We start from the raw sequence: 55,398 nt of genomic DNA, 5'->3' as shown, positions 1-55,398 counted from the left end.
TTCCTCCTCTGAATGGGTCTCGACAACTACATTCTAAACGAGGATTCTGCCTATGGCTCCCCCTTTTTTAGAGAACCTAGCATTTTACACAATTATATAGACTCAACTTGGAAATCTGCCCACTACGCACGAATGGGGAAAAATAACTGCATAATCGCAGTTATTCATTTCCGAGGCAGAGGAGTGCGGAAATAACTGCACTTTTACATCTATCGTTTCATGAGCGAACAGGAGGCAGGTGGCCGTTTATCAGCGAGTATTCGTTGCTTTCTGGCGTTATCGCTTGCTCTTCTTCCGCCTCCCGATCTCTTCGGTGACGACAAAAGCAAGCTCCTCGTTGTCATACAACGATAATGCGCTAAGCAGCGTTTCGTCGGCAATGTGTCCGGCTTCCGCTTTCGGCACGGTCAGCTCGACCGCTTGACGGAGCGCTTCGTTCGTCTCTTGCTGCGGATAAGCGCGGCGGTACAGCTCAACCGGATCGAGATCGTGGTTGACACACCATTGTGCAAAAATAAGAATCATCATCTGCTCATCGCGCTCATAGCTACGGATAATCTCTTGTTCCCGTTCTTTTGAAAACATTGTAAATACCCCTTCCGGACGGTAATATGGGTTCATTATAACGAAGCACAGGGATGTCCACAATGATCTCTATGGGAAATTAAGTATCGATTGCCGTTGACATTACTACGAAATCGTATTAAACTGAACTCAGAAATTACGAAATCGTACTAAAGGAGCTGCCGGCATGCAACAGCTATACGATCTCTTCCTCAAGACCGGTCTGCGTCCGTTCGCTTTCATGGCCGACACGCTGCAGCTCGAACAGAAAGTGACCCGCTCGGATTTGTCGACGCTGCTTATTTTGCTCTTTCGGGGAGACCTGACGATGTCGGAGCTGGCGGCCGAGATGGGGGCGCCTCTAAGTTCAATGACCAGCATTGCGAAGCGGCTTGAACGCAAAGGTTTCATTGCCCGGGCTACATCTGCAGAAGACCAGCGGGTTAAGCTCGTCACGCTGACGCAGGAGGGACTGCGGCTGGCCAAAGATTCGGAACAGATCATGATGGCCATGCTGAGCAGGCTGGAGTCGGCGTTTACGCCGGAAGAGATGGAGCAGTTCACGAAACTTCTGCTCAAGGCGGCCAGGGTTTTCCAAGAAGAGGGGCCTGTAAAGCTTCGAGAGACAAAGGTTCAACCCGTCAAAATTAAGATTGAGGAATGACCGGCTGCGGCCGGGTTTATTTTTAATTAATTACTACGAAATCGTACTAAAAGGAGAGAGTGGACATGAGAATCATCATCTATACGGGCAAGGGCGGAGTCGGCAAAACGAGCATAGCGGCAGCCACGGCGGCGAAAATGGCGAAACAGGGCAAACGCACATTGATACTTAGCACCGATGCAGCACATAGTTTGGCGGATTCGCTGGCCGTGCCAATTGGGCCGGATCCGGTTCAGGTCGGCGAAAACTTATGGGGGCAAGAGGTGAACAGCCTCCGGGAGACGGAGAACAACTGGGGAGCCGTTCAGGGTTGGCTGACCGCCTTGCTCGACAAAGCGCAGCTCAAAGATATTATGACGGAAGAAATGCTGGTGTTTCCCGGCATGGAGGAGCTGTTCAGCTTGCTGCAGATCAAGGAACACGCTCAAAGCGGGCGATACGATGTGTTGGTGGTGGATTGTGCCCCGACCGGCGAGACGCTGCGGCTGCTCAGTTACCCGAACGTATTGAATTGGTGGCTGGAGAAAATATTCCCGCACGAGCGCAGGTTGATCAAGCTTGTTCGGCCGGTGGCCAAGTTTGTGAACAGTATTGAGCTTCCTTCGGATGACGTGTTGGACAGCATCGAGCGTTTTGCGCGCGGGCTCGAAGAAATGCAGCGGATCGTCCTGGACCCGGAGACCACGTCGGTGAGAATCGTATTGAATCCCGAGAAGATGGTGCTGGCCGAGGCGAAACGCTCTTTCACTTATTTGAATTTATTCGGGTTCAACACGGATGCGGTCATCGTGAATCGAGTGCTGCCGGATGAGGCAGGTGAAGGGTTTTTCGCCTATTGGCGAGACATCCAAAAGAAGTACGAGCAAGAAATCGTATCGAACTTCCAGCCGCTGCCGATTCTGAAAGCGCCGATGATGCAGAAGGAAGTGATCGGCCTGCCCGTTCTTGAAGAATTGGCGGACATCGTTTACGGAGAGCAGGATCCTTCGGCGATGTTTTATCGCGGCAGAACGGAAACGATTCGTGAAGAGAACGGGGAGATGCTGCTGGAACTTATGATTCCTTTTGTCGATAAGGCGGATTTGGACTTAACGCAGACAGGCGACGAGTTGACGGTCGATGCGGGTGCTTACAAACGCAAGGTTATTTTGCCAAGACCGCTTATGGGCCGGCAGGTTGCAGGTGCGAGATACGCGGAGGACCGGCTGATCATCCGTTTCGGCAAAAGGGATACGACTACTGTACAAGGAAAGGGCTGAGGATCGATGAGAAGCGCAGGGTTAGGAATGGAGCGAATGTTGGAAAATCTGTCACGGGTAGAAAGGTTGTTGGAGAACCTGGAGCGACGCCAACCGGAGCGGCATGTAAGAAACGCCGTCAAGGAATGGCTGCTCGCTTCCCGGGCGGTGATCGTTAGCGTCATGGATACGATCGAGGAAGAATCAAACGTCCCGAAAGCCCGTAAAGTCAACATTTCTGATGAATGAACGGATGCCGGGGCGAGAAATGAAGAGATAAGAAGAGAGGGAGAGGAGATCATATGGTGAGCGGGATCAAACGTCAAGTCGGGTTGCTGTTGATGTTGACCGGGTTGCTTCATACGGTAATCGGGCTCGTGATTTACATGAAGCAGCTTCAACCGATGGTCACCGCGGGCTTGTTGAATACGGTGGTGAAGGGACAATGGGAGCGTGGAACCGCGTTCTGGTTTATGATGTTCGGCTTCATGCTCATACTTATCGGTTATACGGCGGATTGGCTCATGAAAAAGAAGGGGATTGCGCCACCTGCTGCTTTAGGGCGGATGCTGTTCGCGGTGTGCTTGATCGGGGCTGTCATCATGCCGGTGTCGGGTTTCTGGCTTGGTCTTCCTCAGGCTTGGATCCTCATGCGTAAGTGATGATGGACGACTTCGGCGCGAACGAAGGCATCATCCTTATCGCCGCGACCCAGAATCTTCGGAATTGAAGACATTGCAAATTCCCCTTCCGGACGGTAATATGGGTTCATTATAGCGAAGAGCAGGGGGCCCACAATGATCATCAACGAAAAAATCAAAGCGTCCGAGGTGCACTTAACCGGCATAAACGGCGAAGATTTAGGCATCGTGCCGACTTCCGAGGCGCTGGCGATGGCGAAAAAGCTGAAGGTCGACCTCGTCTGCACGTCGCTCATGAGCAGCCCGCCGCCATGCAAGCTAATCGGCGCGGGCGCGGCGAAGCAAGAGAAGCAGCAGGCCGAGCGCAAGCAGGACCATGTCGCGAAGGTGAAGGAAATCCGTCTTACGCCGCGGATCGAGGATCACGATTACGAGACGAAAAAGCAGCAGGCGGAGCGCATCCTGCAGTCAGGCGACGCCGTCCAGTTCGTCGTCAAGATTCAGGGCAAAGAAGGCGCGGCGGCCAAAGAACTGCTGGAGTCGCTGATCAAGGAGCTGAAAACCGTCGGCCGGCCGAAAACCGGCATCCAGCTCAGCGGCAAGCAAGCTGCCGTGCAAGTGGACCCGGTCGGGTAGGGAAGCGTGTAGCGGAGCAAAACTGCATATGCTGATGTGCGAGTCGCAAATGGCATAATGATCGAAAAGATGGTATCCAACCGGATGCCGTCTTTTTATTATGAAATGGTAAAGGTGAGTATAGCATTGTAAAAATGCGTATATTGAGAGGCGATAAAACGCTTTCTATAATTAAAGACGTAGAATCCTTAACGACAATAGGGGGTACAAAGATGAAGAAGCGATTGATGAAATTGAGCTTATCCATTCTGCTCGTATCTGCATTAGGCGCCATGACCGCTTGCAGCGGCAGCTCGTCGAATCAGCAGCAAAACGATTCGTCTGCGCCGACTGAGCAAACGGGAGGATCTTCCATCGACCCGATGGGAAAGTACGATCCGCCGATCGAATTGACGACGGTACGAGGCGTCTCGAACATCAAGTTTGACGAAGGCGAAACAATGGACAAGAATGCGATTTACGACGCATACGAGAAGGATCTCGGCATCAAAATCAAGAACAACTGGGTTTCCGACAAAGCTGCGGATAAGCTGAAAATCGCAATTGCTTCAAACGACATTCCAGACTTCTTTAAGGTTGACGCAAGTCAACTGCAGCAATTGCAGGAAGCCGATATGATTGCGGATCTTACGGACATTTTTGACAAGTACGCAACCGAAAAAACAAAGGAATGGTTTCATCTTGACGGAGGACGCCAGCTCAGCACGGCTACCTTCAATGACAAGCTAATGGCAATCCCGGGAACGGACAATCCGTACAATGGCTCCGCTTATTTATGGATCCGCAAAGATTGGCTGGAGAAGCTGGGTCTGCCAGCGCCGAAAACGATCCAGGACGTCCTCAAGATCGCTGATGAATTTGCTAAAAAAAATCCGGGAGGGACCGACAAGACGTATGCCTTCGCATTAAACAGCGATATTTTTAGCGGAGCTTACGATCTGACAGGCTTTTTCAACGGTTATCACGCTTATCCGGGCATGTGGTTAAAGGATTTCTCGGGCAAGCTGGTGAATGGAACGATTATGCCGGAAATGAAGCAGGCGCTGGGGCAATTGCAGGATATGTATAAAGCCGGACTGATCGATCCCGAATTTGCCGTGAAAGATGCGGATAAAGAAAACGAACTTGTCACTGCCAATAACATTGGAATGGCTTATGGCGCATTCTGGCTAAGCATTTGGCCGCTGCAGTCTGCCGCTGTGCAGGACGGGAAGCTTGTCCAGGACTGGGAAGCGTATCCGATCGTTTCAAATGACGACAAGCCGGCGAAGACCTCAGTTGGTATAGGGGTAGGCAGCTATATCGTTGTAAACAAAAATGCGAAGCACCCTGAAGCCGTCATCAAACTGCTCAATAAATGGATTGAAGTCCAAACGAATTTGACGGATGCCAACAAGGTATACATGTTCGGGAAATCGGGTGTCGATAAGAGCGCGCTCCTGTGGAAGATCAACCCAACCGTCATGTTCGCCCAGGATGAAAACCTGCCTGCCGGTAGACTGCTTCCGAAAGCGATCGAGGCGAAAGACCCGTCGGTGCTCGGATCGAATCCGGAAATGAATTCCCGTTACAAACGCGTGGAGAAATATTTGGCTGGCGATATGTCCATGTGGAACGAATGGGCAATCTCCAAGCCGGGCGGATCGTTTGCGATCATGGACCAGTACGATCGGGAAAAACGGTACCTGATCGATGAGTTCTACGGTACACTGACACCGACCATGCTCGAAAAGCAAGGGATTCTGGATGATAAGATGAAGGAAGTTTTCACCAAAATCATTATGAACAAAGCATCTATAGACGAATTCGACAAATTCGTCGACGAATGGAAGAAGCTCGGCGGGGAGCAAATGACCCAAGAAGTAAATGATTGGTATGCAAAAATAAAAAAATAAGATGAGGAAAGGGGTGTTCGGGAAGGCGGTAAGGAGCCGCATTCCCGGGCACTTCAATCTTCTACGGGCAAAAATACGGATGGAGGTTGTGAATCTTGCGGAAATTGCTGCGAAGCGAAAAGCTGCCTTTGCATCTTCTGCTGCTGCCAAGCTTGGCTATACTGGCCGTCTACAGCTACTGGCCGATGGCGGGGATGGCGATTGCTTTCGAGAAATTCATTCCGACCAAGGGAATATTCGGATCGCCATGGGTCGGATGGAAAAACTTCGAATACATATTCGAAATGCCTGATACCAATAGGGTCGTTATCAATACGCTGTTTATCGCATCCATGAAGGTTGTCGTGGGTCTGATCGTGCCTATTGCCGTTTCTTTGCTGCTGAATGAAGTGAGGAAGAATGCATTTAAGAGAACCTTTCAAACGCTTGTCTATTTGCCGCATTTTCTCTCCTGGGTTATCCTGGGCGGTATCTTAATCGATTTGTTGTCGCCATCCAATGGTCTGGTCAACCAAATCCTTGGCATGTTTGGGGTCAAGCCGATTTTTTTTCTTGGAGAGAACAGTTGGTTTCGGTTTGTTCTCGTCTCGTCCGATGTATGGAAAGAATTCGGATTTAGTACGATTGTGTACTTGGCTGCTTTGACGGGCATTAACCCCAGCTTATATGAAGCGGCGGAAATCGACGGAGCCAATCGGTGGCAGCAGACCTTGTATGTAACGCTGCCCGGCATCATGCCGATTGCTATTTTGATGGTCACCTTGAGTATCGGGAATATCTTGAATGCGGGCTTCGACCAAATATTCAATCTATACAGTCCGCCAGTCTATGAAAGCGGCGATATAATCGATACGCTTGTGTATCGCCTCGGGATTTTAAAAGCGCAGTACGGGCTTGCTACGGCAGTCGGACTGTTTAAGTCTACCGTATCCTTATTTTTGATATCCATTTCCTATTATCTGGCTTACCGATTTGCAAACTACCGCATTTTTTAGGCTTGAAGGGGTGAAGTAACATGGTTTCTCGCGCATCGATAAGTAGAAAAGTATTCCTTGCCTGCAACTACGCCTTCTTAACGGTGCTCTCTCTGCTTTGCGTGCTGCCGCTCATTCATATCTTGGCGGTTTCGTTTAGTTCAGGAGCTGCCGCGTCTGCCGGGATTGTGAAGCTGTGGCCGGTAGAGTTTACAACGGCGGCCTATCAGAATATATTGAATAAAGTGCAATACCTTACTGCGTTTGGGGTGTCCGTCAAGCGAGTGGTGCTAGGAACGGCGCTCAACTTGCTGTTGACGATCACTGCCGCTTATCCGTTGTCCAAGGATTCGTCCTATTTCCGTTTTCGGACACTTTATGTCTGGATATTCGTCATTACGATATTATTCAGCGGCGGCTTGATCCCATGGTTCATGACGATCAAGGCAACGGGACTTATAGATACAATCTGGGCGCTCATTCTCCCGGGAGCGGTGCCTGTTTTTAACGTCATTTTGCTTCTCAATTTTTTTCGCAGCTTGCCGAAGGAACTGGAAGAGTCGGCCCGAATGGACGGAGCGGGGCATTTTACGATATTATGGAAATTTTTCGTTCCGCTTTCGCTCCCGGCTCTGGCAACCATCACGCTGTTTAGCATGGTGGGACACTGGAACAGCTGGTTTGACGGCCTGATTCTGATGAATGATCCGAAACATTATCCAATGCAAACGTTCCTGCAAACGATCATTATCAGCAAAGACCCGCGGTTTTTGTCGGCTGAGGAAGCCCAATTGCTGGCGAATATGTCCGATCGGACAAGTACGGCCGCTCAAATCTATGTCGCGGCTATGCCTATTTTGCTCGTTTATCCTTTCCTGCAGCGCTTCTTCGTGAAAGGGATTGTGATGGGCAGCGTGAAGGAATAGCCGATAACCGGCCGTTGCTAGACGAAACAAGGAGAGGTGGTCAACGTTGCAAGGATTTCGCAAATCGTCGCCGATATTTTTGCGGCTTGTATTGGCCTTTATTATCATATTGACTCCCTTGTTTCTGATCATGTTTGCTTTCATCGAAAAAGGTAAGGATGATTTGAGGAATAAAATTTCGGAATCGATCATGGACAAAAACGTAAACGTTCTGCGATCGCTAGAGATTGAAACCGAGCGGATCCTGAGGTTGCTGCCGGAATTCGTATTGGATAACGATTTGCTGATATTGGCGGCAAACGGCAAAGAAATGGATGATTACGAAAAAATCGAAAAAATACAAGCCATTCTGCGCAGACTCAAACTTGTGGAGCGTTCGAGTCCGTATATTTCGGAAGTGAAGACCTATATTCCTTCTATAAACCGGACCATCTCGAGTTCGGGGTTTCAAACGTCGATCAACGTACCGGAATTTACGGAAATGGCAAGCTTGGACAAGCATGAAGGTTCGCTCGTTTCCTGGGACAGGCGTCTCTGGATTCGTTTCCGCTATGGAGGAGCTTTAAACCGCCGCCCGATGTTCGTGCAAAGCGTGGAGCTTTCTTTGCCCGAACTCCGGAAATTGTTATCGGGCGCCGATCGCTCGCTTGGAACGAACACGGAGCTCGTTCGATTTTCCGATCAATTCAACCTGTCCACCGACAACAATCCGGAACGAACTCAGTGGCTGATGGCCCGTTTACAGCAATGGGGGGAACCTTCGGGCATCAAGTCCGTTACCTACGGCAAAGAGCCGTATATTGTTGCCTATCGGTTGTCTCCTCTGCTTGGAATGTACATGGTGTCGATCATACCGGAAAGCAGCTTGCTGGGCGAAATGAGAACGTATGAAACGAGGCTGTGGGTACTTTTTGCCGTATCGTTGGCGCTTATCGTCATCTTTTCTTATTCCATCTATCGAATCATTCATAAGCCGCTCAAAAAATTGGTCGTCACATTCCGAAGTACAAAGAGTGGGTATTTGCAACAGATTGAATTACCGCGTCGCAACGACGAATTCACCTATTTGTATCAAGGCTATAACGATATGGTGGCAAGACTGGACGAGCTGATCCGGGAAGTATATCAGCAGAAGATAATCAGTCAGCGCCATGAACTAAAGCGATTGCAATCGCAAATTAACCCGCATTTTTTATACAATTGTTTATTCGTATTGAATCAGCTCATTTTATCGGGAGAGATGGAAACCTCGTACCGGTTTTCGCTTTCCGTCGGGCAGTACTTTCAGCTGATGACGCGGGACGGTGCCGACGAAATACCGCTGGAAGAAGAAATCGCGCATAGCCGAACTTATGTCAATATCCAAACCATTTGTTTTGGCGACCGCATTGACGTTATCTTTCCGGAGCGTGTATCGTTCAGCCGTTCGTTGATCGTACCGCGGCTGATTGTACAGCCCGTTATCGAAAATGCTTATAAATATGCGTTCGGCAATAAACATGCAGGGGGCAAACTTTGCGTTCATGTGAACGAGGACAATGCATATATTTCGATCCATGTTGAGGATAACGGGGATGTGCTGGCAGATCACGACATCATGCAGTTGCAGGAACGAATATTAAGTACACCGGGCTCCAACGAGGATATAACGGGTCTGAACAACGTGCACAGACGTATTTGGTTAAAGTTTGGAGAAGAAAGCGGAATATCGCTTGGGAGGTCTAGTTTGGGCGGTTTGCGGGTAAGCCTTCGATTCAAGATCGAGCAATTTCTGCAATCCGGGGGGAAGTGAACATGTATCGATTACTCGTAGTGGATGACGTTCCGATTATCGTCGACAATTTAGCGGAATCGCTTCTGGAGGAAGAAACGCTCGATGTAGAAGTGTACAAAGCCTATTCTGGAATGGAAGCGCTTGACGTCTTGATGAAGCATAAAATCGACGTTGTCCTGTCCGACATCAAGATGCCGCATATGGAAGGCATTGCTTTGCTTCAGGAAATCAAGGCGCAATGGCCGAGATGCAAGGTGATTTTTCTAACCAGCTACAACGATTTCAATTATGTGCAAAGCGCGCTGAGTTTGGGTGCGTTCGACTATATTTTGAAAACGGAAGAGCAAGCGAAAATTGTGCAAGTCGTGTCAAGGGCAATTCAAGCTCTTGAGGAAGAGTTTGTATCGAGGAAGCTTGTCGAGAAGGCCGAACAGCATATGAGGCGGGCCATCCCGTCGCTTCAAAAGGAATACATGGTGGCGCTGCTGCACGGCAAGTCGAAAGATCGTTTTCGTCTCGAACAGGATTTTGCAGAAACAGGCATTCCTCTGCACAGCGGCTTTCCCGTATTTCTGTTGATCGCGCGCATCGATAGCTGGCGTAACGTCTCGATGAAGCGGCCTGAGCAAGAGTTGCTCATTTTTGCCGTACAGAACATCATGGAAGAATGTTTGGGCGAAGGGGCGACTTATTTTTCGATCATTTACGAACATTCCCAAATGATATGGTTCATTCAGCCGAAGAAGCTTGAAGCTCTCCAGGCAGAAGACGAAGTCTGGCAGCGTACGTTTTATTTCGTTAAAGGGATGCTGGAAACGATCCAGAACGCGTGCCGGGATTTGCTGCGGTTGCCCGTCTCCTTCGTATTAAGCGAGCGACCCGGCGAATGGACGGGGGTTTCCGAGAAGTTCGACCGATTGCTTTCGCTATTGGCGCAAGAAATCGGTTTGCAAAGCGAAGTGCTCCTGGTAGAAGGAAGCGGTCGAACAACATCCGGTATCGTAACAGAGAGTCCCGGTAAAGTCATCGGCTTCTCCTTGCAAAGGAAATTTCAACTGATCGCCTACCACCTCGAAAATCGGGGAGAAGAGCAATTTACGGCCGTACTCGATGAAGTACTGAACGGTCTTGCAAGTGAAGAGTGCAACGATTATCTCAAGATGGAAATCTATCATTCGCTTGCATCGATATTCATGTCCTACATGAACAGGCACGATTTGATGCGAAAAGTGATTGAGCACGTGCCGATCGGCAAGTTGTTCGATACGAGCGAAATTATTTCGTGGGTGGAGTTGATTGAATATTTCAGACGATTGGCTGAGCGTATATTCGAATGCCATAAGAACGATAAGGACAAGAGTACGCATCTTATTGTCGACAAAGTGCACGAATATGTTCATGCGAACGTAGCCGCCAATATATCGTTATCTGAACTTGCCGAACAGGTCCATTTGAATGCGTCGTATTTATCCCGCTTATATAAAAGTGTCACAGGTATCGGCATATCCGAGTACGTTGCTTCGGTTCGCAATGAAAAAGCAAAGATGCTGCTCAAGGAGACAAACATGAAAACCCAGGATATTGCCAAAGCGGTAGGTTATTTATCCCCGCTTGCTTTTTCCCGATTTTTCAAAAAATACAACGACGTTACACCGCAAGAGTATCGCAACGGCAGATAGAGGAGGAACAAAATGATCATCAATATAGAGCAATTCGGAGCGAAGCCGGAACCAGGTTTCGACAACACGCTGGCCGTTAGGTCCGCCCTGGAATATTGCAGGGGAATCGAAGGCGCGATACTCGTATTTCCGCAGGGGAGCTACCATTTTTGGCCCGACAAGGCCGAGGAGAAGCAACTGTTCATTTCGAATCACGATCAGGAGGGGCTGCGCCGAATCGCTATCCGGCTGGTTGCTCGGAGCGGGCTGACGATCGACGGACAAGGATCCGAATTTATTTTTCATGGCCCGATGATCCCGTTCGCAATCGACAACTGCCGCAATGTGACCGTACGAAATCTTACGATCGATTGGGAGGCGCCGATGTTTGCCCAAGGAACGGTGTCCCGCGCCGACTCCGGTTCGTTCGACATCGAGCTGCCGGAGGGGACCCAATATAAAGTTGATAACAACGCGATTTGGTTCGATTTTGGCGGAAAACCCGAAAGAGTGTGGGGACTGAACGAGTTCGACAGCCGGACGAAAGCGCCTGCCTATCAAAGCGGCGACAGATTAAGCTGGGGAAACTATCGCAAGGTGAGCGTGGAACAATCGCATCCGGGCACGATTACTTATCGAGGCGATAACATACAACCACCCCAGGTTGGCAACGTCATCGTCATGCGTTTCGGAAGAAGAGAGAATCCGGCTTTTTTCGTCAATGGCGGAGAGAACGTCAATTTGGAGTCGATTTCCGTCCACCATGCCCCCGGTATGGGGCTTCTCGCCCAATGGTGTACGAATATCCGCTTGCACAAGTTCAACGTTATGCGCAGACCGGGATCGGACCGTATGGTTACCGCTACGGCGGATGCCACTCATTTCGTATATTGCCGCGGTACGGTGACGATTGACCATTGTTTATTCGAGAATCAATTGGACGATCCATGCAACGTACACGGCATTTATGCCAGAATAACCGAAAAGCTCGGCAACGACCGGATTATGGTCGAACTCGCTCATGGCATGGCCAAAGGGATCAAGATCGCCGAGCCGGGGGATCAAATTGAGTTTGTGCAGAGAGAGTCGCTCTTAACGTATGCAAATGCAACGGTTAAAGATGTGAAAGTTTTGAATAAGGACTATATCATAGTTGAACTCGAACAGCCGCTGCCGGATGATGTGGATATTTTGGACTGCATCGGTAATACATCATGGCATCCCGATCTGGCGGTCACCCATTCTATTGTCAGGGCAAACCGCGCCCGCGGATTTTTGATCACCACGTCGGGCAACGTTCTTCTTGAACATAACAAGATCAGTGCTCCAGGGGCGGGCATTAAAATATCCGGCGACGCCAACTCCTGGTTCGAGTCCGGAGCCGTAAGGCAAGTTATGATTCGCAACAATGAGTTTACGGATTGCAATTATTGCTGTCCGGATTGGGGAACCGCCGTGATCGATATCGATCCCGAGATCGAGCGGCCGGAGGCGTATGACCAATGCTACCATCGCAATATTTCGATCGAAAACAATCGATTCGTTACGTTCGATGTTGGTATCGTGAACGGATATTCCGTCGACGGGTTCACCTTCGTGAATAATGTCATCGAGCGAAGCGACTCTTACCCGCAGCACCACGTTATGAAATACCCGATACAGCTTAAAGCGTGTAAAAATGTTGTCATTTCGGGCAACCAATGTGCGGAAGGGGTGCAAACCGTAGCTCTGGTGGGCGATGAAGAGATGGAGCTAGCGTAACGAACATTGGGAAAGGACCGGATATCAGGGGGGGAGGCACGAGGGACCGACGGCGTCTCCTCCAAATGGCATCTCAGGAGGTCAGGGGGCGTGAAGTCCCCCTAGGGCTGGGCCTAGCGGAAATCGAACCGCTTGGGCGCAGCCCTTTTGGCATTGATGGGGTGAGTGATTCGAGTTAGGCATCATCTGCTCGTCTCGATCGTAATTCGGGAGATCGGCATGACCATGAGGGGGAGTCTCTCGATGGAGCGTGCAGACTGCTTTACATTGAAACTACCATGCCTTAAGGGATGAGCAGTATTCTGCCCGTAGCTTTGCGTTGCTCGAAACGTGCGTGCGCCTCTGCGGCTTCCGCTAACGAGTAGGAGCGGTCGACGGGAACGACGAATTTCCCCTCTTTCGTCCATTCGATCAATAGCGGGATGAACTCCGGCCAGTCTTTGCGGTAAGGGAGGCCGTTCGTCCGGGTAATGAACAAGGAACCCTTCTCCTGCAGTGTCATCAAATCGATTGGCGGAACATAACCGCTTGCCTGCCCGTAAATGACCAAGTAACCGCCGAGGCCAAGGCTGTCGAGATTGGCTTCGAACGTATCTTTACCGACGCCGTCGTACACGACATGAACGCCGCGGCCTACGGTGATGCGCCTTGCTTCTTTGGCGATATCCGACTGGGTCGAAATCATGATCTCATCCGCCCCGTATTGACGGGCAATCTCCCCTTTTTCCTCCGTCGATGTAACCCCGATCACGCGCCCGCCCCGCAGCTTGATCATCTGAACGAGCAGAAGTCCCAAGCCACCCGCAGCTGCTTGAACTAGACACCAATCCCCGGATTTCACGGGATAGGTCTTGTGGGTGAAGGCGTATGCCAGGAATCCCTGTGTAAGTCCAGCGGCCGCTTGTTCGAAGCTAAGCTCATCCGGGATCGGCATGATCCGGTCCGCCCGGGTAACGGCATGTGTCGCATACGTGCCTGTTCCTCCGAAAATCAACACGCGATCGCCGACCTTGAGATGGGCGGGGCAATCGGGCCCAAGCGACTCAACCGTGCCGACGCCTTGACTGCCGGGCGTTAAGGGGAGAGCAGCCGCCAGTCCGCCTTGCTCCTTATAAAACTCCTGCTTCACCAGATCCCCCCGCCGGTGCTGCACATCAAGAAAGTTAACCGAAGCGGCATGAATGCGGACAAGCGCTTCACCCGCCCCCGGAACCAACGGATCTATTTCTTCAAGCTGCATTACTTCAGGACCGCCGTAGGCGTGAATGCGTATGGCTTTCATCATCGGGATCGCTCCCAAATAGTTTCCTGGAAACAATAATAACAACGGTGGTGCTGTTCGTCAATATGGTTTCTTGGAAACTTTATTTGTCCGTGCAAAATTGATATACTGTAGTAACATGTCGATGAAAAAGGTGGATCGGATGGAGACGAACAAAACTCAAGCTGTACAAGCTTCGGATAAACTTCCATTGATCGCGAACGTAATGGAATTGTTCGAACAAGTCGGGAAGCGGATGCAAGCGGAGGATGACGAAGAGCATCGTTGGCTTCGCGAGCACTGCGACAACCCTGCATTGGAGAAGCTGCTCAGGGACATGACTGTTATGGAGCTTCATGTCGTTGACGCAATCGGCCGCTTGGAGCCGGTGAACGGCATCACGATTTCCAAAACATCGGGCATTCCCAAAGGCAGCGTATCCAAAATTACGCGAAGGCTGGTAACCCGGAAGCTGATCGAAACCGAATTTTTGCCCAATAACAAAAAAGAAATCCTGTTCCGCACAACGCCGCTCGGCCAGGAGCTATACGAGCTGCATCTAGCGCTGCATCAGCAGATGGAGCGGGGGGTTATACAATTCCTGCAAAAGTACGAGACTCATGAGTTGGAGTTTGTCGTGAGGATTTTTAAGGATGCTCTGGAGACGTCTTGGGTGAATCCGAAGCAGGAGGAGAGCCTTAAAGCCAAATAAGAGCTGTGGTGTTACGCTCCGATATGTGTTAGTATGTACCATTATGATAAAGGACGTGACATCGTGATCATCATCACCATTCCGACGCCGGATGTAACCATTGCCAAGCAGGATGCGCCGCAGTTGAGCCATATTTACGGTTTTACGGATTTTCACCTGATTTCCAGGGAAAGGGGCGGCATCTTTATGTTCTATAACGATAAGGACGAGCTGCTGTTTATCGGCAAAGCAAGGAAGTTGCGGCCAAGGATTAAAAAACATTTCGAGGATACCGTGTCGCCGATCAAAAACCATCGGAACGAAGTAACCAAAATCGAGGTTTGCATCGTGGAAGACCCTGTCGATCGGGAAATCTACGAGACCTATATCGTCAATAAGTTCAAGGCAAAATACAACGTGGACAAAGTGTATTATAACGGCTAGGAGACCCTATGACATTTCAAGAATTGAACATCATCCCCGCGATTTTAAAAGCATTAAGCAAAGAAAACTATTCGACACCGACGCCTATACAAGAACAGGCGATTCCCGCGGTGTTGGCTGGCAGGGATTTACTCGGCTGCGCCCAAACCGGAACCGGGAAAACGGCTGCATTTGCGATTCCGATTATCCAGCGGCTAAGCCAGCATCCGAATAAACCGAATATGCAGCGGCGGATTCGATCATTGATTTTGACGCCGACTCGTGAACTGGCGATTCAAATTTTGGATAACATGCAAGCTTACGGCCGATATACCGATTTGCGTTGTTTGGCTATCGTTGGCGGCGTTTCGCAGAAGGCGCAGGAGCGGTCACTGGAGCAAGGCGCGGACGTCGTCATTGCAACGCCCGGCCGGCTGATGGATCTGGTGAACCAAAGGCTGATCGACCTGCAGCATGTTCAGGTATTGGTGCTGGATGAAGCAGATCGTATGTTGGACATGGGCTTTATCCATGACGTGAAGAGAATCATCGCCAAATTGCCAAGCAAGAAGCAAACGCTTTTCTTCTCGGCCACAATGCCGCCGGAAATCGCCAATTTGGTCAAATCACTTCTCGTGAATCCGGTGAAGATCGAAATCACGCCGGTTTCATCGACGGTTGATCGAATTCAGGAATCGGTGTATTTCGTCGACAAGGAAAACAAGCAAAACTTATTGAATTTTCTGTTGCAGGACAAGTCCATTGCTTCAGCTCTGGTGTTCACTCGGACCAAACACGGGGCGGACCGCGTCGTCCGCGGACTGAACAAAATCGGCGTCACCGCTCAGGCCATTCACGGGAATAAGTCCCAGAATGCCCGCCAAACGGCTTTAAGCAATTTCAAAAGCGGTGTAACCCGCGTGCTGGTGGCAACCGACATCGCGGCAAGAGGAATTGATATCGAGGAACTATCGCATGTGATCAACATCAACCTTCCCAATATTCCGGAAACCTACGTTCATCGAATCGGCCGAACGGGCAGAGCGGGACACAGCGGGATTGCCATTTCCTTTTGCGAAAAAGACGAAATTCCGTATTTGCGGGATATTGAAAAGTTGACGAAAAAGACGATTCCCGTTGTGAAGGACCACCCATACCCGATGCTAGGCACAACGGAGCCGGTCAAGGTACAAGTACCCTCAAAACCAGCTTTCAAAAAGAAGTGAATCAACGAGCCCCTAAACTTGGTTTAGGGCTTTTTTCATTGCTCGGTAAGCAGCCATAAATAAGGCGTGCAGAAACCAATTGCCCATGGCAACCGGCTGCGCGTCTTTTTCGTATTGAGGTTGTTTGGATTATCCATAAAAAGGATATCGCGTGAAGCTCGCGAATAAAATACATAAAGATTAAGTAACGGGGTGATAATGTTGTCTCACCTGTTAGAAGATTTGTTTATTAGAATTGAGAACGTATTGAATACCCAATCTCAATCTAGTTTACCTATACTCTCATTCGAAGAGAATAAAATTGGCCTTTCAAGTGACGGATATTGGTACGTTCAAACTGCAAGCGGATACAGACAACTGAAACAATTGAGTGATTTTTTGTATGTTGAGAAATTGCTAGAAAGTTCTTTGGATACAATCTCAGCGCAAGTAGAAGATTTGTTATCTTCAGTTGATTTTGAATACGAGGATATTTACGAGGTATTTCCCTTTATTGAAATCGCGAAGTTTCCACTAGAGCAAGAACATAAATCTAATTACTGGATTGAATTGTCAATACAATGGATTGAGAAGATGCCAAGAGATAAACAACAATATTTTACGGAAGCTTTGAAGTTGAACCTGGAAGAAAAGAGAATTTCTCAACGCAATAGATACAAAATAAAACATCTATTAAAAGCAGTAGAAGCCGCCGACTACCCCTGAATATAAGAAATATAAGAGATAGGAGATCATAAACTTGAAATACATTCTTTTTCCTTATTTAAAGTATAAGGAAGTAAATGTCTATATCGATGAACAGAGTCAATTGTATTTAGTTTCGACTGGTAGATCCAAGAAATATGGACTGGCCGAAATAGATTGCATTATTAAATTAGAAGCTGGATTTTCTGATAGAAATCTTAAAGAGAAACTAATGGATTCATTTTCCAAATGCTATTCCATAGAATCTAAGGATACCATGGCTAATGAAACAGTAATGGGCAGACTTATGGGATTCAAATCGTATCCAAGAGCAGTAAGAGGTTTGAAATTAGTTTGTATATCTTGGAGACATAAAAAGGGATATAAAATAACACCGACTGAAAAGATAAAAGGAAGAGGTTTTGTTCATTTATCGAATCAAATTATTGAGGCAAATGATGAAACATTAATAAGTGCCGTAAGGAAGGGAGTTGAACTTGCAAGAATTATAAGTGAGTGAGGTACATCGTTAAAGGGGAGAATTTCTACATCAAGAGAGTTTTAATTCTACTAATAGAAGGAGACTTGACATGATGCTTAATACTGATGGGAGCTATGCTGTTGGATGGGGGACGTTAGCACTTATTAATGCGGGATTGGCTCAGAGCAAGAATAGAAGCGGTATAAATTGGTTTCTCATATCGCTATTAATAGGACCATTAGCAACATTATTTATAGTTGTTTGGGAGCGGAAATAAATTTTCGATTATTTGGAACCGAAATATATTGAAAAGCTTACTAACAGGGGAATTGTATGACAAAAAACAACAACGAAATGACTAAAAAAACAAAGTACTTTATGTACTTAGGCTCATTTCTATATGGGCTTTCAATGATCATTGGTCTAGCTTATTTATGGAGATTTATATTTCTAATAATACTTACACTGATACTAACATTTATAATCAATGAGCATATTAATGGACTGATAAAAAGGATATTAACAGTATTTCTATTCTTGCTCTTTGTAGGATCGTTGATTGGAATTGCACTAATGGTTATTAAGATGATGATAATATATCTAGTTAAATAATGAACGCCGAGTCGCGGCCAGATTTTAATATACAGTTGAGAGGATTGAAAAATGAAAACATTATATCGCCCTGTCGGGCTTATAGAAATGAAATTAATGCTTGATTTAAATTTGGCTGGTTTTCCCCCAAGATTACCGGAACAACCCATATTTTACCCAGTATTAAATAAACAATATGCTGATCAGATAGCAAAGGAATGGAATACAAAAGACAAATTTTCGGGTTATGTTGGATTCGTAACTGAATTTAATGTCTCAAGTCCGTTTATCGATAAATTCGAAGAACAAGTCGTTGGAGCTAGTCATCATAGAGAATTATGGATTCCCGCTGAAGAAATGGATCAATTAAACAATAATATTCTTGGTCCAATTCAATTAGTGGAAGTACATTATGGCTCAGATTATATTGGGTTAACACCAGAATTAACTGTTTTTGAAGATAAGGATCCTATAGAACAATTCAATATTTGGAAGAACATTTATGAGTACAACTCAATGGATTTTTACTGTGAAATTAGAGAACACTGGAAGTATATTTTTATGAATTATCAATAGGTATGAAGCCGACTATAGCAAATATGGAATAACTACTGGGAAGAAGAACGAAGTGTTAGTGGCAATGCAAGATTATTGGAAAGAACATTTCTCGAAAATTAATTTATTTGTACGTAAATAAATGCTCCTTGGTCTAATACAAGAACGTTAAATGAATTCCAAGGTGGTGTTACATGGATTTTTTTATAAATTACATATTAATCTATTTGATCATAGCTCTAGTCATTTATTTATCAATCATTCCGTTTACAAGGCTACAAAAGGGGTATAACCATTTTTTTACTTGGATTCTTCCTTCATTCGTAATAATTGGGCTAGTTAATGGTTTAGTACATTGCATTATCACTTTTAATTTGGAGGACTTTTTATCTTATCTTAAAGTCAAAAGCTCTAAAATAGAAACTTACTTACCGATTGCTATATTTATAGTATTTATGATCTGGAATCAAATGAAAAAAAGAAAAAAATGATGGAATGTTAAGATCAAGAGCTGGGAGTGAAACATAATCACATGATAAAACGAGCCTTAGTTGTAATGTTTTTATTTTTCTTTCAAGTTAATTCACAAGTCAACGCAGCCGTTCTGACCAAGGTAGTAACCCCAACATATAAAATTTTTATCGATAATAAAGAGCTCAAACTATCTGCGCCACCTTATTTACAAAACGGAACAACCATGGTACCTTTCCGCCCTGTCTTTAAGCAACTTGGATTAGATGTGGAATGGGATCCTGAACACAATCAAGTGGTGGGCAAAAATTCCGAATTGACGATTATACTGACCATTGGCTCGGTTTCCGCAAAAGTTAATGATGCTACTGAAGTCATGCCATTGGCACCAATTGTTCACAATGGAACGACCTATATCCCGCTTCGATTTGTTGGAAAGGCAAGTGGAGGAAGTGTAGAACTTTATGGTGGGGGATTAAATGTAGTCTGGATTACTTCTGCAAAACAGAACCAACTTTTTGATGCTGTGATAAACAAAAAAGTAGCGGAAGTCAAAAGGTTATTAGAATCAGGCGCTGATCCAACCGTTATGGTTGGCCCTTTGGGTCCTGCCATATATAACTTTGTTGATGATTCCGTTGAAATCGTTAAGTTGTTCTTGGAGAACGGAATGGATATCAATTATTTTGCTGAAGGCCAGTTCTACAGCACAACACTACTTCAAAATGCAGCTGGTGATGGTCGGGTGGAAGTCGTGAAATTCCTTTTAAATGCTGGTGCTGATCCCTCGCTAACAGCGGGCGCCAATTGGACTGCATTAGAAATGGCAGAGTATTGGAAAGGTCGAATTAAAAATGGATTTCAGAATATCATTGACCCCTCGAATACACCGTCTGTCGAGGCATACGAAGAGATCATTAAACTCCTAGGGGAAGCGGTGAAAAAATAAGATTTACGCGAATGAAATTTCGCTGACATCCCCAATAACGCCGCATTCACACACCGAACCTCTAACGAGACTCTCGGTCGCCAAGGGGATTTTCAAAGATGAAGAGTCAGGCGACCCATGCACTGCATCGCGGCTGGCTTTTCGAGATTTATGGTAGAGAGTCGCGAATACCAAAACGTTACATAAAATACAAACTGGGAAGTATGATGATTCAAGGGACGAAAGCGGGCGGATAGCTATGCCTTTTATTATTAGACAATACAATAAAGCAGATCAGGATCATATCGTCAAATTACATATTGATGGACTCAACCAATTTGGCGCCAGTATCGGGGACCCAGCGTTAGATAAAGACATCGAACAGATTGAGGAGACTTATATTCATAATAATGGCGAATTTCTTGTAGGGCTACAGGATAATAAAGTCGTATGCATGGGGGCCTTTAAAAAGATTGACGATGAAACTGCTGAAATTAAGAGAATCAGAATTGAAAGAGAGTATCGAGGAAGGGGGATCGGTGGAATTTTATTATCGGAACTAGAGAAGTCCGCCAGAGCCAAAGGTTATAGGAGAGTAGTACTTGATACCACCAGCAGACAGGTTCCAGCTCAAAAATTATTTAGTAGAAACGGTTATATAGAAACTGTTAGAAAACAATACAAAGAAATGGAATTAATTTATTATACGAAGATTCTGTAAGAATTATAAGGAATAGGTGAGTGAGGAAATGATGCTCAAATGAAATCGCCGGGAGGTTCAATATACCCTTATTATTACAAAGGCGGAGAAATCCATTGTTTAAAATACGGCAATACCTATAAAAACGAAGAAAAACTTTTTGAATTGATGAAACAAGAAGAAAAGTTTATTTTTGATACTAAGAAAAGATTGAAAATATGGGTAGACATGTATAAGACCGCGGTTACGCGTAGGGTACTGCAAGAGTTAACAAACAATATCTACAATTTGAAGGATCATATCGACAAACTTTCGTTTGTTGGATTATCGGGATTTAATAGATGGAGACTAAGAAGAAGGGTGAATAGACTGGGAATGAAGCTAAGAATATCATTTTATTCCGATCCTGAGGATGCGAAAACATGGCTAATCGATGAAAGATGAGTAAAGTGGTGACTTATTATACCAGCAGATTAAGGAAGTGTTTGAATGAAGAGAATCTTCATCTTTCTTTTCATATTGCTAGCAGGATGCCAGGATGTAGAGAAGTATGAGTTCGAATCAACGGAAGGATGCCCTTACGAAGGAGCAATTGTGGAGATAACTTACCCCAAAGTGATTCCATTCGATGCAATTGTTGAAATATGGAACGATAACAATTGGCGAAGTCCAAACCCAGATGCTATAAGAGGTCATACTATAACTGGTTTAATTGAAGGCTCTTTTGAAGGACCGGGTTGGGTTGTCACGAGCGCAACGATTCTTGATAAGAAAACGACGATCTATGTATGGGTCAATCAGGAATCCGATGAACGGAAACATAAACAGCAAATAAAAAAGGCGGAAAAGCTTTTTAAGAAAATACAAGCTCCGATTGAAAAAGAATATAAGGTAAAAGGGATCAGGCAAGATAAGGTGCATCTAGGATGCATCATTGATTAGTTGGAAAGACTGCCGCTCCGCGTACATTGACGATGAAATGGCAGTCTCCCTGTTTGCATCGTTACCCCGAAATAACCGTGATCGTATTCCCGGATCCGTTGGCGAAATATACCCGGTTGTTGTTTTCGTTAACGACGCCCGCCGACGTCCCGAGCCCGAGCCGCAGGTTCGATTTAATGATTTTGTTATTCGCTCCGTTAATGACGCTCGCCCTGCTCGGCGGCGCTTCTTCCCCCGCGGTCGAGACGTAGATTCGGTTCAGCTTGCGGCTAACGACAGGGATTCGCGGTGATTCGCCGTTTTGGATCGTGGCGATGATTTTGTTGGTTTTGCCGCAGATGACGGTGATCTTGCGGCTGCCGGTCGTATCATCCGGCGCGTAGATCCGGTTCGTCACCGGATTAACTGCCATCGTATCGATGGATGCGACGTTCGGAATCGTCGTGATCCGTTTGTTCGTCCGCCCGTTAACGACGGCGACGCTGGCCCCTTCGATTGCGATGTACAAACGATTGGTGCGCAAATTGAATGCGAGAGAATCCGGCCCTTGGCCGACTTTGATCGTTGCCATGCCCCGGTCCGTGCGGCCGCAGATGACAGTCGCCGTATCCGCTCCCGGATTCAGCACGTAGATGCGGTTCGTGAACGGATTGGCGGCAACCGTGTGCGGACCCGCGAAGCTCGGGTTCTGTTGGCCTACCTTCACCGTCGCGACGATCTTCTTCCGATTGCCGTCAAGGACCGTGACCGAGTTGCGTTGATTGTTTATCGCGTACAATTTGTTCGTCTTGACGTTCACCGCGATCGAAGCGAAGCCCCCTCCCACGTCAAAGGTACGGATAAGCTTTTGCCTTTTACCGTCGATCATGAACAGCTTTCCCGACAAGCCGCCGACATAGATTTGATTCGTTCGCGGATTAACGGCCGCAACGGCAGCATCCTCAATTCCCTTGATCGTTGCGATCACCCGATTCGTACGGCTGTTGATTACCGACACGGTATCGCTACCGTTATTCGTCACATACAATAAATTCGTCCGTTTGTTCAATGCGATGTCAATCGGCTTGCTCCCGACGCGAATCCTCGCGATGACTTTAATATCGCCCATTTCCAATGCTCCTCTCATTCACTCTTCACATTAGAATATGGAAGAGAAGAGCCGGGAGTTTGTACTTTTATTCGCATTCTAGTAAGATTCGACGCACATTTGATCTAGTCAACTCCAGGTTGAATTCATAATCAACCGCAATCGAATGAGGCTCCATTACGGTGATCGAAGGTTCGTGCTAAGATGGATTCATCAGCTGATAATCCAAAATCAGGGAGATGGGTCGATGAAGTTTAAACATAGGTTCGAAGATCGCGGAACTGCGGAAGGAACACGGGGTCACGCAAGAGCAGCTTGCTGGTGCGGTAGGCGTGTCCATAGCCGCAGTTTCGAAGTGGGAGTGTGCAAGCGCATATCCGGATATTACGCTTCTGCCTGCAATTTCGTCTTTTTTCAAGGTATCGGTGGATGCTTTGCTTGATCATCAGGTTGATTCCACGAACGTGCAGGAGTATAGAGATAAGCTAGAAGAGTTCGTTAAGAACATGGATTATCAAGCCGGACTACCTCTTGCTGAGGAAGCATTGAAGAAATATCCGAATGATTTTAGGATTCTTTATTTTATGGCGGGATTTACATCGTTTGGAGCTTCCGGGAATAGTGCGGACAGAAAAAGCACGGTGGAGAAAGCAATCGAATACTACAACAGGGCACTGGCCGTAAGGCCCCCGGATTCACCTACCAAAAAAGAAGCGATCATGCGAAGCATCGCATTTGATTACGGCTCGATCGGGGAGTATGACAAGGCAATCGCCATCCTTGAGGAGGTAAACGTCAACGGTTGTTTTGATCCTGACATCGCTTTTCACCTGAAAGAGAGCGGCAAATTAAGCGAAGCCAAGTCCAAAATGCAGAATTATTTGTTCAACATTGCTTTTGGTTTCGGCATGATCACCGGCACGCTGGCGGATTGTTACCGTGCGGAAAATAATCTCCGCTATGTAGTCGATTTGGAAAAATTCCAGGCGCAGTTTCTTGAAAATTTTACGCACGATACGCCGAACTATTGCGATCTCATTTGTGTTTGGAGTTTCCATGATTTGGCCAAGGTCCAAGCGGAAATCGGGGATTTCGACGGCATGTGGGAAAGTCTTGAAAAATGCGTATATCATGCGGTTCGTTTTGATCAAAATCCGTCGTATGCGGTGGACTCTGTCAAATATATGGACGGTTCGAAAAACTGGCTAGGTAACACCTCCTCGCAAAACGCTTGCCGCGGGGAAATCAAAGCTCTAAGAGCCGATTTTCCACAGTTCCAAGACGACACGAGAATGGTTGCCTTCATTCAAGAGCTCGAGGAAGCGGCTACCGACAAGCGCAGCACCGGCGTATGGAAGTAAAGGGCAATAGCCCACCCATCTAACCTACAAAGAAGAAAAAGCGGCGTACCAGGACCCCAAAATAGAGTCTTAGACGCCGCTGCTTTACATTTGCGATCTATCGTTTCCTCATTTTATAACAAATCGGTTCTGCGCTATCTGTCATTTCGCAATCCCAGTGCGGCCACCCATGCGATCAACACGCTGACGGTTGCGGCCATAAACGCATCCGAATAAGGGATAGCAGCATCCAGTCCGTATAGAGGATTCAAAGCCGTCGCGGCTCCCCGGCGTGCGGATAGTAATGCCCCGGTCATTCCCGCTCCTACGCCTGCTCCAAGGTATAAAGCCCCCTGGAATATCCCCATTCCGACACCGACCTGATCTGTAGCTAGCACGCTGACCGCAGCGTTATTAGCAGGGGAATTTGTTAGCGCAAAAGCGATTCCCGCGCCCAGGACGCCCGCACTGACCAAAAGGGGGGAAGCGGAGGCGAAGGTCGACAGGAATAAAGTTGAAGTCCCCATCAACGTCATCCCTGAAACGATCAGCCGTTTCGTCCCCAATCGATCCGAAATGCGGCCTACGAACGGAGAAAGAAGCGCCACGGACGCGCCTCCCGGCAGAAGAATCATACCCGCTTGACCGGGGGGAAGTCCGTTCACTTCCACGACCAGCAGCGGAACGAAAACAAGCACCGAAAAATAAGCAAACATCGAAAAAACAGCGACAATAACCGAACACACATAATATCTGTTTTTAAACAAGACCGGCGGCACAAACGGATGATCTACGGTGGTAATGCGCCAAACAAATCCAATCAAAGCGAATAGGGATCCTATCATACTACCCAATGATGAAAATGAAGCCCAACCGGCCGCTTCTCCCTGGGTTACGCCAAATAGAAGCAATCCAGCCGCAAGTCCGAGTAGCGATCCACCGGCGAAATCGAATGTTCGATGTGATCCAGCTTCCGAAACCGATTTGAGAGCCGGTAACACGAAGGACGCGCCAATCATGACAATGACGGTTAGGAAAAAGGTAAACCAGAACAGAGATTGCCACCCGAACAATTGACCGACCATCCCTCCCAAAATGGGACCTCCGGCTGTTCCGACCCCAATACAGCCTGCGATGACGCCGAGAGCCCCTCCTCGTTTTCCCGGCGGAAAAACTTTCGAAACGGCGATGACGGAAAGAACGGGAATGGCCGACATCCCGGCACCTTGAACCATTCGCCCCAAAACCAAGACGGGAAGGTTCGGAGCAAGTGCGCAAATCAGGCTTCCTATCGCCAGGATCACTACGGCGAAAATAAACAGCTTCTTCAGCGCGAAAAAATCCGACATGCGCCCGTAAAGGGGAACTCCGATCGCCAGTACAATTGCTACGCCGCTCACTACCCAGCTCACCTCAGCCTCCGAGGCTTTCAAATGTTCGCTTATGAGAGGGAGTACCGGGTTGACCATATCCACGGTGATTGCAGCGACAAGGACGGATAAAGCGAATACCATTAATACAAGGGTTGCCAACTTCATATTCAATTTCATTCGTGATTTGCCTCCTAAAAAATGATTCGTGTTTTTTTAGGAGGCAAAGTCAACTGCTTTTTTCACAAGCTCCTCACCCCATTGTATGCGCTGATCGTAAATTTCAATTTGCCGAGGACTGAGGCTCCTTACTGAAAATTAGATCGTAATTAGCTCTTGCCGTCTCGACATGCCAGTAATTTTCTCTTCCCCACTGTCTAAGTTCTCTCATTGGCTGAAGCAAACTTTCTCCCAAAAGAGTGAGCGAATATTCGACGGTTGGGGGCACGGTTGGCGTAATATGGCGTTGGACCAGCCCATTCCATTCCAGCTTTCGTACCGTTTGAGTGAGCATTTTTTTGGAAATGCCCTCGATTCTTCTTTCTATTTCTCCGTATCGCATGCTTCCGTTCTCCAATGCATAAATGACGAGTGCCGTCCATTTATTAGAAATGATTTCAAGAACTCTGCTATATCCGCACACCGCCAATGAGATGTCGGGTTGTTTTGTTTTGGCCGAAGATGTCAAATGATTTCCCTCCTATGCACCTCGAAGTTCCCAGGAAACCTTAAAGTGCCTACTTACATAAGTTTAGTTTATGAATTATTGTATGTCTATACCAACGGAGGAGCAACAATGGATATTCACTCTGCGGTTATGATTCTTCAATGGCAAGTGTGACAGACAAAAATTTTAATTTAATGGGAGAAATGAACATGCCAAATATTATTAAAGCCCGCCCTAAGCTATATGTGATGGATAACGGCCGAATGAGCATGGATAAAAACTGGATGATCGCCATGCATAATCCAGCTACGATCAGTAATCCTAATGCACCGACACAGTTCGTGGAATTTCCGATTTATACGGTATTGATCGATCATCCGGAAGGAAAAATTTTGTTCGATACGGCTTGCAACCCGAACTCGATGGGCATCGAAGGACGCTGGGCCGAATCCACTCAGCAGGCGTTCCCTTGGGTGGCGAGCGAGGAATGTTACCTGCACAACCGGCTGGAGCAGCTCCATGTTAGGCCTGAGGAGATCAAGTACGTCGTTGCCTCTCATTTGCATCTGGACCATGCCGGGTGCTTGGAAATGTTCACGAACGCTACGATTATCGTCCATGAAGATGAGCTGAACGGCACGTTGCAAAGCTATGCCCGCAACGAAAAAGAAGGAGCCTACGTCTGGGCGGACATCGATGCTTGGATCAAAAACCACTTGCAGTGGCGAACCGTCAAACGAAATGAAGATAATCTGGAATTGGCTGAAGGCATTAAGATTATTAACTTTGGCAGCGGCCATGCTTGGGGCATGTTAGGCTTGCACATTAAAATGCCGGAAATAGGAGGGGTCATCCTCGCTTCCGATACCATCTATACGGCAGAGAGTTACGGTCCACCAGTCAAGCCGCCGGGCATTATATACGATTCGATCGGCTATCGGAACGCGGTTGAGAAAATCCGCACGCTCGCTGCCCGAACGAATTCCCAAGTGTGGTTCGGGCATGATGCGGATCAATTCAAACAATTGCGTAAATCAACGGAAGGATACTACGAATAAGCAGGTCATTCCGAGCTTCCAGGCTGAATTCTATATAAAACGTTTATCAAACCTCGGGCGACATGCAAGGATAAGAATACGCGAGAAACTCGAACCCTTTGCTCTCCAGAATCGGCCGGCTCATTGGGCTGGCATCAACGACTAAATACCGATATCCTCGATGCCATGCGGCTAGGGCACGTATCGCAATGAGCGAGGTGTAGATTCCTTGCCCACGGTAGTCGGGCAAGGTTGAGCCGCCCCACAAACTGCCGAAGGATGTGCCTTCATGCAAGTACATCCAAGCCGCGCTGACGAGTTGGCCGTCTGCGTAGCACGCATAGATTTTCAGATGCTCCGGGTCGTTGCTCAAGTCTCGTTTCAAGCGTTCGCCCAGATCGCCATGCGGCTCTCCCCATATGGCTTCTTCCAGCACGATGATATCGTCGATCCCGGCTACATCTGTAATTTCACGGATATTGGCTGGGATCGCTCGCGGTAGAAGCGGATTTTCCTCATTCAGCTGCATCATCATCAATGCCTCAGGTTCGCCGATCTCAAACCCGTGTGCGTGCAGCTTCTCCTTCAAGTCGGCCGGCTGATCATAGTCGTATACCTTCCACTCGAACCGTTGACCCAACCCGCGAAAATATGCCACTTGCTCTTGAATGTCTTCCTCCACGTTTACGCCCTTCAGGTTCGAATAAATAATGAATCCGTCCTCGTCTGTGAGGGAGACCTCCCGAATGACCGGACCGGCCTTCTCGCGCCGCATGCCTGGGGTATTGTTCTCGATCCGTTGTTCTTTGTTGAACAGTCGAATCATTTCCTCTTTATTCATGTTCGTCCGCCTTAACTTGATTTGTAATGCTTTAAGCTTAGCTTTATTAGGTTCATATTTCAATATGGAAGCAAAAGGATATCGGCAGCTCAACATCGAACTATTGGTTAGAAGCAAATATCGAGAGGGAAGTGGTGAACCCAAGTGACTTTTCGCGAGAGGTTTCAGAAGTTCATTCGCTACATTAAGATCATCACGAAAATGTGAATTATATCATCCTGTGGAACTCGCGACGCCATCGAATCTAACTTCTTCAATAACATGGTTCTCGTTTTGGATCACAATAAGAATGGAGTAGGCTGCCGCGGCAACTACTCCATTCTTTGTTGTTTTTCATGATCCAATAGCCAATTTTTACGCGATATGCCGCCCCCGTATCCGCCCAAATCGCCGTTCGAATTGATGACGCGATGGCACGGAATGACGATCGCAAGTTGATTTGCTCCATTGGCTTGAGCTACGGCGCGAAAGGCGGTTGGTTTGCCGAGTGAACGGGCAAGCTCGAGGTAGGAGCGAGTTTCTCCCGGCGGTACGTTCATTAATTGCTCCCATACGCTTTTTTGAAAAGGCGATCCTAATAAAAAAAGCGGGGTTGTGAATGCGGTCAGCGTACCTTCGAAGTAACGGGCTAGCTCTCTTTCGATCGATCGGATCGGTTCCGTGGTTCCCGGGATAACCGCCGATTTTGTCCGTTTTCTAAGCCGTTCCACTTCGCGCTCCAGACCTCGGCGGTCAACAAATTCCAAGAGATAAAGCGCATGCTCGTCCCCGATGGCAACCATGGGGCCAAGACGCGTATCGATCCAAGATGCTTTGAGAATCTTCCCATCATCTAATCGAGTAGGTGCTGCTCCCATGATTCGGGAGAATGCGTCCCTGAAACCGCTGCTGGAATCATACCCGGCTGATAGCTGCGTATCGATGATCGTTTGTCCGGCCTTGATGTTCTTCAAGGCAAGCCCCATGCGGCGCGCGCGTGCGTATTCCACGAAGGTCATGCCGAATCGTTTCTTGAATTGCCTGCGTGCCGTCGATTCATCTACCGAGAGAGCCTTGAAATCTTGCCCTTTCCATCGTTTTTCGGGATTGTTCTCGACGGCTTCGACAAGCATGCGGACAACATCCGAAACTTGGTTCGGATGGGACAACGGACGGCATCGTTGACACGGCCGATAAGAGGCCAGTAGGGCCTGCTGCGCGGTCTCGAAAAATTCGCAGTTCTCAAACTTGGGCTTCCGTGCCGGACAAGTCGGACGGCAGAATACGCCGGTTGTCTTGACGCCTACATAAAATATACCCTCGTATTCCGTGTTTTTTTCCAATAATGCCTTGTAGTATTGTTCGTGACGTTCGGCGGTGATCATGGTCCACTTCCTAACCTTGAATGTATAGTTTTATTATAGAACTTCCGACAATAAACGTCGCCGAATTTCAGGCATTAATATTGATCCGAGATCGAAAGTTAATTTGCAGAAAGTTAAAAAGAATGATGCAGGCGGCGTCGGAGCACAATTTTCTTTCGCTGCCGCGGCAACCTGCATCATTTTTTGGAGCACCAGGGGCGCTGGATTTTAGTTAGCCTACCTCTCGCCTCAATACCCGCAAGCTGAAATCGCGTCCGAATTGTGGAAAAAGCGTGTTCCATAGCATGCCGATCGCCGCATCAATCTTCTCCATATTGGCCGAGCTGCCTACATCTACAGGGTCAAGGCCGATATCGCGACATAACCCGGTGACAACTTCCTTAGCCTCGGCATCGTCGCCACTCAGAAACGAAGTCGCATTCGTCGGACCGTATTGGGGGTTCGCCAATGCTTCCCATGGAAGCGCGTGATAAGCTCGAACAACGCGTGCATTTTTGGCTAGCCGCAACACTTCCAGATCTGCGGATTTTCCATCGAAACGGTTCGTGCAATTGATCAGGATTTTATTGTGCAGGTCACCCGCTTCTTCTAAAACTCGTTCAACGTCGTCATGAGGAACCGCCAGCAAGATCACTTCGCCGAAGGAAACGGCTTCCCGCACCGTTCCCGCTTGCGCATTAGTCCCGGCCTCCTGGAGTAAAGCCCGTATTTTATCGCTGTGCGGGTCGCGCGAACCGAACATCACCTGATGTCCGTGTTTAGCCCACATTTTCCCCAATGTTCCGCCCATATTTCCCGAACCGATCGAAGCAATTTTCATTTCGAAATCCCCCTTTTTAGTTGTTCAGCTGAACTTAAAATGTTTTCGTAATATCCCAACTTCTCTTTTGTTAGCTTAATGATGTTATCCAGTTCCCGGCGTTGTTTCTCCATTCTGCTCAAATGCTCTGAAAGAATCTTGCTTCGATTGGATAATAATTCAATCTCGTCAGCGTTCCAGTCGGCGGAATGGTTCTCGAAACATTGGCCTTCCTGAATGAACTGCTTAATGTCTTCCAACGATAACCCGGTTTTCTTCAAACAATTTAACGACGTCAACAGATGAACATTGTCGTCATTATACATGCGTACTCCACCGGCCCCTCGCTCAGGCGGCTTTAATAAACCTACCTTTTCGTAATACCTTAAAGTATCGGGACTGAAGCCAGTAAGATCGGCAACTTGCCGGATCGTATACATAAGTTCACCGCCACCTTTCTAACCCGATTGTAGCCGTTGGAGCCGACTCCAAGTCAACACTTTTTCGTCGATAATTTTGATGGGGAATTTGCCCGGCTTTGGCGCTCGCGAGCATGAAACCCCTTTATTTTTCTGCCATTTTAGTTATAAAATGAAGAATAAGAGGATCGAGAAGCTGAAAGGGCGGCTGGTTGGATGGGGCTTGTGCCGTTATTATTAAATACGCTTATCATTTTGATATCTGTTCTATGCTACCAGGTTTTCTGGCTGGACCGTGAAGATACGGAACCGAAGAACGAGCTTCTCATTTCGCTGCTTGCCTCCGCTGCCATCGTGCTTTGCATGACGTTCCCATTCCGAACGCACTTCGGATTTATTTACGATTTGCGCTCGGTGCCGATCACCCTTTGTTTTCTTTTCGGCGGGGTTCGGAGCACCCTCTTCGTTGGAGTCGTTTATTTATCCTACCGGTACTATTTGGGCGGGGCCGGTTTTTATACCGCCGTCATCATTTTTGGGTTTCTTTGCCTCGTTGTCAGTTGCTTCTATGTTTTTGCTCCCGCATTTTTTAGAAAAAGAAAAATGTTCATCGGCATCATTCTATTGGTAGTGTATACGGCGATCTTTTTTATCGCCGCCACGCTCCAAGTACACAATTTCGATCTCCGTTTTGATTTACATCTTGCTTTGCTCCAGCTCCTTCATTTTTCAATCAATCTGTTAACGATGGGCATTGCGTTTTACTTAATCGACGGCATGTTGGAGAAAAAGAGGCTGAAAGAGAAATTTCGGCGAGCCGAAAATTTATTTATCCTCGGAGAACTATCGGCAGCCTTCGTCCATGAAATCGGAAATCCATTGACGGCCGTGCATGGTTTCCTTCAGTTTATGATGAACCAGCCGGTCACCGACACGAAACGAAACGAATATTTGCATTTGATGATGACCGAGCTGCTGCATGCGGAATCGATTCTCGCCCAATATTTGTCGCTTGCCGAATCGCAGGCGGATACAAAGGAATCGATAGATTTGGGATCGCTTATTCAAGATGCAATCAAGACATTATCGCCCGCGGCCGCGGAAAATCTCGTACAGATCCAGGACAAGCTTCAATCCTTCGTCATGATCGAAGCCAACCCGCTGAAGCTTAAGCAATGTTTGATCCATATGATGAAAAATGGCATTGAAGCGATGAACGCTGGCGGGGTTTTAACGATTACATTAAAACAGAAGCGCAAAGAAATAGCGATTGACATTGTCGATACCGGAGCCGGGATGACCAAAGAGGAGATTAAACGGAAAGGCATGCCGTTTTATTCTACGAAAGAGAAAGGAACCGGATTGGAGACGATGGTCGCTTTCAGCATGATTAAAGAGTTAAAAGGCGACGTAGAAATCAAAAGCAAGAAAGGGGAAGGGACTTGCTGCTCGATCACGTTTCCCGTTGCCAACCGAAGGCCGGAGCCCGCTTAAACGATGCGAAGTTTAAATATACAGTCGCCTGAACACGATTGTGCGTTGTCGCGATTTTACAATACAATCGAAAGTTCGGTGAGCTATATTAAACAAAATGACTTTTCAAAATGGAGGGACCGGTAATGACCACGAACAAGTTCGGCATGTACGTGAAATTTACGACGCAACCGGGGCAACGCGACGCATTTGCCGAGCTGCTCTTGGAAGCGGCCGCAGCAATGAAGACCGTCCAAGGCTGCGATCTTTATGTCATCAACGTTGCGGACGACGAACCGGACGTTGTGTGGGTCACGGAGGTGTGGAGCGATTCCGCGGCACATGCGGCATCCTTGACATCGGAGTCGACCCAAGCGATGATTGGGCGCGCGAGGCCGATGATCGCGGGCGTCGAGCAAATTAAATTAAGCCCCCTTGGGGGAAAAGGCATCTAGTCTAGAGGTTTGGAATAGCATGATGTTCAGCAAGGAGAGGTGACTGGAATGACTAAGGCAAAAGGGAAAGTATCGGTTGAACTGCCGGTGATGCTCTTCGCCGATCAAGGCTCATGGGAAGAATGGCTGGAGCAGCATCATGACGATTCGCCTGGGGTCCGTTTGCAAATCGCGAAGAAGCAATCCGGCATTGTTTCGATTACTTACGATGAAGCGTTGGAAGGAGCCCTGTGCTACGGCTGGGTCGACAGCCAAAAGGAAGCTTGGGACGAGCGGCTTTGGATCCAGCGGTTCACGAAGCGGGGAAAGCGGAGCATCTGGTCGAAGGTGAACAAAGACAAAGCCGAGCGGCTAATCGCCGAGGGGCGGATGAAGCCTTCGGGGCTTGCTGCCATCGAAGCGGCGAAGGCAAGCGGGGAGTGGGACAAGGCGTACGAATCGCAGAGCAACGCTTCCTTGCCGGAGGATTTCGCGCAGCTGCTGGATCGCCACCCGCAAGCGAAAGCGTTCTACGAAACGTTGAACAAGACCAATCAATATGCGATAACGTTCCGAATTCATAGCGCTAAGAAGCCGGAAACCCGGACGAAGCGGATGACGCAGTTTATTGAGATGCTGGAGAAGGGCGAGAAGATTTATCCGTAAGAGGTGAGCGGCCGCTAGACCGTCGCCATAAACAAGCACGTTCCGAAAGTTTTCTCCGGAGCGTGCTTGTTTTTATGGTTGCGGCAGAATGCTTCACGAATGTATCGGTAATGCGCCGAAATCCGGCTCATGAGAGCAACAGATAAAGTCCCGGCAACTGCCGATCGTGGCGATCCCAATCGTTTCCTCATTCCTCTTCGGCTATCTAATCCGAATCGTTCGAATCGTTCGACTCGTCCGCATCATGCAGGCTGTTGGCAATTATCCGTTCCGACGCTGAAAATCCGCCATGAAATCGGCAAGCGCTCGGCAAGCATCCAGCGATACCGCATTATACGCGGATGCCCGGAGTCCCCCGACGCTGCGATGCCCGGCCAAGCCGTCGAAGCCGTGCTGTTCCGACTCCCGGATGAACCGCCCCTCCATCGCTTCGTCTGCCATTCGCCATGTCATATTCATCATGGACCGGTCCTTCTTGTCGATGATTCCTTGATAGAAGCCGCCGCTCGTATCCAGCGCGTTGTAAAGGAGGTTCGCTTTTTCGATGTTCCCGCGTTCTAACGCTTCAACTCCGCCTTGCTCACGCGCCCATTTCAATACTAGATTCATCATGTAGATGGAATGGACCGGCGGCGTGTTGTACAGGGACTTGTTGCGGACGAACGTTTCGTATCGCAAAATAACGGGAATGTCTCTGGATGCCCGGCTCAGCATATTATCGCGAACGATGACCGCAGTTACGCCCGCCGGTCCTAAATTTTTCTGGGCGCCCGCATACATGAAGGCAAATTGGTTAAAGTCCAATTTGCGGCTCAGCATGTCACTGGTCATATCGGCGATTAGCGGGATCGTTCCGGTATCGGGAATGGTGCTGTATTGCGATCCTTCAATGGTGTTGTTCGTCGTAATATGCACATATGCCGGGGTGTTACCCAGGAACAGCTCCGATAGGACAGGCATATTCGGGATGTCGCGCCAGTTCCTCTCTTTCGAGCTTGCCGCGATATGGGCATTGCCGACATAAACCGCTTCGTTGTAGGCTTTCTCCGAGAAGCTGCCCGACAACACATAATGCGCGACTTGGCCGTCCGCCAAAAAATTAAGCGGGAGCAGGGCGAACTGCGTGCTGGCGCCGCCACCCATGAACAGCACATGATAATCTTCCGACAGTCCGAGCAATTCCAGCAGCAATTGCTGGGTTTCTTCGTTAAGCTCCTCCACATGCTTGCTTCGATGGGACATCTCCATGAGCGACATGCCGCACGACTGTACTTCCAAAAACTCCTCTTGCGCCCGTTGCAGCACCTCTAGAGGCAACGCCGCCGGCCCCGGGTTAAAATTATAAATGCGGTGGGTCATGTTATTCTCCTCCTCGATTCGAAATGTAGACAAACAAAAAAACGCCCTCATCCGATTGGGACGAGGAGCGTTTGCTCGCGGTGCCACCCAACTTGAGAAACGCGTCGAAGGCGCTTCTCCTCTTGGTTCCGCGGTAACGGGCGGGTTCCGGTTAACTTAGAATGACGCGGGTTCGTCATTCTTGGCGAAAACGCCTCAGAGTTGGATGCTCTTCATCGGCACGATCAAGTATGGATTTGCACATAAATATATGCCGAATTCGGAGAATTGTCAATTCTCGTTTTGGAGAGCATGCAGGAAATGTACTCCAGTGGGGCGAAATCCTTCTGTTAACGATAAAGAAGCGGGTGTTGCTGAATGGATCATAGTGCGCAAGAGGCTATACGCCGGATCGAAGAAATGTTTCACGGATCGATTCGAGGGATTGAGGAGCCTTGGGAGCCAAGCGATTGGTCGATGACCTACAAAATATCGATCCGTCAGAATGACACTTGGAACAATACCTACTATCTGAAAGGGACTCCCCGCGAGCGCAAGGAAGCAGAGGTGACGAAGCGGCTGCATGAGCTTGCCCCCGACCTCGTGCCGGAGGTCGTAAGCGACGACTTGCTCACCGAATCGGCGTGGCGCTGGTTTCTGATGGCGGATGCCGGGTTATGTTCACATGAAGAACTTGGACTCGAAAATGCAATGAAGGCGGCATTTAAGTTAGGGGAGCTGCAACGTAGGTTGATGGCGACGGAGACTAGGCTGCAGTATCTTCTTCCGCAAAGCGGGGCTGACCGGCTGCAAGAAGCTGTCCGAGAAGTGGGCATGTGGGCTTTGCCGTACTGCGAAACGCGGCAAATCACTCTGATCCACCGCTTATTGGAACTGGACCCCGCTTGTTATGATGTGCATGCCGAAAGGCTGTGTATCATGCCATCGACATGCGTCCATCAAGATTTCTGGTCCGGTAATATTACGGTCCAAGGTGAGCAGGTCATGTTTATCGATTGGGGCGACGCGCAATGGGGAACCGGTGGGGTTTCTATTTACAATTTGATTTGTTCGGAAGACGAGTTGGGGGAACATGCCCGTGAACTATGGTCGGCGTATTTTAGCGGACTAGGCCGGGGGGATGACGAAGACTACGTTCAAAGCTGCGAGGTAGCGTATTTGGTTTCGCAAATGGTTCTTGAGAAACAAATTGCTGAGCTGCGGCAGCAGAAATTCGGCCCGGGCTTGATCCCTGCAGTCAAGAGACTTATGGAAATCTTGGCGAAGGAGTAGTGGAAAAGTGTCAATGAGATAGTGATAAGAGCCCCCTCCGCAAATGCAGAGAGGGCTTTTTCGAATTTCATGTTCAGTCTAAAACTTATTGCACCAATCTCCAGCCGGCTGCCGAGGGCCGGGCAAGATATTGGCCCAATACTCCTTCGGGATCCTCGATACCTACAACAATCCCACCCGCTGTAGGCAGAATGTGATGAATCTCGCCACCCTCGACAAGATCGGCTGCAAGCGGAGCCAGAATTGGGAGCAGCGTTTCCTCCAGCCACATTCGCTCCTTATACCAGCGCGGCGGCAAAACAGACGGCGGGTACCCCGAAAGAGGAGCACCGAGCGCTATCGCCATCTCTCGCGGCTCTTGAGGCAACCGGCGTCCTTCGCCGATGGCTGCCACAAAACGCAAAACCAGCTCGATCGTGTTCAGCACCTCGTCGTCGTTCAAGGAACCGTTCGCATAGCGAATTTCCACGGTTCCGATATCATGCCACGCGGCTAAATTAATTCCGCATCGATGCGATTGCGGCCGTCCGGGATTGCGAAGAGCCGCTGCTCCCGGATCGGCGATATAGCGCTCGCGCATCGCTTCGGTAACCGGTGGGCAGAAGAATAACCGGTGCTCGCTAGTTTGGAGCAGATCTTGCAGTGCCTGCTGGTATTGCAAGGCAGCATCGATGAAGGGAAGGATCATCGACTCGCCCCAATGTTCCAACCCGATATGCACATGAAGCCCGCAGCTCCAATTCGCGGAAGCGCCTTGCGTGCGGAGCCGCCGCAGCATCTCCTGAATTTGCCCGCGGTCTTTCCACCGGATCGGCGGGGGCTTCAGCTCGCTGCCTGAGTCCGCTCCGGTTTCGTCGATTTGATGCTCATCCAAGGACATGATCCATCCAGACAACAATTCGGTACCTTCCGGATCGCCTCCGATAAATTCGATTTCGACTCCGAATTTTAAATCCTGCCAATCCATAGTTCTAGGCCACATTTGCCGATCATCCTCTCTTATGGTGAAATGCGTTCATTCCAGCAAGAGAGAGGCGGGGCACGGGATTACCGGGGGACTTTTTTTCTATACATAAGCTCGCTCCTTCGATTTGTTTCGAATTCAAGTTATATTGTCATTGTATGTAAAATATCTCGAAGTATCAATATTGCCAAAAATAAACGATACAAATCATAAAGGTGGTTAAAGGAAGTCTTCCGAACATTACGAAATCATCGAACGCCTTCCGACGGTTCACCCGGCATGACGGGAATGTTAATGGCGTTGGAAAAATAAATCGTTAAGGTTCAAGCGATATGGCGCTTGGACTTTTTTTCTATATAAAGAGTCCAATCCCCGATGAAGTTCGGATCCATGCATTGCTCCAAACCTTACCACTTGCATCAATGTTGTATCCTATAGCTGAGTTGCACTGAAAAAGGAGGCGTAAGAATCATGAATAAACCAAAAATCATTTTAAATATGTTTGCATCCGTTGATGGAAGAATTTCGACGGGACCCGGCCGAAATGTCGCCGAATGGACGAAGCTCGGAATCGATGGCGGAGCCAATGAGATCGCTCACAGGCTGTATGACGATCTGGATTGTGACGGGTTATTATCCGGAAGCGAGTCGCTTGTCGTTTACGGCAAGCATGCGGTGCAATTGCAGCATGATGTATATTGGCCGAAGAAGTCCAAAGCCTATATCGTTTTCGACGGCAGCGGGAAAATCGATTGGGGGCAATCTCAAGGTTTATTGGTCGTCACGCGGGAGAATGTATCGGAAACGTACATACAGCAATTAAAAGATAAGCGGATTACGTATATGCAAGCCGGAGGGGGAGATCGCATCGATGTGAAAAAGGCGTTGGACATGCTGTATGCGCAAGGGTTTCGGCGGATTGGGCTAACGGGCGGCGGGACAATCAACGGGGTGTTTTTGCGGCAGGGGTTGATTGACGAAATCAGCATTGTATTTGCTCCCGTTGCAGTAGGAGGAACGCGAACTCCAACCATTTTCGATGCCAATGACCTGCTGGACCCCAGCTTACTTACCGAGCTTGAATTGATTCAGGCGAAGCCGTTGTCGAAAAATTTGGTTTGGGTCCATTATGAAGTGAAACATATGAGGGATTCATAGAAAAAAGGATTTCCAGCCGCGATCCAGAATATTTTTTTCAAAATATGTCCAAAAGCATCCGTCCCTGGCATCTATTGTTCGGATAGCCATTCAAGCGCATAAAGGAGTCGAATCGTGAACCATTTTGAAATCGGGCAACCCCCTGCCGATGAGCGGGTAGTAGACGAATCAACGTTAATCGAAAGAGCGCAGCAAGGAGACCATGACGCCTTCAGCGAGCTGGTCCGCAGGCATCGGTCGAAGGCCCACGCCTGGGCTTCGGGGATCACGCAGGATCCCTATATGGCCGACGACATCGTGCAGGATGCGCTGCTCAAAGCTTTTATGCACCTCGGCACGTTGGTTGACGTCGCTCGCTTCCTTCCTTGGCTGCATTCAATCGTCCGCAATCAGGCGATGATGAAACTCCGTCGCGGGGGAACGTACGGCAAGGAGCGGCCGTTCACGAGTTTTGAGTCCTCGGCCGTGTCCGGACGGGTCGACTGGGAAGACGTCGAGAGCATTCTGACCTATATGGTGCGAAACAAGGAGAAGCAGCAGGAAACGCACGCGAGTCCGGAGGAGGCGGTCGTCCGCAAGGAAACGCTGGAGACGATCCTCGGGTTGTTCACCTGCTTGAACCGCCGGGAGCGGGGTATCTTCGAAGCTTATTTTTTCCGGCACCTTTCGCCCGAGCAAATTGCGAGCATGTACGATACGACAAAGGCCAGCGTCTACAAGACGATTTCTCGCACCCGCCAGAAGCTGCAGCATGAGCGCATTCGAGTGTATATCAACGAATATTTGATCCAGCGAAGGGAGAAAAAACGGATGACGAAAAAATGTTTGGAACGACCGGCGATATATACGGAGCGGGTAGGCGACAGCCATTTTCTAGGCTCGAGGCCTTCGGTTACTTATTGCTTGTGGGGGCTGCTGCAGTACACCGACAAGAAGGGGATATCCCTTGCAGAAGTGAATGCGCTGACGGGGTACGCGTTTAGCCTGAATATTTTCAAGGAAACGGTTCATATCGGCGGCCCGTTCGTCTACACGGGGGAAGAGCAGTTCCCGCAGGCTCTGGCCAATCTCGGCTATGACTTCAAAGTGTTGAGCTTCGTGCCCGTTGAACCGGACACCGTAACCGACGTGTTGAATACGGCGCAGCACTCGATTGATCGCGGAGTGCCGATGATCTTATGGGATATTTTCCATGCCGAGTTCGGACTTATTTATGGCTACGACGATGACAAACGGCAGTTGAACGGGCTGGATAAGTTGAGGGAAGAGCCGCTCGCTTATGAACAAATCGGAAAAGGAAAAACCGCGGAAATCGGCCTCATCGCCATGAAGGAGCGTAACGGGATAGACCGGAGGACGGCGCTCGGCCATATGCTGGATCGGACGATTGAGCATGGGTACACGGCGGAGCCGATCAAGCACGCCGACGGCGAATTGACGAAAGGGCTTGCCGCGTATGATGCTTGGATTGAGGCGTTCCAGGGAGAGAAGCTTGTACCTTTTTTCAATGCCTACAATATCGTCGTTTATTCGGAGCTGCGCCGGTTTGCCGTACAGTTTCTGCGGGAGCTTGAAGAGGAGTTCAAGGATAACGAAAGGGCGGGGGCGTATATTCGGGAAGCTGCCGGCCATTATGATGCGGTAGCGGCGGCGCTGCAAAGTCTGGCCGAGTTGTTTCCTTTTCCCGGCGGAGGAGATCCGAAGGATGCGGGCAATATCGTTAAGGCCGTTAAGCTTTTACAGGAGGCGAAGCGTGCGGAGGCGGAAGGGCTTAAGGCGCTGAAGCAGCTGCGTGAATGCATCGCTTCGCTGCAAGCCGGAGGTGCGGAATGAATCGAATCGAGGTGCGCGGCGCGCGGATTCATCATCTTAAAGAGATCGATGTCTCCCTTCCGAAAGGGGAGTTTATCGTATTCACCGGCGTTAGCGGTTCGGGGAAATCGAGCCTTGCGTTCGATATTTTGTATGAAGAAGGTAGACGGCGTTATCTTCAGTCCATCGGCTTGAGTTTGCGCGCCGGCAGCGCGGACGACATCGAGCCGTTCGATGACATTTCCGGGCTCCCGCCCGCCATCTCCGTCGAGCAAAATACGATCCGGCAATCCAATCCGCGCAGCGTGGTCGGGACGAAGACGAAAATTCTCGAATATATCAAAATGCTGTTTGCGCTTGAAGGAAGATCGGCGGACGGTGGCAGGGCCAACCTGCCCGCGGAAGCGTTCGCGTACAATTTGCAGGCGGGCATGTGCGAGGCTTGTTACGGTCGCGGTTTTGTCACGGATATCGACATGAGCAAAGTGATTCCCGATCCGAGCCGGACTACGGAAAAAATATGCGCCGCGATTAGCTCGGTACTGTCGAGGGAAATTCAGAAGCTATCGAAGGATCGGGCAATCGATTGGGCGGATATCCCCTACGAGAAGCTGCCAAAAGAGACCCAGGCCGATTTTTTGCACGGCCGAGACGGTTTTACGGGCGTTGTCGCTTGGGTCCGGAACCGGATTCGGAACAAGCCGAATCAGCGGCTGCATTTGGAGCGAATGTATTGCGCAAGCATCGCTTGCAAGCAATGCAGCGGTTATCGCGTCAATGAGACGGCACGGAGCGTACGAATTCGCGGAAAACATGTCGGTGAGCTGTGCGGCATGACGATGGCCGATCTTTCGCTTTTTATGGAGGAGCTGCTCTTGTCGGGCGAGGATCTCACGCAACAAGGCAGGAAAATCGCAGAGCGGCTTGCCAAGCAGCTGCATTTGTTCCTGGATGTGGGGCTGTCGCATTTGACCGTGCTCCGCAGCATTCCGACCTTAAGCGGCGGTGAGCTGCAGCGGCTGTATCTCATGTTCCATCTGCAGTCTCAGTTCGACTCCCTGCTGTATGTGTTTGACGAGCCTACGGCGGGGCTGCACGAATCCGAAAAAGAAATGCTGCTGCACAAGCTGAAATCGCTCACCGCCTCCGGCAATACGGTCATCGTGGTGGAGCATGACGGCAATGTCATGCGGGGGGCGGACTACATCGTGGAGCTGGGCCCTTCCGCAGGCAAGCACGGTGGACAGCTTATATTTCAAGGCGCTTTGGAGGAGTACTTACTGTCCGAGTCGTCCGGCATCAGCCCGTATCTGTCGGGAACGAAGTCGCTGCCGTACAAGAGGCCGGAGCAACGCCGCAGCGTCACGGATGCGACCCCCAAGCTGGTCATCCGGCATGCGAACCTGCACAATCTCAAAGACGTGACGGCCACAATTCCGCTAGGCTGCATGGTAGGCGTGGCCGGCGTTTCCGGAAGCGGGAAAAGCACGTTGATCTCGGACACGCTCGTTCCGCTGCTTAAGCATGTGCTGAACACGGAGCAGGAAGAGGAACCGGAGGAATCCGACGAACAGGCCGATACTCAAGCATCCGCTTTGAACGAAATCGGCACTCTTGAGGGCTGGCAGGCGATCGAAAAATGCGTTGTCGTCACCCAGGAGCCGATCGGCCGGTTCAAAATGTCGATGCCGATGACGTACGTGGGCATTTGGGATAAAATCCGGCAAATTTTTGCGGAGCAGGAGGAGGCGGCGCGGCAAGGTTTAAGCCCGAGTCATTTTTCCTTTAATACCGAGCACGGGGCTTGCCCGGCGTGTAAGGGCGACGGTGTGGAAACGGTGGACATGGGACCGCTCGGCCTGATCAATCGGCCGTGCCTGGCCTGCAGGGGGACCCGGTATAAGGATGAGATTTTGCAAGTCACGTTCAAGGGGAAAAATATCCACGATGTCTTGATGACAAGCGTCGAGGACGCGCTGGAGTTGTTTTGCGAATACAAGGCGATCTCCCTCATGCTGCAAACGTTGATCAAGGTCGGCTTGGGCTACATTTCTCTTGGGCAGCCTGCTCCTACGCTCAGCGGCGGGGAGGCGCAGCGCATCAAGCTGGCGAAGGAACTCGGCAAAGCGCAGAAGAAGAATACGTTATATGTCCTGGACGAACCGACGTCGGGGTTAAGCTACACCGATATCGAAAGGCTGATGCTGCTGCTTGATGAGCTGACGGAACAGGGCAATACCGTCGTCATTACCGAGCATGACACGTCGATGCTGTCGTATTGCGACTGGGTCGTTGAAATGGGCCCACAAGGCGGCAGCGCCGGTGGGGAACGGATCGCGGAGGGTACGCCGGAAATGCTGGCCGCGCATCCCGAGTCCAAGATCGGGGCATATTTGAACATGCACCGGCCGGAACGTTTTCTTTTAACCAAATGATCCTAATTCGGAACCTCCGCGCAGTGGTACAATAACAGCAAACCGCGGAAAAGAGGGATAAAGCGATGGTTTGGATGATGGATCTCGACAAGCTCCATGCAAAGTCTATATGAGGACTGGAGCGGTCTTTTGCATGGAGCTGAATTAACGTACCGCTGATACTCTTGTGAAAGAGTAGAATAAACGGTCTTTCATATAGCTTTGCTTCCTTAAAAATCAATTATCTTTTTAAGGAGCGGAGTTTCCATGAAATATATGAAAGCAGACGTGATTTTTCCGGAAGAATTGCTGAAAGAAATACAGAAGTACGTAAGCGGCGAGCTGATCTACATCCCGAATCCAACGGGGCTTCGCAAAGGATGGGGCGAAAAATCCGGGTACCGCCGGGATTTGACCCTCCGAAATGAAGAGATTCGCCGGAAATTTGCCGAAGGCGCGTCGATCGACCAGCTAACCGAGACGTACCACCTGTCTTATGATAGTATCAAGAAGATCGTATATTCAAAGGTCAGATCATGACCGGCTTTGCGATAAGCTTTTACAAGCGAAAAAGCCCCTGCGACAGGAGTTTTTTCGCTTTTTTTGACCAAGCATTTACAAGTCGCGGGAGGGTCTATGTCCGAAAGAATCGCCAAATATAAGTTGGAGCCTGAACATTTTAAACCTCAGGATTACCGTGATGTAAGATGGTTGGCGGACGAAGATTTCAAGTTCGTCGAAGAGTTTTGGAATATGAGCTTTGACGATTGGAACATGACAAAGAAGCTTAACTATAAGTACTGCGCTATTATATTAGAAAATAAGATTGTTTCAATAGCGGCGGCATGGAGGTACTCCGATGAAAACTGGGAGGTGGCTGCTGTAAATACAAGAAAGGAATTTTCGAATCAGGGATTAGCCAAGAGGGTGGTCAGTTTCGTAACGGACTATATATTAAGCAACAATAGAATGCCTACTCTTTCTACTAGAGAAGATAACGACCGGATGAAAAGAGTAGCGGAATCGATTGGATATAGATTAAGCGAGATCGTGAACGGTTGAGGTGAGGATAAGTAAAGAAACCCGTGATAGGACCAAGGAGGCCATTATTCAATGACATTTATTTTGGAAGAAACGACGATTTCGAAAATTCAGGCCGCTTTTGCTTCGGGGGAATTGACCTCTCGCGAGCTGACGCGGATGTATTTGGAGCGCATCGCGAATTACGACAAGTCCGGCGTTTCGCTGAATGCGGTGCTGGAGCTGAATCCGGATGCGCTGTTCATTGCCGAGAAGCTGGATATGGAGCGAGCGGAAGGTACGGTCAGAGGGCCGATGCACGGCATACCGGTATTGATCAAGGACAATATCGACACATTGGATAATATGCATACGAGTGCGGGTTCGCTCGCCTTGGCGAATTCTTTTGCACCGAAGGATGCTTTTCTGGTCAAGAAGCTTCGGGAAGCGGGGGCGGTCATCCTCGGCAAGACGAACATGACGGAGCTCGCCAACTTTATGTCGGACCGCATGCCCAGCGGTTACAGCTCCCGGGGTGGCCAAGTGTTGAACCCGTATAACCCGGGCGCGCTGACGCCGGGTGGTTCAAGCTCCGGGTCTGCGGTTGCGGTAGCGGCCAATCTATGCGCGGTCGCCGTCGGAACCGAAACGTCGGGATCGATTCTGGACCCGGCTTGTCTGAACAGTCTGGTCGGGATCAAACCGACGTTAGGTCTAATCAGCCGTTCCGGCATTATTCCGATTACATACAGCCAGGATACGGCAGGGCCTTTGGCGCGGACGGTGGAGGACGCCGCGGTTCTTCTTGGCGCCATGGCAGGAGAAGACCCGGCCGACGCGCCGACGTTATTAAGCCGCGGCAGGGCGCATGGCGACTATACGAAATTTCTCGATCGGGACGGGCTCCGCGGGGCGCGCATCGGAATCAACCGCGGCTACGAGGAAGAGTTTAACGACGAGGAGAAGGAGCGGATCGCCGCGGCGATTGAAGTGATGCGGGAAGCCGGTGCGGAAATCGTCGAGGGCATCCGTCTTCCGCACATCGGCTCGGAATCGTGCGTGCTGATGTATGAATTCAAATCGGCGATCAACCGGTATTTGGCTTCGCTTGGGGCCCATGCTCCCGTAAAAACGCTGCGAGACATTATTCGTTTCAATAACGAGCATCATCAAGAGGCACTGAAATACGGCCAAGTTTTGCTGCTGAAAGCGGAGTTTGAAACTTCGGGAACGTTGACGGAGGCCAAGTACATCCGGGATCGGCTTCGCGACTTGAGGTTGTCCCGGGATGAGGGGATCGACCGGTTGTGCAAGGAGCATCGCCTCGACGCCTTGTTTTGTCCCGGCGTGACCGATTCGGCCGCAATTTCCGGATATCCGTCGATTATTGTTCCCGCAGGGCTTCTGAGCGACGGTACGCCATTTGGCGTGGCGTTCACCGGAGTCGCTTACAGCGAGCCCGCTTTGTTGCGATTGGCCTACGCATTTGAACAGCGCTATCCGGCGCGCATTCCTCCGATCCTTGCAGAGGAAAGATAATTATCAACCTAACTTACAGCCCTCAAGTCCTCCTTTGGACGAAAGGGCTGTTTTTTTGGGTGGGTATGGGATTTGCTGGGCGATCGTGATAGAATAGAAATAAAACCAAGTTTCATCAAATGAAATCGTGAGGTGAAGCAGATGTCCTTTTCTTTTGCCGGAATCGATCATATTCAATTGGCAGCACCCGAGGGCTGTGAAACGGAAGCAATGCGCTTCTATTCTGGACTACTCGGCTGGGCGGAAATTCCGAAGCCTGAACCGTTAAAGAAGCGTGGAGGTGTATGGTTCCAGTGCGGAGCACATCAGGTCCACATCGGCGTTCAGCTGGATTTTGTCCCTGCCAAGAAGGCACATCCCGGTTTTCAAGTCCGAAACCTGAATGAGCTGCGTGCCCATCTGCTGGCTCATCGAATCCCGGTCATCGACGACGATGCACGTTCCGATGAGGGCATTAAGCGTTTTTATGTCCAGGATCCGTTCGGCAATCGGCTTGAATTTCTAGAGTGGGTGAGTCTCCCTTCGTTCTGATATAATGAGAGAATGTTAACATTATACAGGAGATGGAAAAGTGAAGCCGATTACGATATTGATCGCGGACGATGAGGCCGAGATTGCAGACCTCATTTCGCTGCATTTAGATAAAGAAGGATACCATACGATCAAAGCCGCCGACGGGAATGAAGCTGTACAAGTCGTTCGGACGCATTCGATCGATCTGGCGATCTTGGACATTATGATGCCCAAGCTGGACGGGTATGAAGTAACCCGGCAAATTCGGGAACTGCATTCGATGCCGATCATCTTTTTGAGCGCGAAAGCGACCGACCTCGATAAAATTACCGGGCTGGTCAAAGGGGCTGACGATTATGTGACGAAGCCGTTCAACCCGATGGAGCTGGTTGCCCGCGTCAATGCTCAGCTTCGGCGTTCGATGCTGTTGAATCAACCGGTTGCGGAAGCGAGCGCCTCAGTGTTGGAAGTTGTCGCTGCAGGGCTCGCGATTTACCCGGAACAACGGGCCGTATACCTGCACGGCAAATCCGTAGAGCTAACGCCCAAAGAGTTTGACATCCTCTATTTGCTGGCGAGTTACCCGAAGAAAGTGTTTACTGCGGAACATATTTTCAAGCAGGTATGGGGCGAAGCCTACTATGAAGGCGGCAACACGGTAATGGTCCATATCCGCACGTTGCGGAAAAAGCTCGGAGAAGATATCCATAAAAAAAAATTGATCAAAACCGTATGGGGGGTGGGGTATACGTTCAATGTTTAAATGGATGCACAGCTTCCGCTTCAAAATGATCCTGTTACTTGGTCTAAGCCTTCTTTTATCAGGAAGCGTTACTTTCCTGATCTATAAGCTGCTCCAGCTATACTACCATACGACAAAGTTTGAAAATCCGTTGACTCCGGTTCGCTATTTCATGCGGGAGGTTGGGGATGTGAACGCGTTTTTGATTGTGTTCATCCCCCTGGCCATTTTGTTTTTCTTTATCCTCACCAAGCGTTACGCATCCTACTTTAATAAAATTTCAGCGGGAATTCATCATCTGGCAAACGGCGATTTCAACAGCCGGGTACAAATTTCCGCCCGCGACGAGTTCGGCGATATCGCCCAAGACATCAATCTGGCGAGCGAAAAGCTGCAAGCAGCCGTCGAACGGGGAGATTTCGCGGAGAGCAGCAAGGATCAACTGATCTTAAATTTGGCCCACGATTTGCGTACGCCACTGACATCGATTCTGGGCTACTTGGATTTTATTCTGAAAGGCGACGATCTGACCCCGGAACAGGTCAGGGATCATGCGAGCATCGCTTTTGCCAAATCGCAGCGGCTGGAAAGACTGATCGAAGAGCTGTTCGAAATCACGAGAATGAATTACGGCATGATTGCGATTGATAAAAAGCCGATCGACTTAAGCGAACTGCTTGAGCAATTAAACGTAGAGCTGTATCCTCTCATGGAGAGAAACCAGCTTGTGACCCGACTGCAAGTGACACCCCATCTGAATATTTGGGGTGACGGGGAACTGCTGGCCCGCGTATTCGAAAATCTTCTGACCAATGCCGTCCGTTATGGAAGCGACGGCCGATTTATCGATATTCGCGGTTACCTCGATGGCGAACAAGCCGTCGTTCAGGTGGTCAATTACGGCGATCCGATTCCTCAGGATGAGCTGCCGCACATCTTCGAAGTGTTCTTCAGAGGAGATCGGGCGCGGACGCATCAAGAAGGTAGCACCGGGCTCGGCTTGTTCATCGCCCGAAATATCGTGAGCCGGCATGACGGAGAAATTTCCGCGCAGAGCGACTTCATTCGCACGCTTTTTGAAGTGCGTTTGCCGATAAGAACGTCATGATTTAAGAAAAATTTTAACTTTACCCCACTTCTGATTTTAGAAGTTTCTTCTATCCTAATGAGGGACAAGAGGAAACTGATAATGAAGGAGCGGGGTTTTTTGGCATGAAAAGATGGTTCCGTACAGACGCCGCTGCGGCATTGCTGTTTCTTGCACCCGGCGGCATCGGGTTCGCGTTGTTCTACCTGATTCCGTTCACGATGGGTGTCTTCTACTCCTTCATGGATCGTACGGTGGGCGGCAACTTTGTCGGGCTGGAAAATTACCGGGAGCTGCTGGCAAGTGATTCGTTTCGCAAAGCGGCGTCCAATACGTTGTATTTTACCGCGGTCAGCGTTCCGGTCATGCTCGCGCTTTCGTTAGGCCTTGCCCTACTGCTGAATCGAAACATTTACATTCGGAATTGGCTGCGGACGGCTTACGTGCTGCCGCTTGTCGTACCCGTCGCTTCGATCGTTCTGATCTGGCAAATCCTGCTCGACTGGAACGGTTCGCTGAACGCATGGCTCAGTTATTTCGGGATCGAACGTACGGATTGGATGAAGACCGATGCGGCCCGGAATGTCGTCATTGTCGTATACCTTTGGAAAAACATCGGCTACAACATCATTTTATTTCTCGCCGGGCTGCAGCAAATTCCGAAGGATTATTACGAAACCGCCCAAATCGAAGGGGCCGGCCGGCTTCGGCAATTCGGCATTACGCTCGTTTATTTGACCTCAACGATGTTTTTCGTCGTCATCATGTCGATCATCAACTCCTTTAAGGTGTTCCGGGAAACGTACCTGATCGCGGGCGATTATCCGCAGGACAGCATCTACATGCTGCAGCATTACATGAACAACATGTTCATGTCGCTCGATATTCAGAAGCTGACCGCGGCGGCAACGATGATGGCGGGCTGCATTCTCGTCATAGTCATCGCGCTGTTCACGCTGGAACGCCGTTTTCGGAGCTATATGGAATAGAAGGGAGGTAGGATCGATTGCGAACATTGCGAAGACGAAGCGCGGCGTTATTGTGGAAATGGGCGTTAACCTGCTTCATGTCCGCGATTGCGTTAATCCTGTTGTTCCCGATGATCGTTACATTCACGAATGCGCTCATGACGGAACAAGAGATCGGCGTCAATTACGGGCAGATCGGGAAAATGGACGAAGCCGGCACTAGGGAAGCGCATCGTTTCGTCAATCTGAAGCTGCTGCCGGATCAAGTGTCGCTGGAGCAGTTCGGCGAAGTTTTGATACATAACTCGAAATTTCTAGCGATGTTCTGGAACTCAGTGCTCTTGGTCGTGCCGATCATCGCTGGACAAACTCTCGTCGCGGCGCTGTCCGCCTATGCATTCTCCAAGCTGCGGTTCCGCGGCCGGGAAGCGCTGTTTCTCGTCTATGTGCTCACGATGCTCATGCCGTTCCAAGTGACGCTAGTGCCAAACTATATCATGGCGGATAAGCTCGGGCTTCTGAACAGTCCGGGAGCGATCATTCTGCCCGGGATTTTCGCGGCGTTCGGCGTATTCATGCTCAGGCAGTTCACGCTGCATATCCCGTATGCGTACATCGAAGCAGCCAAGATGGACGGCGCAGGGCATTTACGGATTTTCTATACCGTAATCGTCCCGATGATCAGGCCTGGCCTGGCCGCGCTCGTCATCCTCTTGTTCGTCGATTATTGGAACATGGTCGAGCAGCCGCTTATTTTTATCGATGATGTGTTCAAACAACCGTTGTCGGTGTATTTGTCCAGTATCAACGAAGGCAAGCAGGGCGTTGCTTTCGCTGCGTCCGTGCTCTACATGGCGCCGATGGTGCTGCTGTTTCTGTACGCGGAAACGTATTTCATCGAAGGCATTCAGCTGTCCGGCATTAAGGGGTAGTTGCAAGGCAAGGAGGAAGAGGACATGGCCGTAGGGCTACAGGAAGAGCCGAAGGATCGCAATCGCAAACGAACGATTCGAGCCGTTTTTGGATTGTTTATTGGGGCGCTGGCGCTATTGACGTTATTCGGCAACACGTTGCAGTCGCTGACCTTACCGAAAGTAAGGACGGAAAAACCGGTCAGCGGCAGCCTTCTGCATACGCTTGAAGGAAGCGGCGTGCTGAAGCCGCTAGCGGAAGTCAAACTCGCGAATCCGGCGGGGTGGAAGGTCAAGAACATCCTGGTGAAAGAAGGCGACCGGGTAAAGAAAGGGCAGAAGCTGATCCTATACGACAGCAAATCCGCCGAGCGCGAGCTGCAGGATGAAGAAACCCATTTGGCCAAGCAGCGAATCGACCTGCAAAATGCCCAGGATCTGTACATCCAATCGGCATCGGAAGGCGACGAAATGAAAGTTCGGAGCGCAGGCCGGGATATCGAAACGCGAAAACTCGATATAGGCGTGCAGGAACGAAAAATCGGCGAATTGCGCGATCGTCTTGCGAGTAACAAGGAAATTTCGGCGCCGTTCGACGGCATCGTCACGAAACTGAATGCCATGGAGGGAGTCTCTTCGACCGGAGAGCCGGACGTTCTAATTTCGAACGACAGCCGGGGGTATCGGTTCGAGGTTGCGGCGGATGGGTCGCTGCTGTCCAGCCTGGGCATGGCCAAAGGGCAGAAGATCGAGGTCGAAGTTCAAGGCAAGTCGGATCAGCCGGCAGGAACGATCGATGGCACCATCGTCGACATTGCCGATGCCGAACCGCAGGCGGGCGGGGCGGCCAACGATCAGGGCGGTAAATCCGAAGCCGTTGCTCAGAAGCTTCTTCGCGTGCAGGTAACGGATAGCTCGTTGAAAGGAGGTGAGCAGGCGCTGGTTAAGCTAACGCAGCGCTCGCTGCGGCAAGGGCTGACGATTACGAGCGAGGCGGTTCATGAGGATCGCGAAGGCCCGTTTATATACAGGATCGAGGAGCAGCCAGGGCCGCTCGGCAATGTGTTCGTCGTGCGCAAATCGCGGACGAAGATCACCGAATCGAATGGCCGGGAAACGATGATTGAGTCCGATAGCGTCTATGAAGACGATCTTATTATTGTGGAGAGCAGCGAACCGCTCCAGGACGGCGATCGGGTCCGACTGCAATAAAGAAGCATGATTCGAAGAAAAGATAGAAGGAGAGGAACTATAGGATGAAAAAACGGATGGCGACGATTGTATTGTCTTGCATGCTGCTTGCGGTGGTGTCCGCATGCGGTGGCGGTAGCGTTGGAGGCGGCGGAGGCGGGGGAGAGACGGCAAATCAGGAAAAAGCCAAGTCCAAAGAGGGGAAAACGGTTGTCACCATGTCCCTTCCCGTCGGATCGAACGATTTTTACAAAGTGGCGGAGAAAAAATTCGAGGAAAAATATCCGGACATCGACCTGCAAATTCAAACGTACGATTACGAGAAATACGTCAAAACGATGAATACGGCATTGTTATCCGGCAAAGGCAGCGACATTCTCGAAGTCGGCAGCTTGCCTGTCGGCAAATATGTGAACAAAAATCTTCTCTTGAACATGAATGACCTGTTCGAGCAAGACAATACGCTTCCTAAAAGCGATTTGCATATGAACATTCTGGAAGCTTCGAAAGTAGACGGTGGCTTGTATGCACTTCCCGCCACGTTTTCCCTCAGGGCATTCGTAGGGGATAGGGACTTACTGGGCAAATCCGGCACCAAGTTCGATGATAAAAGCTGGACCTGGGAGCAGTTCAAGGAAGTATCGAAGAAGCTCCTGCAGGAAGGCGGGGCAACCAACAAAAATCTTCATTACGCCATGGCGAATGAGGATCCGCAAGTGGTGTTTCAAGAATTGTTCGTGGATAGCTTCTCCGAGTTTGTCGATCGTGCGAGCCAAAAAGCTAAATTCGAAACGCCCGCATTCACGGACATGATGAAGCAAGTGAAACAAATGTACGCCGATCATATTTTATCTTCCGAACCGGCCGATTTCGGCAATCAGCTGTTCTATTCTGCCCCGGTCATGTCGCCGGCAGACTTTGTCAATGGACCGCATATGTTCTTCGCGAATCCGAAGCTGCTGAACAAGCCGCATGCAGCCGGACAAACCGGCGGGGTCCGGATCTTTTTTTCCTCGACGCTTGCGATTTCGGCGGGATCGGCGGTGAAAGAGGAAGCTTGGAAGTTTCTCGCCTTCTTGTTAAGCGAAGATATGCAATCGCTGCAGGAAAGAGGGGGATTCTCGATGTTGAAATCCGTTAACGAGAAAACAATGAACGATATTCAGGATCAAGTTAACAAAGGCGCCTACAAGCTTCCGAACGGAAAAGCCGCCAAAGTCACAGAGGAAAGCTTTGCAGAGTACAAGCGGATCATGGATACGGCAGAGCGTTACTCCGTGCTGGACACAAAAGTATTGTTCATTGTCAGTGAAGAGGCTTCATCCTTCTTCGGTGGCCAGAAGCCCGCGGAGGAAGTGGCGAAGCTGATCCAAAACCGCGTGACCACCTACTTGAACGAGTAGCGGTTGATCCGGGCGCCTCTTGTGCATCAAACGAATATGAATCGTTCTTGAACTATATTCACGAAAGCTGCTCCTTCTATAATGGTGCCATGCACGATATACGCTGACATGATACGGCATGCAACCATGTAAGAAACAAGGGATGAGCGAAGTGAAATCAACGAACGAAAACATACATCGCGTGCTGGAGCGGTACCGGGCCAAGCTGAAATGGATCGGTGCACAGAGCGAGAAGATCAGCGAAGTAAAGCGAGTCGTCAAAGGCAGCTGTCCGGATTCGGAAAAGCGCTTCGCCGTCGAGGGAATCTGGGCGCATGAGAAGCTGCTGCAAGCCGATCTTGGCGTAGAGTTGCTGCTGCTGTGCCCGGATTACATCTTTAGCGACGAAGCTGTAAGGCTAGCGGAAACGTGGGTAGAAAGAGCGAAAGAGGCATATATAGTATCCTCGAAAATATTCAAAAAGCTTAGCCATCGGGACGAGCCGGACGGAATGCTGTCGGTCGGGCGGCTGCCGATCCGCGAGCCAGAGCGGCTGCAGCTGCCGGAGGATGCCGTCGTAGTCGTTTTGGACGGGCTGGAGAACCCGGGCAACATCGGGACGATTCTGCGCACCTGCGACGGCGCCGGCGTGGATGCTGTGCTCGTCTGCAATCCGCGGGCGAGGATGACGAACCCGAAGCTGATCAAAGGCAGCATGGGGGCGGCGTTTGTTGTCCCCATCGTCGAGTTCGGCGATGCGAAGGCTTGTCTTGCGTGGCTGCGCGAGCGGAACTTCACGGTGTATTTGGCCGACACGCGGGCAAACAAGACCTACAAGGATTATGATTACCGCGGCAACACGGCGTTGGTCGTCGGGTGTGAGCGATATGGCGTATCGGAAACGTGGTACGATGGCGAGTCGCGGATGTTGTCCATCCCGATGCGGGGAGTATGTGATTCGCTGAACGTCGGGTCGGCGGCTTCGGTGTGCGTATACGAGATTTGTATGGGAAAGGCGGTTCGCAAATCACATATTGTACTCGATTTCAATCAAGAATAAAATATAAATAGATTGATATTCGAGTTGTTGAGAGGTGAGAGTGCAGATGTCCATCGTATCAGAGTTTATTCAATACAACCGCCAATTTGTCGAAAAGAAAGGATACGAGGAATATTTAACCGACAAATACCCCGATAAGCAAATCGCTATCCTCACATGCATGGACACCCGTCTTGTCGAACTCCTGCCTAAAGCGTTAAACCTGCGAAACGGCGACGCCAAAATTATTAAAAATGCCGGAGCGATCCTGACTCAGCCGTTCGGCAGCGCCATGCGGAGCATTTTGGTCGCCATTTACGAAATGGGTGTCAAAGAAGTGTTCGTCATCGGTCACTATGGCTGCGGTATGACCGGGCTGGACACGAATGGGCTCATCGATAAAATTAAGGCGAATGGCGTGCCTGAACTTGTTCTTGAAACTTTGGAGCGCTCCGGGATTAAGATGGAACGTTTCCTCAAAGGGTTTCAAACCGTCGAGGAAGGCATTATGCAAAGCGTTGATATCATTCGCAACCATCCGCTCCTTCCGCGTTCGATCCCGGTTCACGCTTTTGTGATGCACCCCGATACCGGGGCATTGGAATTATTGTCCGAAGGATACGAATATGTGAAGATGAACGGCGAGTAAAGAGGCAGTTGAGCGAAGCGGCGACCATTCCCGGTATAGAAAGGGAGGCGGCCGCTTTTTTGCACGGTCAACAGCATGATATGACGAGGTTAGAGATTGTTGAATCTCCCATTTTGAGTTACGATGCTAATGCTATCAATTCTTTTCCAATAATCTTGCATTCCGCAAAATAGAGGAGCGATATCCATGAACCGTCTGCCAACCAAACAATTCGCGAAAACCGACAACCCGATCGAGATGGACTTGCCGGTAGAGATCCCCGCATCCATGCCAACCGTAGTGCAAATTTTAGACCGAGTCGAGTTTGGACATGCCCAGCCGCCGGTATCGAATAAGGTGCTTCTTCCGTCAGGTGCTTGGGGGAAGGTGATCCTCACGATTACGGGCACCCAATCCGGTCGGCAATTTGACCGATTGATGCAAGTGTGGGCGGACAATACGCAAATTTTTGTCGGATGTACGCCGGAGCCATCCAAGGAAGGCATCGAATGGAAGATTCAAAAAGACGTTACGACATATCTCCCGGTCCTCGCCGAGGAAGTATCGTTTACCGTCAATTTGGAAAATTATCTCGACGAACTGCATACCGGCATCCCGTTGATGTCCGTTTCTTTGGAATTTTATACAGCTGATTCGGTTGACCCTGCGGGGCGGAATCCGCTAGAACGTGGCATTCCGGACAACATTGTCCCTATTGCGCTAAGCCCTCAGCCGCATACCGTCAATAAAGACGGTACAATGGAAATAGAACTCGATCTGCCGGGCGATATGAAGGAACTGTATCTGGATTTGTATGCCATTGCTCAAAATCATGATGAATTCTGGTGGTCGCATACGGCGGCTTTTCGCGAAATCGAAATTTATATCGATCAAATTCCGGCCGGTTCCGTATGGCCAGAAATCGTTCTGTACACAGGGGGCATTAATCCGCTGCTGTGGAGGCCGGTAACCGCCATTCGAACGATGAACATGCCTCCGTATCGCGTGAACCTGACGCCTTTTGCCGGTCTGCTCGGCGGAAAACATACGTTAACTATCAAGGTCGCAAACGGCATCAATTATTGGCTCATCAGCGGCTCTTTGTTCCTTTACCGAACGAACGGGTCGCCTACAACCGGGAAAATAACGAAGAACACGCTAGCTTACGCAAGATCGTCGGCCCGAAACGATGCCCCAATGTTAGGCGCGGCGGAAGACAAGTTTTCCAACGAAGAAGCCGGCAACAGCTACGTTATTGAAGGTGTTATCGAAACGGCCGAAGGTTCGTATACGTCCTCGGTTTCATCCAGCTTTCGGATGACGAACGACCAAACGAATTATGAGACGGGGCATTGGCAGCTCGGGCACAACGCTCAGGCGGTCATCACCGACGAGACGTTAACCGGTCCTGGAGACAAAACGACGAAGCTTCATCGTGAGATTACCTATACGGCGGATAGCGCGATGTCGTACTTGCGCCAAGATGAACCGAAAGCGATGAGCATTTCCTCCAACTTCAGCCAGACGATCACGGAACTACATATTTTAGAAGATTCGGACTTGAACATGCCGTACCGGAGTCATTTATATATGAATACGCAAGGGTATGCGGTGCTTCAAAGATCGTCCGGGCAAAGCGATGTTACCGACGGGTCGACCACATGTCATATCGATTTCAAAGATTCGAACAACAAAAACTACCAACGCACGATTATGTCGCATGGCGGCGTCGAAACGTACAGAAGCGAAAGCGATAACTTATTTTTGACTCGTCAAGTTTAATAAGAAAATAGATAGACTGAAACAGGCTGCCTTAGTGCAGTCTGTTTGTCGTTTTTAGGAGCTATACTTTCAGTGTTTCATCGATACGATTTTGCCGGACAGGGATATGGGAGCGTAGTGCGTGGCGTTGGCGTTGGTGTTGGGGCGCCTACATTATGGTTAGGTTGATAATGGCGCGAGGCGAGTCTGAGGTTGGGGGTGAAAATTTTGCTGCACGTTAGGTAGTCTTGTACTTTAAATGGAAAACATGTAGTTAATTTTAGCTCATTGTCTCTAGTTGGATAGATTAACTGGAAAACATGTAGTTATTATTCGTAGGTTGACCCGATTTGCGGGAAATGAGTGAAATTAACGACATGAAATCCAGTTATTTCTCCAAAACCGTTCAGATTGGTTAAATTAACTACACAAATTCCAGTTGTTGCGATATGCAAGC

Annotated in this window: 54 protein-coding genes; 43 read left to right on the top strand and 11 right to left on the bottom strand. The window is 49.4% G+C overall.

Going from position 1 to position 55,398, the window contains the following annotated elements; all coding sequences use genetic code 11:
- Positions 1-276: 276 nt before the first annotated feature.
- Complete coding sequence (locus AC0LWM_RS23805; RefSeq protein WP_474677493.1) at positions 277-585, bottom strand: hypothetical protein; 309 nt, start codon at positions 583-585, stop codon at positions 277-279.
- Positions 586-751: 166 nt separating this feature from the next.
- On the opposite strand from AC0LWM_RS23805, the gene AC0LWM_RS23800 reads away from it, so the two are divergent.
- The 11 genes from AC0LWM_RS23800 (at position 752) to AC0LWM_RS23750 (ending at position 12,731) form a co-directional block, all read left to right on the top strand.
- The gene (locus AC0LWM_RS23800; RefSeq protein WP_474677492.1) at positions 752-1,228 is read left to right on the top strand and encodes a MarR family winged helix-turn-helix transcriptional regulator; all 477 of its coding nucleotides are present in this window, start codon (positions 752-754) and stop codon (positions 1,226-1,228) included.
- Positions 1,229-1,293: 65 nt separating this feature from the next.
- The gene (locus AC0LWM_RS23795) at positions 1,294-2,487 is read left to right on the top strand and encodes an ArsA family ATPase (RefSeq protein ID WP_474677491.1); all 1,194 of its coding nucleotides are present in this window, start codon (positions 1,294-1,296) and stop codon (positions 2,485-2,487) included.
- Between the two features lie 27 nt (positions 2,488-2,514).
- Positions 2,515-2,715 (top strand): hypothetical protein, encoded by a 201-nt coding sequence (locus AC0LWM_RS23790; protein WP_474677490.1) that lies wholly within the window; start codon positions 2,515-2,517, stop codon positions 2,713-2,715.
- A 53-nt stretch (positions 2,716-2,768) separates the two neighbouring features.
- Entirely contained in the window at positions 2,769-3,128 is a 360-nt protein-coding gene (locus AC0LWM_RS23785; protein WP_474677489.1) for a DUF6463 family protein, read from the top strand.
- Between the two features lie 135 nt (positions 3,129-3,263).
- Positions 3,264-3,743 carry a translation initiation factor IF-3 gene (gene infC, locus AC0LWM_RS23780; protein ID WP_474677488.1) on the top strand — a complete coding sequence of 160 codons (480 nt, stop codon included), beginning with the start codon at positions 3,264-3,266 and terminating at the stop codon, positions 3,741-3,743.
- Positions 3,744-3,955: 212 nt separating this feature from the next.
- Positions 3,956-5,638 (top strand): extracellular solute-binding protein, encoded by a 1,683-nt coding sequence (locus AC0LWM_RS23775; protein ID WP_474677487.1) that lies wholly within the window; start codon positions 3,956-3,958, stop codon positions 5,636-5,638.
- Between the two features lie 95 nt (positions 5,639-5,733).
- Complete coding sequence (locus AC0LWM_RS23770; RefSeq protein ID WP_474677486.1) at positions 5,734-6,633, top strand: ABC transporter permease; 900 nt, start codon at positions 5,734-5,736, stop codon at positions 6,631-6,633.
- A 20-nt stretch (positions 6,634-6,653) separates the two neighbouring features.
- On the top strand, positions 6,654-7,538 hold the full coding sequence (locus AC0LWM_RS23765) for a carbohydrate ABC transporter permease (RefSeq protein ID WP_474677485.1): 885 nt from the start codon (positions 6,654-6,656) through the stop codon (positions 7,536-7,538).
- A 46-nt stretch (positions 7,539-7,584) separates the two neighbouring features.
- The gene (locus AC0LWM_RS23760; protein WP_474677484.1) at positions 7,585-9,330 is read left to right on the top strand and encodes a sensor histidine kinase; all 1,746 of its coding nucleotides are present in this window, start codon (positions 7,585-7,587) and stop codon (positions 9,328-9,330) included.
- Positions 9,331-9,332: 2 nt separating this feature from the next.
- Complete coding sequence (locus AC0LWM_RS23755) at positions 9,333-10,991, top strand: response regulator transcription factor (RefSeq protein WP_474677483.1); 1,659 nt, start codon at positions 9,333-9,335, stop codon at positions 10,989-10,991.
- Between the two features lie 12 nt (positions 10,992-11,003).
- Entirely contained in the window at positions 11,004-12,731 is a 1,728-nt protein-coding gene (locus AC0LWM_RS23750) for an alpha-1,3-galactosidase-related protein (protein ID WP_474677482.1), read from the top strand.
- A 283-nt stretch (positions 12,732-13,014) separates the two neighbouring features.
- On the opposite strand, the gene AC0LWM_RS23745 is transcribed toward AC0LWM_RS23750, so the two are convergent.
- The gene (locus AC0LWM_RS23745; RefSeq protein ID WP_474677481.1) at positions 13,015-14,016 is read right to left on the bottom strand and encodes a quinone oxidoreductase family protein; all 1,002 of its coding nucleotides are present in this window, start codon (positions 14,014-14,016) and stop codon (positions 13,015-13,017) included.
- A 139-nt stretch (positions 14,017-14,155) separates the two neighbouring features.
- On the opposite strand from AC0LWM_RS23745, the gene AC0LWM_RS23740 reads away from it, so the two are divergent.
- The 10 genes from AC0LWM_RS23740 (at position 14,156) to AC0LWM_RS23695 (ending at position 21,684) form a co-directional block, all read left to right on the top strand.
- Entirely contained in the window at positions 14,156-14,704 is a 549-nt protein-coding gene (locus AC0LWM_RS23740) for a MarR family transcriptional regulator (RefSeq protein WP_474677480.1), read from the top strand.
- A 63-nt stretch (positions 14,705-14,767) separates the two neighbouring features.
- On the top strand, positions 14,768-15,127 hold the full coding sequence (locus AC0LWM_RS23735) for a nucleotide excision repair endonuclease (protein ID WP_474677479.1): 360 nt from the start codon (positions 14,768-14,770) through the stop codon (positions 15,125-15,127).
- Between the two features lie 8 nt (positions 15,128-15,135).
- Positions 15,136-16,332, top strand: a complete 1,197-nt coding sequence (locus AC0LWM_RS23730) for a DEAD/DEAH box helicase (RefSeq protein WP_474677478.1) — start codon at positions 15,136-15,138, stop codon at positions 16,330-16,332.
- A gap of 201 nt (positions 16,333-16,533) precedes the next feature.
- Positions 16,534-17,037, top strand: a complete 504-nt coding sequence (locus AC0LWM_RS23725) for a hypothetical protein (RefSeq protein ID WP_474677477.1) — start codon at positions 16,534-16,536, stop codon at positions 17,035-17,037.
- A 34-nt stretch (positions 17,038-17,071) separates the two neighbouring features.
- Positions 17,072-17,536, top strand: coding sequence for a hypothetical protein (locus AC0LWM_RS23720; RefSeq protein WP_474677476.1), 465 nt, complete (start codon positions 17,072-17,074; stop codon positions 17,534-17,536).
- Positions 17,537-18,160: 624 nt separating this feature from the next.
- Positions 18,161-18,664, top strand: coding sequence for a hypothetical protein (locus AC0LWM_RS23715; RefSeq protein ID WP_474677475.1), 504 nt, complete (start codon positions 18,161-18,163; stop codon positions 18,662-18,664).
- A 511-nt stretch (positions 18,665-19,175) separates the two neighbouring features.
- Positions 19,176-20,063, top strand: coding sequence for a stalk domain-containing protein (locus tag AC0LWM_RS23710; protein ID WP_474677474.1), 888 nt, complete (start codon positions 19,176-19,178; stop codon positions 20,061-20,063).
- Between the two features lie 238 nt (positions 20,064-20,301).
- A complete protein-coding gene (locus AC0LWM_RS23705; RefSeq protein WP_474677473.1) occupies positions 20,302-20,763 on the top strand; it encodes a GNAT family N-acetyltransferase in 462 nt (153 codons plus the stop codon).
- Positions 20,764-20,802: 39 nt separating this feature from the next.
- Positions 20,803-21,186: a hypothetical protein gene (locus AC0LWM_RS23700; protein WP_474677472.1), complete on the top strand. Its 384-nt coding sequence runs from the start codon at positions 20,803-20,805 to the stop codon at positions 21,184-21,186.
- A 45-nt stretch (positions 21,187-21,231) separates the two neighbouring features.
- The gene (locus AC0LWM_RS23695) at positions 21,232-21,684 is read left to right on the top strand and encodes a hypothetical protein (RefSeq protein WP_474677471.1); all 453 of its coding nucleotides are present in this window, start codon (positions 21,232-21,234) and stop codon (positions 21,682-21,684) included.
- Between the two features lie 61 nt (positions 21,685-21,745).
- Here the strand turns inward: AC0LWM_RS23695 and AC0LWM_RS23690 are convergent, their stop codons facing one another.
- On the bottom strand, positions 21,746-22,792 hold the full coding sequence (locus AC0LWM_RS23690) for a YncE family protein (RefSeq protein WP_474677470.1): 1,047 nt from the start codon (positions 22,790-22,792) through the stop codon (positions 21,746-21,748).
- A 239-nt stretch (positions 22,793-23,031) separates the two neighbouring features.
- On the opposite strand from AC0LWM_RS23690, the gene AC0LWM_RS23685 reads away from it, so the two are divergent.
- On the top strand, positions 23,032-24,132 hold the full coding sequence (locus tag AC0LWM_RS23685) for a helix-turn-helix domain-containing protein (protein WP_474677503.1): 1,101 nt from the start codon (positions 23,032-23,034) through the stop codon (positions 24,130-24,132).
- A 134-nt stretch (positions 24,133-24,266) separates the two neighbouring features.
- On the opposite strand, the gene AC0LWM_RS23680 is transcribed toward AC0LWM_RS23685, so the two are convergent.
- On the bottom strand, positions 24,267-25,661 hold the full coding sequence (locus AC0LWM_RS23680) for an MFS transporter (protein ID WP_474677469.1): 1,395 nt from the start codon (positions 25,659-25,661) through the stop codon (positions 24,267-24,269).
- Between the two features lie 103 nt (positions 25,662-25,764).
- The gene (locus tag AC0LWM_RS23675; RefSeq protein ID WP_474677468.1) at positions 25,765-26,169 is read right to left on the bottom strand and encodes a winged helix-turn-helix transcriptional regulator; all 405 of its coding nucleotides are present in this window, start codon (positions 26,167-26,169) and stop codon (positions 25,765-25,767) included.
- A gap of 188 nt (positions 26,170-26,357) precedes the next feature.
- Between AC0LWM_RS23675 and ahlS the strand changes: the two genes are divergently transcribed.
- Positions 26,358-27,206, top strand: coding sequence for an AhlS family quorum-quenching N-acyl homoserine lactonase (ahlS, locus tag AC0LWM_RS23670; RefSeq protein ID WP_474677467.1), 849 nt, complete (start codon positions 26,358-26,360; stop codon positions 27,204-27,206).
- 46 nt (positions 27,207-27,252) lie between these two features.
- On the opposite strand, the gene AC0LWM_RS23665 is transcribed toward ahlS, so the two are convergent.
- The 4 genes from AC0LWM_RS23665 to AC0LWM_RS23650 form a co-directional block, all read right to left on the bottom strand.
- Complete coding sequence (locus tag AC0LWM_RS23665; protein WP_474677466.1) at positions 27,253-28,026, bottom strand: GNAT family N-acetyltransferase; 774 nt, start codon at positions 28,024-28,026, stop codon at positions 27,253-27,255.
- A gap of 311 nt (positions 28,027-28,337) precedes the next feature.
- Entirely contained in the window at positions 28,338-29,390 is a 1,053-nt protein-coding gene (locus AC0LWM_RS23660) for a bifunctional transcriptional activator/DNA repair enzyme AdaA (RefSeq protein ID WP_474677465.1), read from the bottom strand.
- A gap of 211 nt (positions 29,391-29,601) precedes the next feature.
- Positions 29,602-30,210 carry an NADPH-dependent F420 reductase gene (locus AC0LWM_RS23655; protein ID WP_474677464.1) on the bottom strand — a complete coding sequence of 203 codons (609 nt, stop codon included), beginning with the start codon at positions 30,208-30,210 and terminating at the stop codon, positions 29,602-29,604.
- Complete coding sequence (locus tag AC0LWM_RS23650; protein WP_474677463.1) at positions 30,207-30,629, bottom strand: MerR family transcriptional regulator; 423 nt, start codon at positions 30,627-30,629, stop codon at positions 30,207-30,209. The genes AC0LWM_RS23655 and AC0LWM_RS23650 overlap by 4 nt, the downstream gene beginning before the upstream one ends.
- A gap of 204 nt (positions 30,630-30,833) precedes the next feature.
- Here AC0LWM_RS23650 and AC0LWM_RS23645 point away from each other — a divergent pair, with 204 nt between their 5' ends.
- The 3 genes from AC0LWM_RS23645 to AC0LWM_RS23635 all read left to right on the top strand — a co-directional run bounded on the left by AC0LWM_RS23645 (position 30,834) and on the right by AC0LWM_RS23635 (position 33,181).
- Positions 30,834-32,102 carry an ATP-binding protein gene (locus tag AC0LWM_RS23645; protein ID WP_474677462.1) on the top strand — a complete coding sequence of 423 codons (1,269 nt, stop codon included), beginning with the start codon at positions 30,834-30,836 and terminating at the stop codon, positions 32,100-32,102.
- A 125-nt stretch (positions 32,103-32,227) separates the two neighbouring features.
- Positions 32,228-32,536, top strand: a complete 309-nt coding sequence (locus AC0LWM_RS23640; RefSeq protein WP_474677461.1) for a putative quinol monooxygenase — start codon at positions 32,228-32,230, stop codon at positions 32,534-32,536.
- Positions 32,537-32,584: 48 nt separating this feature from the next.
- Positions 32,585-33,181 (top strand): YdeI/OmpD-associated family protein, encoded by a 597-nt coding sequence (locus AC0LWM_RS23635; protein WP_474677460.1) that lies wholly within the window; start codon positions 32,585-32,587, stop codon positions 33,179-33,181.
- Positions 33,182-33,442: 261 nt separating this feature from the next.
- On the opposite strand, the gene serC is transcribed toward AC0LWM_RS23635, so the two are convergent.
- Positions 33,443-34,540: a 3-phosphoserine/phosphohydroxythreonine transaminase gene (gene serC / locus AC0LWM_RS23630; RefSeq protein WP_474677459.1), complete on the bottom strand. Its 1,098-nt coding sequence runs from the start codon at positions 34,538-34,540 to the stop codon at positions 33,443-33,445.
- 357 nt (positions 34,541-34,897) lie between these two features.
- On the opposite strand from serC, the gene AC0LWM_RS23625 reads away from it, so the two are divergent.
- Positions 34,898-35,812, top strand: a complete 915-nt coding sequence (locus AC0LWM_RS23625) for an aminoglycoside phosphotransferase family protein (RefSeq protein WP_474677458.1) — start codon at positions 34,898-34,900, stop codon at positions 35,810-35,812.
- A gap of 85 nt (positions 35,813-35,897) precedes the next feature.
- Here the strand turns inward: AC0LWM_RS23625 and AC0LWM_RS23620 are convergent, their stop codons facing one another.
- Positions 35,898-36,794 carry an amidoligase family protein gene (locus AC0LWM_RS23620; RefSeq protein WP_474677457.1) on the bottom strand — a complete coding sequence of 299 codons (897 nt, stop codon included), beginning with the start codon at positions 36,792-36,794 and terminating at the stop codon, positions 35,898-35,900.
- 453 nt (positions 36,795-37,247) lie between these two features.
- On the opposite strand from AC0LWM_RS23620, the gene AC0LWM_RS23615 reads away from it, so the two are divergent.
- From AC0LWM_RS23615 to AC0LWM_RS23540, 16 genes are all read left to right on the top strand, one after another.
- Entirely contained in the window at positions 37,248-37,934 is a 687-nt protein-coding gene (locus AC0LWM_RS23615) for a RibD family protein (protein ID WP_474677456.1), read from the top strand.
- A gap of 114 nt (positions 37,935-38,048) precedes the next feature.
- A complete protein-coding gene (locus tag AC0LWM_RS23610; protein ID WP_474677455.1) occupies positions 38,049-39,767 on the top strand; it encodes an RNA polymerase sigma factor in 1,719 nt (572 codons plus the stop codon).
- Positions 39,764-42,181 carry an excinuclease ABC subunit UvrA gene (locus AC0LWM_RS23605; protein ID WP_474677454.1) on the top strand — a complete coding sequence of 806 codons (2,418 nt, stop codon included), beginning with the start codon at positions 39,764-39,766 and terminating at the stop codon, positions 42,179-42,181. Before AC0LWM_RS23610 ends, AC0LWM_RS23605 begins: the two co-directional genes overlap by 4 nt.
- A 246-nt stretch (positions 42,182-42,427) precedes the next feature.
- Entirely contained in the window at positions 42,428-42,700 is a 273-nt protein-coding gene (locus AC0LWM_RS23600; protein WP_474677453.1) for a CD3324 family protein, read from the top strand.
- Between the two features lie 96 nt (positions 42,701-42,796).
- A complete protein-coding gene (locus AC0LWM_RS23595; RefSeq protein ID WP_474677452.1) occupies positions 42,797-43,222 on the top strand; it encodes a GNAT family N-acetyltransferase in 426 nt (141 codons plus the stop codon).
- Between the two features lie 51 nt (positions 43,223-43,273).
- The gene (locus tag AC0LWM_RS23590) at positions 43,274-44,719 is read left to right on the top strand and encodes an amidase family protein (RefSeq protein WP_474677451.1); all 1,446 of its coding nucleotides are present in this window, start codon (positions 43,274-43,276) and stop codon (positions 44,717-44,719) included.
- 141 nt (positions 44,720-44,860) lie between these two features.
- Positions 44,861-45,250 carry a VOC family protein gene (locus tag AC0LWM_RS23585; RefSeq protein ID WP_474677450.1) on the top strand — a complete coding sequence of 130 codons (390 nt, stop codon included), beginning with the start codon at positions 44,861-44,863 and terminating at the stop codon, positions 45,248-45,250.
- Between the two features lie 40 nt (positions 45,251-45,290).
- A complete protein-coding gene (locus tag AC0LWM_RS23580; RefSeq protein ID WP_474677449.1) occupies positions 45,291-45,995 on the top strand; it encodes a response regulator transcription factor in 705 nt (234 codons plus the stop codon).
- A complete protein-coding gene (locus tag AC0LWM_RS23575; RefSeq protein ID WP_474677448.1) occupies positions 45,988-47,082 on the top strand; it encodes a sensor histidine kinase in 1,095 nt (364 codons plus the stop codon). The genes AC0LWM_RS23580 and AC0LWM_RS23575 overlap by 8 nt, the downstream gene beginning before the upstream one ends.
- A gap of 104 nt (positions 47,083-47,186) precedes the next feature.
- Positions 47,187-48,050, top strand: coding sequence for a carbohydrate ABC transporter permease (locus AC0LWM_RS23570; protein ID WP_474677447.1), 864 nt, complete (start codon positions 47,187-47,189; stop codon positions 48,048-48,050).
- A gap of 77 nt (positions 48,051-48,127) precedes the next feature.
- Positions 48,128-48,961, top strand: coding sequence for a carbohydrate ABC transporter permease (locus AC0LWM_RS23565; RefSeq protein ID WP_474677502.1), 834 nt, complete (start codon positions 48,128-48,130; stop codon positions 48,959-48,961).
- A gap of 24 nt (positions 48,962-48,985) precedes the next feature.
- Positions 48,986-50,152 (top strand): efflux RND transporter periplasmic adaptor subunit, encoded by a 1,167-nt coding sequence (locus AC0LWM_RS23560; RefSeq protein ID WP_474677446.1) that lies wholly within the window; start codon positions 48,986-48,988, stop codon positions 50,150-50,152.
- 44 nt (positions 50,153-50,196) lie between these two features.
- The gene (locus AC0LWM_RS23555) at positions 50,197-51,534 is read left to right on the top strand and encodes an ABC transporter substrate-binding protein (protein ID WP_474677445.1); all 1,338 of its coding nucleotides are present in this window, start codon (positions 50,197-50,199) and stop codon (positions 51,532-51,534) included.
- Positions 51,535-51,685: 151 nt separating this feature from the next.
- Positions 51,686-52,573, top strand: a complete 888-nt coding sequence (locus AC0LWM_RS23550; protein ID WP_474677444.1) for a TrmH family RNA methyltransferase — start codon at positions 51,686-51,688, stop codon at positions 52,571-52,573.
- A gap of 46 nt (positions 52,574-52,619) precedes the next feature.
- The gene (locus AC0LWM_RS23545) at positions 52,620-53,201 is read left to right on the top strand and encodes a beta-class carbonic anhydrase (protein WP_474677443.1); all 582 of its coding nucleotides are present in this window, start codon (positions 52,620-52,622) and stop codon (positions 53,199-53,201) included.
- A gap of 186 nt (positions 53,202-53,387) precedes the next feature.
- Positions 53,388-54,962, top strand: coding sequence for a peptide-N4-asparagine amidase (locus tag AC0LWM_RS23540; protein WP_474677442.1), 1,575 nt, complete (start codon positions 53,388-53,390; stop codon positions 54,960-54,962).
- Positions 54,963-55,398: the final 436 nt, after the last annotated feature.

It is taken from the genome of Paenibacillus sp. sgz302148 (genome assembly GCF_056120465.1).
The sequence above is the reverse complement of the archived record's forward strand: the minus strand, read 5'-3'. Positions and strand labels throughout refer to the sequence as shown.

What these genes read in the sequence shown, in the direction of transcription:
- AC0LWM_RS23805 (WP_474677493.1), bottom strand. Translation starts at nt 585, where the DNA reads ATGTTTTCAAAAGAACGGGAACAAGAGATTATCCGTAGCTATGAGCGC.
- AC0LWM_RS23800 (WP_474677492.1), top strand. Translation starts at nt 752, where the DNA reads ATGCAACAGCTATACGATCTCTTCCTCAAGACCGGTCTGCGTCCGTTC.
- AC0LWM_RS23795 (WP_474677491.1), top strand. Translation starts at nt 1,294, where the DNA reads ATGAGAATCATCATCTATACGGGCAAGGGCGGAGTCGGCAAAACGAGC.
- AC0LWM_RS23790 (WP_474677490.1), top strand. Translation starts at nt 2,515, where the DNA reads ATGGAGCGAATGTTGGAAAATCTGTCACGGGTAGAAAGGTTGTTGGAG.
- AC0LWM_RS23785 (WP_474677489.1), top strand. Translation starts at nt 2,769, where the DNA reads ATGGTGAGCGGGATCAAACGTCAAGTCGGGTTGCTGTTGATGTTGACC.
- infC (WP_474677488.1), top strand. Translation starts at nt 3,264, where the DNA reads ATGATCATCAACGAAAAAATCAAAGCGTCCGAGGTGCACTTAACCGGC.
- AC0LWM_RS23775 (WP_474677487.1), top strand. Translation starts at nt 3,956, where the DNA reads ATGAAGAAGCGATTGATGAAATTGAGCTTATCCATTCTGCTCGTATCT.
- AC0LWM_RS23765 (WP_474677485.1), top strand. Translation starts at nt 6,654, where the DNA reads ATGGTTTCTCGCGCATCGATAAGTAGAAAAGTATTCCTTGCCTGCAAC.
- AC0LWM_RS23755 (WP_474677483.1), top strand. Translation starts at nt 9,333, where the DNA reads ATGTATCGATTACTCGTAGTGGATGACGTTCCGATTATCGTCGACAAT.
- AC0LWM_RS23750 (WP_474677482.1), top strand. Translation starts at nt 11,004, where the DNA reads ATGATCATCAATATAGAGCAATTCGGAGCGAAGCCGGAACCAGGTTTC.
- AC0LWM_RS23745 (WP_474677481.1), bottom strand. Translation starts at nt 14,016, where the DNA reads ATGATGAAAGCCATACGCATTCACGCCTACGGCGGTCCTGAAGTAATG.
- AC0LWM_RS23740 (WP_474677480.1), top strand. Translation starts at nt 14,156, where the DNA reads ATGGAGACGAACAAAACTCAAGCTGTACAAGCTTCGGATAAACTTCCA.
- AC0LWM_RS23730 (WP_474677478.1), top strand. Translation starts at nt 15,136, where the DNA reads ATGACATTTCAAGAATTGAACATCATCCCCGCGATTTTAAAAGCATTA.
- AC0LWM_RS23715 (WP_474677475.1), top strand. Translation starts at nt 18,161, where the DNA reads ATGAAAACATTATATCGCCCTGTCGGGCTTATAGAAATGAAATTAATG.
- AC0LWM_RS23710 (WP_474677474.1), top strand. Translation starts at nt 19,176, where the DNA reads ATGATAAAACGAGCCTTAGTTGTAATGTTTTTATTTTTCTTTCAAGTT.
- AC0LWM_RS23705 (WP_474677473.1), top strand. Translation starts at nt 20,302, where the DNA reads ATGCCTTTTATTATTAGACAATACAATAAAGCAGATCAGGATCATATC.
- AC0LWM_RS23700 (WP_474677472.1), top strand. Translation starts at nt 20,803, where the DNA reads ATGAAATCGCCGGGAGGTTCAATATACCCTTATTATTACAAAGGCGGA.
- AC0LWM_RS23695 (WP_474677471.1), top strand. Translation starts at nt 21,232, where the DNA reads ATGAAGAGAATCTTCATCTTTCTTTTCATATTGCTAGCAGGATGCCAG.
- AC0LWM_RS23690 (WP_474677470.1), bottom strand. Translation starts at nt 22,792, where the DNA reads ATGGGCGATATTAAAGTCATCGCGAGGATTCGCGTCGGGAGCAAGCCG.
- AC0LWM_RS23680 (WP_474677469.1), bottom strand. Translation starts at nt 25,661, where the DNA reads ATGAAATTGAATATGAAGTTGGCAACCCTTGTATTAATGGTATTCGCT.
- ahlS (WP_474677467.1), top strand. Translation starts at nt 26,358, where the DNA reads ATGCCAAATATTATTAAAGCCCGCCCTAAGCTATATGTGATGGATAAC.
- AC0LWM_RS23665 (WP_474677466.1), bottom strand. Translation starts at nt 28,026, where the DNA reads ATGAATAAAGAGGAAATGATTCGACTGTTCAACAAAGAACAACGGATC.
- AC0LWM_RS23660 (WP_474677465.1), bottom strand. Translation starts at nt 29,390, where the DNA reads ATGATCACCGCCGAACGTCACGAACAATACTACAAGGCATTATTGGAA.
- AC0LWM_RS23655 (WP_474677464.1), bottom strand. Translation starts at nt 30,210, where the DNA reads ATGAAAATTGCTTCGATCGGTTCGGGAAATATGGGCGGAACATTGGGG.
- AC0LWM_RS23650 (WP_474677463.1), bottom strand. Translation starts at nt 30,629, where the DNA reads ATGTATACGATCCGGCAAGTTGCCGATCTTACTGGCTTCAGTCCCGAT.
- AC0LWM_RS23640 (WP_474677461.1), top strand. Translation starts at nt 32,228, where the DNA reads ATGACCACGAACAAGTTCGGCATGTACGTGAAATTTACGACGCAACCG.
- AC0LWM_RS23635 (WP_474677460.1), top strand. Translation starts at nt 32,585, where the DNA reads ATGACTAAGGCAAAAGGGAAAGTATCGGTTGAACTGCCGGTGATGCTC.
- serC (WP_474677459.1), bottom strand. Translation starts at nt 34,540, where the DNA reads ATGACCCACCGCATTTATAATTTTAACCCGGGGCCGGCGGCGTTGCCT.
- AC0LWM_RS23625 (WP_474677458.1), top strand. Translation starts at nt 34,898, where the DNA reads ATGGATCATAGTGCGCAAGAGGCTATACGCCGGATCGAAGAAATGTTT.
- AC0LWM_RS23620 (WP_474677457.1), bottom strand. Translation starts at nt 36,794, where the DNA reads ATGTGGCCTAGAACTATGGATTGGCAGGATTTAAAATTCGGAGTCGAA.
- AC0LWM_RS23615 (WP_474677456.1), top strand. Translation starts at nt 37,248, where the DNA reads ATGAATAAACCAAAAATCATTTTAAATATGTTTGCATCCGTTGATGGA.
- AC0LWM_RS23605 (WP_474677454.1), top strand. Translation starts at nt 39,764, where the DNA reads ATGAATCGAATCGAGGTGCGCGGCGCGCGGATTCATCATCTTAAAGAG.
- AC0LWM_RS23600 (WP_474677453.1), top strand. Translation starts at nt 42,428, where the DNA reads ATGAAATATATGAAAGCAGACGTGATTTTTCCGGAAGAATTGCTGAAA.
- AC0LWM_RS23595 (WP_474677452.1), top strand. Translation starts at nt 42,797, where the DNA reads ATGTCCGAAAGAATCGCCAAATATAAGTTGGAGCCTGAACATTTTAAA.
- AC0LWM_RS23590 (WP_474677451.1), top strand. Translation starts at nt 43,274, where the DNA reads ATGACATTTATTTTGGAAGAAACGACGATTTCGAAAATTCAGGCCGCT.
- AC0LWM_RS23585 (WP_474677450.1), top strand. Translation starts at nt 44,861, where the DNA reads ATGTCCTTTTCTTTTGCCGGAATCGATCATATTCAATTGGCAGCACCC.
- AC0LWM_RS23575 (WP_474677448.1), top strand. Translation starts at nt 45,988, where the DNA reads ATGTTTAAATGGATGCACAGCTTCCGCTTCAAAATGATCCTGTTACTT.
- AC0LWM_RS23570 (WP_474677447.1), top strand. Translation starts at nt 47,187, where the DNA reads ATGAAAAGATGGTTCCGTACAGACGCCGCTGCGGCATTGCTGTTTCTT.
- AC0LWM_RS23565 (WP_474677502.1), top strand. Translation starts at nt 48,128, where the DNA reads ATGTCCGCGATTGCGTTAATCCTGTTGTTCCCGATGATCGTTACATTC.
- AC0LWM_RS23560 (WP_474677446.1), top strand. Translation starts at nt 48,986, where the DNA reads ATGGCCGTAGGGCTACAGGAAGAGCCGAAGGATCGCAATCGCAAACGA.
- AC0LWM_RS23555 (WP_474677445.1), top strand. Translation starts at nt 50,197, where the DNA reads ATGAAAAAACGGATGGCGACGATTGTATTGTCTTGCATGCTGCTTGCG.
- AC0LWM_RS23545 (WP_474677443.1), top strand. Translation starts at nt 52,620, where the DNA reads ATGTCCATCGTATCAGAGTTTATTCAATACAACCGCCAATTTGTCGAA.
- AC0LWM_RS23540 (WP_474677442.1), top strand. Translation starts at nt 53,388, where the DNA reads ATGAACCGTCTGCCAACCAAACAATTCGCGAAAACCGACAACCCGATC.